The 57,671-nt window shown below is 70.3% G+C and carries 41 protein-coding genes and 3 pseudogenes (2 of these 44 running past the window's edge); 18 read left to right on the top strand and 26 right to left on the bottom strand.

The features are described 5' to 3' along the window. Positions 1–457 carry the 5' end (the start) of a bile acid:sodium symporter gene (locus OG521_09230; protein WUW20959.1) on the bottom strand. The gene continues 536 nt to the left of window position 1, outside the view, so only the first 457 of its 993 coding nucleotides appear in the window; it begins with the start codon at positions 455–457; the stop codon falls past the left edge of the window. A 181-nt stretch (positions 458–638) separates the two neighbouring features. On the opposite strand from OG521_09230, the gene OG521_09225 reads away from it, so the two are divergent. Continuing rightward, the gene (locus OG521_09225) at positions 639–1,058 is read left to right on the top strand and encodes a TOBE domain-containing protein (protein ID WUW20958.1); all 420 of its coding nucleotides are present in this window, start codon (positions 639–641) and stop codon (positions 1,056–1,058) included. Between the two features lie 76 nt (positions 1,059–1,134). Here the strand turns inward: OG521_09225 and sbnA are convergent, their stop codons facing one another. The 8 genes from sbnA to OG521_09185 all read right to left on the bottom strand — a co-directional run bounded on the left by sbnA (position 1,135) and on the right by OG521_09185 (position 12,839). Beyond that, a complete protein-coding gene (gene sbnA, locus OG521_09220; protein ID WUW20957.1) occupies positions 1,135–2,160 on the bottom strand; it encodes a 2,3-diaminopropionate biosynthesis protein SbnA in 1,026 nt (341 codons plus the stop codon). Positions 2,161–2,214: 54 nt separating this feature from the next. After that, positions 2,215–3,363, bottom strand: a complete 1,149-nt coding sequence (gene sbnB / locus OG521_09215) for a 2,3-diaminopropionate biosynthesis protein SbnB (protein ID WUW20956.1) — start codon at positions 3,361–3,363, stop codon at positions 2,215–2,217. Beyond that, entirely contained in the window at positions 3,360–4,316 is a 957-nt protein-coding gene (locus OG521_09210; protein WUW26622.1) for a TauD/TfdA family dioxygenase, read from the bottom strand. Before OG521_09210 ends, sbnB begins: the two co-directional genes overlap by 4 nt. Positions 4,317–4,417: 101 nt before the next feature. Next, on the bottom strand, positions 4,418–6,898 hold the full coding sequence (locus tag OG521_09205; protein ID WUW20955.1) for an amino acid adenylation domain-containing protein: 2,481 nt from the start codon (positions 6,896–6,898) through the stop codon (positions 4,418–4,420). Continuing rightward, a complete protein-coding gene (locus OG521_09200) occupies positions 6,895–9,318 on the bottom strand; it encodes a phosphopantetheine-binding protein (protein WUW26621.1) in 2,424 nt (807 codons plus the stop codon). Before OG521_09200 ends, OG521_09205 begins: the two co-directional genes overlap by 4 nt. A 293-nt stretch (positions 9,319–9,611) precedes the next feature. After that, positions 9,612–9,818: a hypothetical protein gene (locus tag OG521_09195; GenBank protein WUW20954.1), complete on the bottom strand. Its 207-nt coding sequence runs from the start codon at positions 9,816–9,818 to the stop codon at positions 9,612–9,614. Between the two features lie 86 nt (positions 9,819–9,904). Continuing rightward, on the bottom strand, positions 9,905–11,905 hold the full coding sequence (locus OG521_09190; protein ID WUW26620.1) for an ABC transporter ATP-binding protein/permease: 2,001 nt from the start codon (positions 11,903–11,905) through the stop codon (positions 9,905–9,907). A 55-nt stretch (positions 11,906–11,960) separates the two neighbouring features. Beyond that, on the bottom strand, positions 11,961–12,839 hold the full coding sequence (locus tag OG521_09185; GenBank protein WUW20953.1) for a phosphotransferase: 879 nt from the start codon (positions 12,837–12,839) through the stop codon (positions 11,961–11,963). 438 nt (positions 12,840–13,277) lie between these two features. Here OG521_09185 and OG521_09180 point away from each other — a divergent pair, with 438 nt between their 5' ends. Continuing rightward, entirely contained in the window at positions 13,278–14,039 is a 762-nt protein-coding gene (locus tag OG521_09180; GenBank protein WUW20952.1) for a metallophosphatase family protein, read from the top strand. A 95-nt stretch (positions 14,040–14,134) separates the two neighbouring features. Here the strand turns inward: OG521_09180 and OG521_09175 are convergent, their stop codons facing one another. Together OG521_09175 and OG521_09170 are read right to left on the bottom strand one after the other, a co-directional pair. Continuing rightward, positions 14,135–14,743, bottom strand: a complete 609-nt coding sequence (locus OG521_09175) for a hypothetical protein (GenBank protein ID WUW20951.1) — start codon at positions 14,741–14,743, stop codon at positions 14,135–14,137. 137 nt (positions 14,744–14,880) lie between these two features. After that, complete coding sequence (locus OG521_09170) at positions 14,881–16,410, bottom strand: UDP-N-acetylglucosamine 1-carboxyvinyltransferase (GenBank protein ID WUW20950.1); 1,530 nt, start codon at positions 16,408–16,410, stop codon at positions 14,881–14,883. A gap of 253 nt (positions 16,411–16,663) precedes the next feature. Here OG521_09170 and OG521_09165 point away from each other — a divergent pair, with 253 nt between their 5' ends. Both OG521_09165 and acnA read left to right on the top strand, forming a co-directional pair. Then, on the top strand, positions 16,664–17,314 hold the full coding sequence (locus OG521_09165; GenBank protein WUW20949.1) for an MOSC domain-containing protein: 651 nt from the start codon (positions 16,664–16,666) through the stop codon (positions 17,312–17,314). A 296-nt stretch (positions 17,315–17,610) separates the two neighbouring features. After that, positions 17,611–20,352 carry an aconitate hydratase AcnA gene (gene acnA / locus OG521_09160; protein ID WUW20948.1) on the top strand — a complete coding sequence of 914 codons (2,742 nt, stop codon included), beginning with the start codon at positions 17,611–17,613 and terminating at the stop codon, positions 20,350–20,352. 84 nt (positions 20,353–20,436) lie between these two features. Here acnA and OG521_09155 read toward each other — a convergent pair whose 3' ends face one another. The 3 genes from OG521_09155 to OG521_09145 all read right to left on the bottom strand — a co-directional run bounded on the left by OG521_09155 (position 20,437) and on the right by OG521_09145 (position 24,455). Beyond that, positions 20,437–21,366, bottom strand: coding sequence for a VCBS repeat-containing protein (locus tag OG521_09155; protein ID WUW20947.1), 930 nt, complete (start codon positions 21,364–21,366; stop codon positions 20,437–20,439). 102 nt (positions 21,367–21,468) lie between these two features. Beyond that, positions 21,469–22,320: a VCBS repeat-containing protein gene (locus OG521_09150; protein WUW20946.1), complete on the bottom strand. Its 852-nt coding sequence runs from the start codon at positions 22,318–22,320 to the stop codon at positions 21,469–21,471. Between the two features lie 173 nt (positions 22,321–22,493). Beyond that, on the bottom strand, positions 22,494–24,455 hold the full coding sequence (locus OG521_09145; protein WUW20945.1) for an FUSC family protein: 1,962 nt from the start codon (positions 24,453–24,455) through the stop codon (positions 22,494–22,496). Between the two features lie 333 nt (positions 24,456–24,788). Between OG521_09145 and OG521_09140 the strand changes: the two genes are divergently transcribed. Beyond that, positions 24,789–26,033: an ROK family protein gene (locus OG521_09140; GenBank protein WUW20944.1), complete on the top strand. Its 1,245-nt coding sequence runs from the start codon at positions 24,789–24,791 to the stop codon at positions 26,031–26,033. Between the two features lie 81 nt (positions 26,034–26,114). Here OG521_09140 and OG521_09135 read toward each other — a convergent pair whose 3' ends face one another. The 5 genes from OG521_09135 to xylA form a co-directional block, all read right to left on the bottom strand. Continuing rightward, a complete protein-coding gene (locus tag OG521_09135) occupies positions 26,115–27,494 on the bottom strand; it encodes a GH1 family beta-glucosidase (protein ID WUW20943.1) in 1,380 nt (459 codons plus the stop codon). A gap of 13 nt (positions 27,495–27,507) precedes the next feature. Beyond that, positions 27,508–28,362, bottom strand: coding sequence for a carbohydrate ABC transporter permease (locus tag OG521_09130; GenBank protein WUW20942.1), 855 nt, complete (start codon positions 28,360–28,362; stop codon positions 27,508–27,510). A gap of 5 nt (positions 28,363–28,367) precedes the next feature. Next, entirely contained in the window at positions 28,368–29,339 is a 972-nt protein-coding gene (locus tag OG521_09125) for a sugar ABC transporter permease (GenBank protein WUW20941.1), read from the bottom strand. 11 nt (positions 29,340–29,350) lie between these two features. Further along, positions 29,351–30,475, bottom strand: coding sequence for a sugar ABC transporter substrate-binding protein (locus tag OG521_09120; protein ID WUW26619.1), 1,125 nt, complete (start codon positions 30,473–30,475; stop codon positions 29,351–29,353). Between the two features lie 285 nt (positions 30,476–30,760). Then, positions 30,761–31,930, bottom strand: coding sequence for a xylose isomerase (gene xylA, locus OG521_09115; protein WUW20940.1), 1,170 nt, complete (start codon positions 31,928–31,930; stop codon positions 30,761–30,763). 269 nt (positions 31,931–32,199) lie between these two features. On the opposite strand from xylA, the gene xylB reads away from it, so the two are divergent. Together xylB and yicI are read left to right on the top strand one after the other, a co-directional pair. Continuing rightward, positions 32,200–33,684: a xylulokinase gene (xylB, locus tag OG521_09110; protein WUW20939.1), complete on the top strand. Its 1,485-nt coding sequence runs from the start codon at positions 32,200–32,202 to the stop codon at positions 33,682–33,684. A 76-nt stretch (positions 33,685–33,760) separates the two neighbouring features. Then, positions 33,761–36,016 carry an alpha-xylosidase gene (yicI, locus tag OG521_09105; protein WUW20938.1) on the top strand — a complete coding sequence of 752 codons (2,256 nt, stop codon included), beginning with the start codon at positions 33,761–33,763 and terminating at the stop codon, positions 36,014–36,016. 114 nt (positions 36,017–36,130) lie between these two features. Here the strand turns inward: yicI and OG521_09100 are convergent, their stop codons facing one another. Then, positions 36,131–37,042: an aldo/keto reductase gene (locus OG521_09100; protein WUW20937.1), complete on the bottom strand. Its 912-nt coding sequence runs from the start codon at positions 37,040–37,042 to the stop codon at positions 36,131–36,133. Positions 37,043–37,101: 59 nt separating this feature from the next. Here OG521_09100 and OG521_09095 point away from each other — a divergent pair, with 59 nt between their 5' ends. The 3 genes and pseudogenes from OG521_09095 to OG521_09085 all read left to right on the top strand — a co-directional run bounded on the left by OG521_09095 (position 37,102) and on the right by OG521_09085 (position 38,564). After that, a complete protein-coding gene (locus OG521_09095) occupies positions 37,102–37,467 on the top strand; it encodes a MerR family transcriptional regulator (GenBank protein WUW20936.1) in 366 nt (121 codons plus the stop codon). An 88-nt stretch (positions 37,468–37,555) separates the two neighbouring features. Further along, positions 37,556–37,795, top strand: a pseudogene (locus tag OG521_09090) (phosphotransferase). 127 nt (positions 37,796–37,922) lie between these two features. After that, positions 37,923–38,564, top strand: coding sequence for a histidine phosphatase family protein (locus OG521_09085; GenBank protein WUW20935.1), 642 nt, complete (start codon positions 37,923–37,925; stop codon positions 38,562–38,564). A gap of 16 nt (positions 38,565–38,580) precedes the next feature. Here OG521_09085 and OG521_09080 read toward each other — a convergent pair whose 3' ends face one another. The 6 genes and pseudogenes from OG521_09080 to OG521_09055 form a co-directional block, all read right to left on the bottom strand. Beyond that, positions 38,581–40,068 (bottom strand): hypothetical protein, encoded by a 1,488-nt coding sequence (locus tag OG521_09080; protein ID WUW20934.1) that lies wholly within the window; start codon positions 40,066–40,068, stop codon positions 38,581–38,583. A 29-nt stretch (positions 40,069–40,097) separates the two neighbouring features. Then, positions 40,098–40,307 carry a DUF397 domain-containing protein gene (locus OG521_09075; GenBank protein WUW20933.1) on the bottom strand — a complete coding sequence of 70 codons (210 nt, stop codon included), beginning with the start codon at positions 40,305–40,307 and terminating at the stop codon, positions 40,098–40,100. After that, positions 40,304–41,137 (bottom strand): helix-turn-helix transcriptional regulator, encoded by an 834-nt coding sequence (locus OG521_09070; GenBank protein WUW20932.1) that lies wholly within the window; start codon positions 41,135–41,137, stop codon positions 40,304–40,306. The genes OG521_09075 and OG521_09070 overlap by 4 nt, the downstream gene beginning before the upstream one ends. A 144-nt stretch (positions 41,138–41,281) precedes the next feature. Then, positions 41,282–42,586, bottom strand: a pseudogene (locus OG521_09065) (glycoside hydrolase family 18 protein). A gap of 81 nt (positions 42,587–42,667) precedes the next feature. Next, a pseudogene (locus OG521_09060) lies at positions 42,668–43,534 on the bottom strand (carbohydrate binding domain-containing protein). Between the two features lie 320 nt (positions 43,535–43,854). Further along, positions 43,855–47,700 (bottom strand): GH92 family glycosyl hydrolase, encoded by a 3,846-nt coding sequence (locus tag OG521_09055; GenBank protein ID WUW20931.1) that lies wholly within the window; start codon positions 47,698–47,700, stop codon positions 43,855–43,857. A 499-nt stretch (positions 47,701–48,199) separates the two neighbouring features. Between OG521_09055 and ngcE the strand changes: the two genes are divergently transcribed. The 8 genes from ngcE to dxs form a co-directional block, all read left to right on the top strand. Next, on the top strand, positions 48,200–49,645 hold the full coding sequence (ngcE, locus tag OG521_09050; GenBank protein WUW20930.1) for an N-acetylglucosamine/diacetylchitobiose ABC transporter substrate-binding protein: 1,446 nt from the start codon (positions 48,200–48,202) through the stop codon (positions 49,643–49,645). A gap of 50 nt (positions 49,646–49,695) precedes the next feature. After that, entirely contained in the window at positions 49,696–50,619 is a 924-nt protein-coding gene (locus OG521_09045; GenBank protein WUW20929.1) for a sugar ABC transporter permease, read from the top strand. A 91-nt stretch (positions 50,620–50,710) separates the two neighbouring features. Further along, complete coding sequence (locus OG521_09040) at positions 50,711–51,628, top strand: carbohydrate ABC transporter permease (protein ID WUW20928.1); 918 nt, start codon at positions 50,711–50,713, stop codon at positions 51,626–51,628. Between the two features lie 213 nt (positions 51,629–51,841). Continuing rightward, positions 51,842–53,041, top strand: a complete 1,200-nt coding sequence (locus OG521_09035) for an ROK family transcriptional regulator (protein WUW26618.1) — start codon at positions 51,842–51,844, stop codon at positions 53,039–53,041. A 123-nt stretch (positions 53,042–53,164) separates the two neighbouring features. Continuing rightward, the gene (locus OG521_09030) at positions 53,165–54,232 is read left to right on the top strand and encodes a substrate-binding domain-containing protein (GenBank protein WUW20927.1); all 1,068 of its coding nucleotides are present in this window, start codon (positions 53,165–53,167) and stop codon (positions 54,230–54,232) included. A gap of 228 nt (positions 54,233–54,460) precedes the next feature. Then, positions 54,461–55,249: an ATP-binding cassette domain-containing protein gene (locus OG521_09025; protein ID WUW20926.1), complete on the top strand. Its 789-nt coding sequence runs from the start codon at positions 54,461–54,463 to the stop codon at positions 55,247–55,249. Then, the gene (locus tag OG521_09020; GenBank protein WUW20925.1) at positions 55,246–56,544 is read left to right on the top strand and encodes a sugar ABC transporter permease; all 1,299 of its coding nucleotides are present in this window, start codon (positions 55,246–55,248) and stop codon (positions 56,542–56,544) included. The genes OG521_09025 and OG521_09020 overlap by 4 nt, the downstream gene beginning before the upstream one ends. Before the next feature lie 194 nt (positions 56,545–56,738). Next, positions 56,739–57,671: the 5' portion of a 1-deoxy-D-xylulose-5-phosphate synthase gene (dxs, locus tag OG521_09015; GenBank protein WUW20924.1), read on the top strand. The gene runs 1,047 nt beyond the window's last position; 933 of the gene's 1,980 nt are visible here — the first part of the coding sequence; it begins with the start codon at positions 56,739–56,741; its stop codon lies off the right edge, out of view.

Raw genomic sequence — 57,671 nt, 5'->3', positions numbered from 1 at the left:
ACAGGAACCCCGGCAGCAGCAGCATCTGCGCGACCAGCAGCAGCGGGGTCGCGGCCAGCAGCCGCCGGCCGGAGCCGCCCGCCAGCCCGCTGAACACGATCACGTAGTCCACGCACGGGCACAGCAGCACCAGCAGGACCCCGAGCCGGACGGCCCTGTCGTCGGGCAGGAACGCGAACATCGCCGCGACCACCAGGGGCACCACGACGAAGTTCACCACCAGCGCGGCGGACAGGAACCGCCCGTCGCGCAGGGAACGGAGCAGCTCGGCGGCCGGGACCTGGAGGAACGTCACGAACAGCAGCGCACCGAGCACCGGATTGATCGCGTGCTCCAGACCGGGCCCGGCTCCGGGCGCCGCCCGGCCCACGAGGGCACCGGCCGCCATGGCGCCCAGGTACACCGCGATCTGGTGCCGCTCCATCCACTCCACCGGACCCGCCGGCTCCTGCGACACCCGCTGCTCCCTCGCTGCGCACACCGGCCACCCGCGCGATGTCCGTGGTGTCCGCCATCCTCACAGGTCCGGCCCGACCCCCGTCCACAAGGCAGCCGGACATCCGGGGCGGTCCTGTCTACAGTGGGAGCGCGTACCAGGAGATACCTGGCATTTACGGACGAATCAGAGGAACCCTCTCATGAGCCTGAGCATCCGCAACCAGATCCCCGGCACGGTCACCGCCGTCACCGCGGGCGAGGCCATGGCCACGGTGAAGGTCCGGCTCACGGGCGGCCAGGACATCACGGCCGCGATCACCCGCGAGGCCGTGACGGACCTCGGCCTCGCGGAGGGGACGCCGGTCCGCACGCTGATCAAGTCCACCGAGGTCGCCCTGGCCACCGGCGCCGTCGAGGGGCTGAGCATCCGCAACCGGATCCCCGGCACCGTCACCGGCGTCACGGCCGGCGGCGCCATGGCGAGCGTCAAGGTGTCGGTCGAGGGCGGCGAGCTCACCGCCGCGATCACGAGGGACGCGGTCACCGATCTCGGTATCACCGCCGGGACGGCCGTGGTCGCCCTGGTCAAGTCCACCGAGATCTCCCTGGGCGCCGGCTGACCCTTACCGCGGCCACCCGTCCGGCCCGGCCCGGCCCGCGGCTGCCCGGCGGGGACTGCGAGGCGATATCCGTTCCCTACCTGGCTTCCGGGGTCCGGGAGAAGGCCTCCCGCCGCATCCGATCACCCTCGCCCCCGGGCCGGGGATCGCTCAGCGGGTCCTCGCCGTACAGGTCCTGGACCCAGTTGTCCTGGTAGACGGTGTCGAGGTAGCGCTCCCCGAGGTCCGGCGCGACCGCCACGGCGGTGAGGTCCTGCCCCGCCTCGTGTTCCGCCAGCCAGCCGGTCGCACCGCTCGCCACGGTGCCGGTGGAGCCGCCGAAGAGGAAGCCGTGCCGGGCCAGGCGGCGGCAGGCCCGGATGGCGTCCGCCTCCTCGACCCGCACGACCTCGTCCACGTACGACTCGTCCAGCAGCGGCGGGCGCATGCTCATGCCCAGGCCCGGAATCATCCGGCGGCCCGGGGGACCGCCGAACGCCACCGAGCCCACGCTGTCCACGGCGACGATCCGCACCGGCCGGTGCCAGGTCCGGAAGAAGCGCGCACAGCCCATCAGCGTTCCGGTGGTCCCCGCGCCGACGAACAGGACGTCCAGCTCGGGGAACGAGCGGGCGATCTGCGGGGCGGTCGTGAGGTAGTGCGCCCTCCAGTTGGCCGGGTTGGAGTACTGGCTCAGCCACACGCAGCGGTCGTCGTCGGCGCACATGCGCCGTACGTACTCCATCCGCGCGCCGAGGAAGCCTCCGTTGGCCTCCTGCCCGGACACCACGTGCACCTCACTGCCCAGTGCCTCCATCATCAGCCGCGTCGCGAGGTTGCAGCGGGAGTCCGTGACGCAGACGAAGCGGTATCCCTTGCTCGCCGCGATCATGCTCAGCGCCACACCGAGATTGCCGGACGAGGACTCCACCAGGACCGAATCGGCGGTGAGGGACCCGTCGCGTTCGGCCGAGGCCACCATCTCGGCGGCCGCCTTCAGTTTGATCGAGCCCGCGAAGTTGAAACCCTCGCACTTGAGGAGCAGCGGCTGCCCGAAGACCGACCGCACGTCGACATAGAGCTCCTCCTCGTTGAATGCCTGAGGAACGGATATGACCGACATGACGTACTCCTCTTCGGGGGACTGGTGCCTGTGCCGGGGGACCGGCCGGTGCTGTCATCCGTAACGGCTCCGTTCGCGGAAGAAGTCGTCGATGATCTGCAGTCGGCCCGCGCGGGCCACCTCGTCGTAGACGTAGCTTCCGACCGCGAGATCGAGCACGCCGAGGCCGAAGGGGGAGAAGACCGCGGGGCGGTCCGCCGGCACGTCCACCAGGCCCGTCATCACGTCGTCCAGCGTGCCGTGCACGAAGTCCCGGTTCCCGGTGAGCTGTTCGGTCAGATGGGGTGAGGTCGAGGCCCGGAGGCAGTGTTCGATGTCGTCCACGATGTTGGTCGAGGCGAGCAGGACCTGGGGGGCGAGGTCGCGCAGCGACACGTGCAGGACCACGGGGTTGTGGTCGAACCATGCCGGGTCGCTGACATGCGGCCGTCCCGCAACGGTCGCGAAGACCACCAGGTCGCTGGTGCGGATCAGCGCCTCGGGGCCGCTGTGCACGGTGACGCGGGCCGCGCTGCCGGACTGCTCCGCGTACAGCCGGAATCCGGCGGCACTGCCCGGGGAGACGTCGTACACCCCGATGTCGTCGAACGACCAGCCGGAGCCCTGGAGATAGGTGTGGATGTACCGGGCGATCAGGCCCGTGCCGAAGAACCCGACGCGGGTCGGGCGCGGGCGGTCCCGGCTGAGCCGGTCGGCCGCCGAGGCCGCCGAGGCGGCCGTTCTGCTCGCGCTGATGATCGAGCTCTCCAGGCACGCGAACGGGTACCCCGTGACGGGGTCGTTGAGGATCAGCACGGCGGAGGCCCGCGGCACTCCGGACCCGATGTTCGCAGGGAAGCTGGAGATCCACTTCAGCCCGTCCACCCGCGAGTCCCCGTCGGACACCCGGCCGGACTCCCTGCCGAGGGAGGCGGGCAGGGCGATCATCCGAGCGTCGGGGCGGTCCGGGAAGCGGAGGAACGAGGAGGGCGGGTTCACCGTCCTGCCCGCTCCGTGCAGCCGGTAGGTGGCCTCCACGACCTCCACGATCTCCTTCTCGCGCCCCTCCAGGGCATCTTGGACCTGACCACCGGGAATCACGGCGAACGGAGGAACGGTGATCCCGTCGGAGGAGGCGGAGGAAGAGGACGCGGAGGAGGCAGCGGGGACGGAGGAGACGGTGGAGTCGGGAGAGGCAGCCGCGTGGGCATGGCCGGTGTTCATCGCAGCCCCGCCCCCGTCGCAGCGCCCGCCACCGGCGGACAGGTGTCGAGCCGGGTCGGTGCGGCCATCGCGACGACCACGTCGCGCGGCCCCTCGTACGCCTCCCTGCTGTGCGCGGTCCGCACGTTGTCGACGAGCAGCAGGTCACCCGCGCGCCACGGCAGACGTACGGTGTGCGCCTGGTAGGCCGCGCCGATGAGCCGGACGGTGTCCTCGTCGATGGTTCCGCCGTCGCCGTAACGGGTGTTGAACGGCAGGCCGTCGGCTCCGTACTCGTCGACCAGGTACGCGCGGACCTCGGGGTCGAGGGTCCACTCGTTCAGGAAGGCGATCTGGTTGAACCAGCAACGCCGTCCGCCGGCCGGGTGCCGGACGACGGCACTGCGGTGCTGGGTGGTGCGCAGAGCGCCGTCGGGCTGCCAGGCCCAGTCGATGGCGTGGTCGCGGCAGTACTCCTCCACGGCGTACCGGTCGTCGGTGCCGAAGGCGTCGGCCACGGTGGCCCCGATCTCGCCGTTGTAACTGCGGGTCAGCAGCCAGCCCGTCCGCTCGAAGCGTTCGGCCGGGCCACGGGGCAGCGAGTCGAGGACGGCCGACGCGTCGGCGAGGCAGACGGCTCCGCCGGAGGTGGGCTCGGCGAGGCAGGCGAAGAGCATCAGGCCGGGGAAATCGAGGGTGTAACTCAGCTCGTGGTGCATGCACATGGGCTGGTTCGACGGCCAGGCGGAGGGGGAGTGCACACCCGGCGCGTAGGTCTCCCGCGCCGCGAACGCCTCTCTCTCCCGCACCGGTTCGACGGCCAGCTGACGCAGGACCGCCTCGACGCCGGACGCGTCGCGCAGCCCCAGTCCGCGGACCAGGACCGCACCGTGTTCCTCCAGCGCGGACCGCAGCCCGTCCCGGTTCCGGGACACCCAGCCGGCGGTGTCGTCGCCGTCCGGCACCCGCAGCATCACGGGTGCGCCGGGCGGCGGTTCCAGGCCGTGCGGTGAGGTGGTCGGGTCGGCTGTCTCGATGGCAGACATCTGGCTCTCTCCTCGTGGTGGTGGTCGGTTCACGGTGTGGTGCGTCGGTCGATCAGTGCGGCCAGTTCGGTGAGTACGGGGTGACGGACGAGGTCCTTGAGCGAGACCTCACGGTCCAGGGCGACCGCCACCGAGACCGCCGACAGCGAAGTGCCGCCGCGGTCGAAGAAGTTGTCCCGCCGTCCCACCCGGTCGCGCGGCACGCCGAGGACCGCGGCCCAGACCCCGGCCAGCCGCTCCTCGGTGGGGGTGCTGGGGGCGTCATCGCCGCGGGTGCCGGTGGCGGCGGGCCGTCCGGCGAGCGCGGTCAGCCGCGCGCGGTCGGTCTTGCCGTTGGGGGTCAGCGGCAGGGAGTCCCGCCGGCGGACGTCGGACGGCACCATGTGCGCCGGCAGGATGTCCGCAAGCCGCTCCCGGACGGCGTCCGGGCGCATCGGATAGGCCAGGGTGCAGAAGGCGGTCAGGTGCCGGCCGGGCCCGGCGTCCTCCACGACCACCACCGCGGCGTCCCGCACACCCGGCACACGCAGCAGCGCGTTCTCGATCTCGCCGATCTCGATCCGGAACCCGCGGACCTTCACCTGGCCGTCCCGGCGGCCGAGGAACTCCAGCTGCCCGTCGGGCAGCCAGCGCCCGAAGTCCCCGCCGAGATGCAGGCGTTCGCCGGGGCGGTGGGGGTCCGGCAGGAAGGCCGCCCGGGTCCGCTCCTCGTCGTTGATGTACCCGCGGCCGACACAGATCCCCGAGAAGGCGATCGCACCGGGGGCGCCCAGCGGCACCGGGGCGAGGTGCTCGTCCACGAGGTAGATCCGCACGTTGCCGACCGGACGGCCCAGCGGCACCACGTCGGTGTCCGGCGGGCCTTCCAGGACGGCGTGGTTGGTGTCGTCGGACGTCTCGGTCAGCCCGTAGGCGTTGACCAGCCGGACCCCTGGCCGGACCCCGAACCAGCGCTGGACGAGATCCTTCCGCAGCGCCTCGCCGGTGACCGATACGCAGCGCAGAGCGGGCAGTTCGCGGGGGTGCCGCTCCAGGAAGGACAGCACGGCGTCGAGGTAGGACGGCACCACCTGGAGCACCGTGGCCCCGCCCCCGGCCAGGGTGTCGAGGAACCGCCGGACGTCCAGGACCGTCTCCTGGCCGATGACCAGGGTGCGGCCGCCGGTCAGCAACGGGGCGAGGAACTGCCACAGGGAGATGTCGAAGCACTGCGGCGCGGTCTGCGCGACGACGTCCTCCTGGCCCAGACCGAGGTCGTCGATCTTCGCATAGAGGTGGTTGAGCAGTCCGCCGTGCTCGCACATCGCGCCCTTGGGCTCGCCGGTGGACCCGGAGGTGAAGAAGACGTACGCGAGCGCGCCGGAGCCGACCGGGACACCGGGGTCGCTGTCGTCGCCGCCCTCCGCGCACACCCGGTCCAGGGGCAGCGACCGGACGGCCGGCGCGCGGTCCCCGGCGCCGCCGAGCGCGGCGGTGGTGCCGGGCCCGGTCAGCGCCAGGGCGCAGCCGGCGCGGCCGAGCATGCCGGCGACCCGGGCGGGCGGGTAGTGGGGATCGACGGGCAGATAGGCGCCGCCCGCCTTGAGGATGCCGAGGACGCCCGCCACCCACTCCAGGGTCCGCTCGCTCACCACGGCGACGACGTCCTCACGGCCCAGACCGGCGTCGAGCAGCGCGTGTGCCACCCGGTTGGCCCGGCTGTTCAGCTCCCGGTACGTCCACCGCCGGCCGTCCTGAACGGCCGCGACGGCGTCCGGGCGGGCGCGCACGCGCTCCTCGAACACCGCGTGGCAGGGCAGGCCGGGCAGTTCGCGGCGAGCTCCGGCGAGTCCGTCGATCTGGTACCGGATCTCGTCGTGCGACAACAGGCTCTGCCCGGCGTGCTCAGCGTCCGGACCGGCGGCCATCAGCCGGAGCGCGGTGAGGTGGTAGCCGAGGATTCTGGTGGCGCACTCCTCGTCGATGACGTCGGTGCGGTACCGCAGCCCGATGACGGTCCGCCCGCCCGGCCGGGCGGCCGTTAGGCGGAGCACGGCGGTGTCCCGTACGGACTCCGCGTCACCCGTCGGGTCGAACACCGCCTCGGGGGCGGCGGCGGGGAGGCCCAGCTCGTCCCGGAGCGCGCCGACGGCGAACTCCCGGTGCGCCAGCAGCTCCTGCTCGGTGGCCGCCGCGTGCAGCAGCAGCGCCCGCCACGAGGTGCCGTCGGCCGTCAGCCGGCAGGGCAGCGGTTCCGGGTGCGCGGCGGTGACATAGCCGGTGGTCACGGCGGATTCACCGGACAACGCCGCGAGCACCTTGGCGTGAGCGGCCAGGACGAGGGCGGTGACACCCACGCCGGCGGATGCCGCCAGCGCGTCCATCTGCTCGACGAGGGGTGCGGGGAGCGTCGCCCCGACCACCGAGGTGCCCGGCACCGGGGTGCGCGTCCAGCGGGGCACCGAGGTGGTCCCGCCGGCGGTGAGCACATCGCGCCAGTACTCCGCGTCGGACCGTGCGTGCGTGTTCATCGCGTCGCCTCCATGTCCCGGGCGCTGCCCGCCCGCATCGGACGGGCCGGGTTCCCGCCCCAGGAGGCGCCCGGCGGAACGGTCTCGCCCTTCATCAGGAACGAGTCCGGGGCGAGCACCGCCCCGTCCCCGATCGTCACGCCGTAGTGCACGAACGCCCCGACCCCGAGCGTGCAGCGGGAACCGACCGCGGACCGGTCGGACTTGAAGGTGCCGTCCTCCTGCGAGTGGCACTGCACGACGCTGCCGGCGTTGAGGGTGACGTCGTCGCCGAGGGTGACCATCGTGCGCTCCGTCAGGTAGCAGCCGTCGTCGAAGAGCCTGCGGCCGGTCCGGACACCCAGCAGACGCCAGATGACGCTCTTGAAGGGCGTCCCGTTGAAGATCTGGAGATACGTCTCCGACGGCACCTTCCAGAACCGCTCCCGCTGCCAGAAGCGGCGGTCGTAGATCGAGCAGAACAGCGGGCCCGGCGGGTGGCGGCGGACGACCGCGCGTTCCACCAGGACGAAGTACACGGCGCTCACGACCATGACGAGCACATTGCCCAGCGCGACCGCCTCGGCGCCGATCGAGGTGTAGAGCTCCGCGGTCCCCGACACGACCAGGGTGACCACGAACGCGTAGAACCACCGTGCCAGCAGGTACAGCCCCATCGACGCGGCGTTGTGCCGGTTCTTGGCGGCGAGGCCGCTGCGCAGAGTCTCGCCGCTCTTCATCAGGTCGAAGCTGCTGTCACGCCGGACCGAGCGGGGGATCTCGAAGCTGGGCGAGCCCAGCAGGCCGACGTTCTCCCGGATGTTCCCGTCGACCGGCACCATGACCTTGGTCGCCAGCAGACAGTTGTCGCCCGTCCTGCCCCGCGACGGGTAGGCGATCCTGTTGCCGAGGAAGTTCCGCGCCCCGATCGCGGTCCGGGACACCCGGAACGACGTACTGGAGAACTCGGCGTTGTTGATGGACAGCCCGTCGGCCACCATCGTTCCGGTCCCGACCGCACTCAGGTACGGCGTCTCGTGCTTCACCTCGGTCCCGAAGTTCGACCCGGTCTGCTCCACCCGTGAGAGGTCGTAGCCGAGCAGCCGGAGGTACGGGACGATCCCGGAGCTGTCCCCGAACAGCCGGGTCAGGAAGCGCCTGTTGGTCAGCAGCGTGATGGCGCGGTGCGCGCCGTAGTGGAAGCCGTAGAGCGGGTAGACCTTGTCCGGCTGGATCGTGCGGCTGAGCAGCCGGGGGACGATGGCGAGCAGCAGGAACCCGAGCGGCGCGACCACGAAGAGCAGGACGAACGAGGCCGCCAGCGCGTCCCGGTAGAACACCCAGCTCGTGAGGACCGAGGGCCCCGGTTCCAGCACTGCGGACAGCTGCGGTGCCTCGGCCAGCAGAATGGCGAGGCCGCCGACCGCGAGCGGCAGATAGACGAGCAGGGCGCTCAGCAGCTGGGTGACGCTGTGCACGGACCTGCGCAGGGCGCCGCAGGGCACCGGCCCCACCACCTCGTACGCCGAACCGGCACGCTGGGCCGGCGATCCGTGCCAGTGCTCGCCGGCGGGTATCGCCTGGCCGCTGTGCAGGGAGGACGCATGGGCCAGCCTGGCCCCGTCCCCCATCGAGGTCCCGATGTCCAGCACCGCCGCCTCGGCGACGACGGTGTCCCGCCCCAGGGTCACGCTGCCGGTCTGGATCACACCGTCGTGCGCGCGGTAGCAGGAGAAGAAGGAGTCCTTGCGGATGACCGAGGACGCCCCGACCGTGAGCAGGTCGGTACAGAGAGGCACGTTGCGGGAGAAGATCACGGCCCCCGGCCCGATGTGCGCGCCCAGCGCCCTGAGGTAGAGCGTGTAGAGCGGCGATCCGACGAACAGGACCAGCGGGTTCGCGCGGACCAGTGTCCTGACGATCCAGAGACGGACGTAGGCCAGGCTCCACACCCGTATCCGCCGGGACGTCCAGCGCCCGACCAGCACCCATTTCACCGCGACCGGCAGGGCGGACAGCCCCAGGAGGACCAGGGCGCCGAAGAGGACGGAACGGACGTACACGTCGACCGGACCGGACCCGTCGGAGATCCACTCGTAGCCCCGGGCACCGATCAGTGCGACGAGACCCGAGTAGGCGAGGAAGGCCAGAAGCTGCAGCGCCCCGCACAGGACGTACCGGGGCTTGCCCACGGGGGGTGCCGGCGAGCGCGCGGACGGAGCGGAAGCAGACGGCTCCGGCTCCGGCGGCGTGGCCGGTACGGAGACCGCCTGCGCGCCCGCCAGGGCGGCGACGGAGGGATGTGCGTACACGTCCTTCATCGAGACCGGCGCCAGATCGGCGCGCTTCCTGATCCGCGCGCAGAAATGAGCCATCACCAGGGAATCGGCACCCAGATCATCGAAGAAGTCACTGTCCGTGTCCACGTGGTCCAGGTGCATCACCTCGGCGAGCACCTGCGCGAGTGCCCCGGCCGTGCCCGTGACGGAGGTGCCGGGTGGTCCCGGGGGAGAGGCCACGGCCTCCCCGCTACTCGGGAACACGGTGGCGACCAACTTTCCCGTCATGGGAACTCCCTGGGCAGGACTCGACCTCGGTGGGCCCGGCGTGGGTCACGCGCGGGACGCTCTATGAGTCATTCGAGACCGACCGGGAGGGCGGATTGCCGCAAATCCAAAGAAAAGTAATATTTCGTCCAAGAAAGGGCACCGGGGCGTGCCCCGGTGCCCTTCTCTCACCCCGCCGGCTCGACGGCGGGGCAGCGGGAGCCGCGCGGCGGAATCCTCAGGGAGACCAGATAGGCGTCGGTCACCTCCCGCACGGGCTGCTGCCGTACGTGCCGTGGCCCCGCCCCCTCCAGCGGCTGCCGCCGCTCCGCGCCCCCGACACCTGACTGTCCCTCATGACGCCTGCCCCTCACCTTGTCCGAGGTGTCGAGCATCGTCGCGCGGGTGCTTCCCCCGGCATCCGGAAAGACCCGGGACCTGCCCCTTGGGGGCGGAGGCCGGCGCTTGCCGGACCGTCGCCCTACGTCGTGTTCCCAGCCCCCGGGCCCGCGGAATCCGGGGAGATCGGGGAGTCGACGGGGGAGGCGGGGCGCGGGATGCGGACGGCCGGGGCGTACTGCGCGGCCTGGGCTTCGAACATCGCGGCGTAGCGGCCGCGGGCCGCCATCAGCTCGTCGTGGCTGCCCTGCTCGGCCAGCCGCCCGCGGTGCAGGACGTAGATGCGTTCGGCGTGGCGCACGCCGGACATCCGGTGGGTGACGAGCACGACGGCCCGGTGCGGGGCGGCGAGCCGGCGGATGCGGTCGAACGCCTCGATCTCGGCCTCCGGGTCGAGCGCGGACGTCGGTTCGTCCACGATGAGGAGGCTGTCCGCCCGCGAGGTGGAGCTGCGCCAGTGGGTACGGGCCAGCCCCACCTTCTGCCACTCACCGCCGGACAGTTCGATCGCTCCGCGGAACATCCGGGCCAGCAGGCTCTGCAGGCCGTCGGGGAGCCTGGCGATGACCGGTCCGGCCCCGGCGTAGTCGACGGACGGCTGCAGGTCCGCCGCCGATGCCGGGTGTTCCGGGCGGCCGATCCGGATGTTCATCGCGGCGGTCACCGGCCAGCGCTGGAAGTCCTGCGTGAGCAGCGCGACCCGCTCGAAGACCTGGGCGCGGTCGAGACCGGCGATGTCCGCATCGCCCCACCGCAGGGTCCCGGCCTGCGGCAGGAGCAGACCCGAGAGCACCTTCATCAGCGTGCTCTTTCCGGAACCGTTCTCACCGACCACCGCCGTGACCGACCCCATGGGCAGCGTGAGTGACACCTCGTCCAGCGCCGGTCTTCCACGGTCGGGATAGGAGTACGTGACCTTGTCGAGGGCGATGTGCTCGACCCGGTCGGGTACGGCCTCACCGCCCTCGGGGATGGCGCGCCGGGCGGCCTGGCCGAGGAAGCGCGAGTGGTCCCGGACGTACAGGGACTCCTCGTGCAGCTGGTTCACGTTCATCACCAGCGCGCCCAGGCTCGCCGATCCGGAGCGGACGGCGATGACCGCGGTGCCGGCCACGGCCAGACTCATCCGCCCGCTCATGATCAGCCAGAACATGGTCCCGTACGTCACCGCCATCGCCAGACCGGACAGCGCGGCGGCGACCCATTCGGTGAGGGCCTTGCGGGAGGCCAGCCGCTCCTGCTCGGCCTCGGCGCTCTCGGCCATCCGCCGGTACCGGCTGAGGAGGAAGGCACCGACGCCGTGGATGCGCACTTCCTGGGCGGCGGTGCGCTCGGTGAGCAGGTTGCCGATGAGCCGGCTGGCCCGCACGTGCTCGATCCAGCTCATCACCGACACGTACCGCTCCTGCGCCACCCGCATCGCGCCCCAGCCGCGGGGTGCGGCGATGAGGACCAGCATGGGCAGCAGGGTCCAGTCCAGGACGCCGAGCACCCCGGCGGTGGCGATCAGCGAGATGATCCCGTTCAGCGCGGACACGCAGGAACCGATCATGCGGCGGGCGGAGGCCGGGCCGAACTGGGCGATGTCGACGAGTCTGCGGAAGTCCGGGTCGTCGATGGCTTCGAGCTCCACGGATGCTGCGGCGTCCAGATACTGCGTGGTGGCGATCCGCTCGACGAGCGGTTCGAGACGCCCGGCGCGTGAGGTGGACCACGCCGCCAGAACGGAGTTGGCGACGGCGATGCCGGCCGCGGCGGACAGACCGGGCAGCAGGGCGTGCAGCCGGTCGGCGGCGGTGCCGGTTCCGCCGAGCAGGGCGTGCATGACGGAGTTGACGGCGAGCAGGCCGACCGCCGCGGCGATGCCCTGTCCGATCTCGCTGACCCCCACCGCGAGGAGCGAGCGGCGGTCGGCGCTCCACGCCATGCGCAGCGTCGCACCGACCAGCGCCGGCATGGAACGCAGCGCCGAGACCATGGTCAGGTCGAGCGTGGCGTGTTCGTGCTGGGACCAGCCCATGTCGTACCGCAACGGCCCGCCGAACAACTCCCGTTCGGCCTCGGACACCTGCGGTTCCGCCATCTTCAGCGGTCCGAAGAACCTCTTCACGGGTTGCCTCCCCGGTCGTGTGCGCAGCTCATCGCCACCCCTCCCGAACCAGACGCTCGACGGTACGGCGGCCGCGTACGGTCACCTCGGCATCGCCAAGGCGGGGGCCGTGGGCCAGCGCGCTCGCCGCGTCCGCCGCGGCGAACGCCACCAGTGCCTGCCGCTCGGCGGCGGAGAGATCCCGCCCGTATCCGGCGAACATCGCGGTGCGCAGATCGGGGTGGTCGGGCCAGACGGCGGTGGCGAGTCTCACGAAGTCGGCGACGAGCGGACCCGGGGCGCTGCGTTCGTAGTCGATCAGCGCGCAACGCCGCCCGTTCCAGAGCATGTTGCGTTCCCAGAGGTCCCCGTGGAGGAGGCCGAAGGGCAGTGGGCCGAGGGCCGGGAGGGAGCTGACGAGGCGACGGAGCATGTCGGCCTCTGCAGGGGAGAGATGGTCACCTGCGCCGGTGATGTGCTTCTCCAGGCCGGCGCGGGTCGCCTCGACGGCGTGCGCGGCCTCGGCCGCGGCCCGAGGCCCCGGCAGCGCCTCGTGGAAGAGACGCAGCAGCCGGCCGGCCTGCTGGTGCGCGGCGCGCCGCCGCGCGGGCGAAGCGGCCGCACCCTTGAGGGGCCGGCCGTCGACGGCGGTCAGGACCAGAGCCAGCAACTGCGCCGAACTGTCCTTCAATACAGGAGCGTTGGCGAATCCGAGTCGCGGGACGGCCTCGCGGTAGGCGCGGGTCTCACGGGTGTACAGGACCGGTTGCGGCGCCAGCTTCACGTAGTGACGCCCGGCGCGGCCGGCGACCTCCCAGACCCGGGAGTCCGCGCGGGCGTGCGAGGCGTCGCGCAGGACCTGAACCGGTCCCAGAACCGATTCGACCCACCGGGCCAGTGCCGCGGGCAGACTGCGGGACCCCTTCATGCCAGGTACCTCGTATCCGGTCGGGAGCCGTCGCTGAGGAATCCGGTGCAGCCCTGGGCGAGATGGGCGGACGCGGCCGGGCGAGGAGTCGTCGTCTTCTCGAACACAGGATGAACGAGGGCAGGGTGAGGCAAGCGATGCATGAGTGTTCCTTGGGATGCGATACGGACAGGTGCTCGGTTAACCGGGGTTCTCGCGTCTCCGTTACGGGTGCGCGAGGGCGAAATCTAGAACGCAATATCGAATAGAGGGGCTCCCCTTGATACGACTGAGAGCACCGGCCCGTGATCCTGCGTTCGATCACTCCTGTGGGTCTGGGTACTGCTTATGGGGGATTGCGAAGCGGGGGCGGCACACAGGAGTGGGCGTGCCGGCAGCGGTCTACGCGGGGAGCGGAACGGGGCCCCGCCGCCCGGCCGTCACGCCACAGTGGTGACCATGCCGAAGCGAGTGGCCGTCCTGTCCGACATCCATGGAGTCCTGCCCGCCCTCGAGGCGGTGCTGGCCGAGCCGGAGGTCCGCGCCGCGGACCGCATCGTGCTCAGCGGCGACATCACCGCCGGCCCGCAACCTGCCCAGGTGCTGGATCTGCTGACGTCCCTGGGGGACCGTGTCGCCTGGGTCAGCGGGAACGCCGACCGCGAACTCCTCGAATACCGCACCGGCCGGCGCGACACCGTCCCCGACCCGATCGCCCCCTGGGCCGCCGGACAGCTCCGCCCGGACCACCTGGAACTCCTCGCCCGCCTGCCGCTGTCCCTCACCCTGCGCGTGCACGGCATGGGGAGGGTCCTGTTCTGCCACGCCACCCCCAGGGACGATGAGGAGGTCGTCCTGGTCGACTCCCGTCCCGACCGCTGGCGGGAGGTCTTCGGCGGACTCGACGCCGACGTCCGCACGGTGGTCCTCGGCCACACCCACATGCCGTTCGTCCGCCTCGCCCACGGCCGCCTGGTCGTCAACCCCGGCAGCGTCGGCATGCCCTACGGCCGCACCGGAGCCCACTGGGCGCTCCTGGGCCCCGGCGTCGCGCTCCGGACCACGGACTACGACATCGAGGCCGCGATCACGCGGCTGGCCCGGGACTCGTCGTACCCCGGAATCACCGAGTGGGCCGACTACTTCCTCCGGGCCCGGGCGACCGACGCCGACGCCCTCGCGGCCTTCGGCCCGCGGGACGGGTGCGGTGACACCGTGTGACAGGTGCCCGGGTGTCCACGTGGACCCCACCACGGGCGCCCGGGGTGTCCAGGCGCGAACCTGGGCGCCCCGGGCGCGTTCGGAGCCGACGTATGTCACGCCGCCTGGAGCACCTCACAGGAGCAGTGCCGGAATTCCAGACCGAGTTCGCGGTCCACGGCCTCGCTCGAACGCGTGGCGGCGTCGGCGACCTTCTCCCACGAGCCGTACTTCAGGTACAGCTGGTCCGCCGTCGGGCCGAGCGGGTTGCCGTACTTCTTCTCGTTGCGCGCCTCCAGCTCCGCCACCTGCTCCGGCGTCATGCCGGCGCGGACGATGTCCTTGGCGTCGTTGCGCATCTGGACCAGCGTGCGGGCGATGTCCTCCTCCGAGCGCCCTTCCGCGCGCATGGCGCATTCCGTGCGCTCCATGTCCTCCAGGAGGCCGTGATAGCGCATCCGCTGATCACGGGCGACCTCGCGCTCCTGCGGCGTCTCGCTCCGGATCAGGCACACCACCGGTTCCGGGCTGGTGCACGGACCGTCGTCCGGAGCGGCCTGCGAGACGGGAGCCACGACCACCGAACCGCAGGCGGCCGCGGACCGGCACGGCTGCGCCGGGTGCCCGGCGGCCGAGGCGGACTGGAGGGGGAGGAGGACGACTTGGGCGACCAGCAGCGTGGGAACCACGCGGCGGGCCAGCGAACGCAGAGTGATCGATGACATGCGCTCATCGTTGGACAGGCCGGCACGGGCGCCGGGCAGCGCGAGGCCGAAATACCCCCGGCGGCCGGTTCACTCCACTCCGCCGAGTGAACCGACGACGCCGGGGGCGCCTGCGACAGGGGGTGCGCGTTCGTCTGTCAGATGTCCCGGAAGATCTCGATCTGCGCGCCCACCGAGTTCAGCCGCTCCGCCAGTTCCTCGTAACCGCGGTTGATCACATACACGTTGCGCAGTACGGAGGTCCCCTCGGCCGCCATCATCGCGAGCAGCACCACCACCGCGGGCCGCAGCGCGGGCGGGCACATCATCTCCGCGGCGCGCCACCGGGTGGGGCCCTCGACCAGGACCCGGTGCGGGTCCAGGAGCTGGAGGCGGCCGCCGAGGCGGTTGAGGTCGGTGAGGTAGATGGCGCGGTTGTCGTAGACCCAGTCGTGGATGAGGGTCTGGCCGTGGGCCGAGGCGGCGATGGCCGCGAAGAACGGCACGTTGTCGATGTTGAGGCCCGGGAACGGCATCGGGTGGATCTTGTCGATCGGCGCCTCCAGTTTGGAGGGCCGGACCGTCAGGTCGACCAGCCGGGTGCGGCCGTTGTCGGCGGCGTACTCCGCCGTGCGGGCGCAGTCGACGCCCATCTCCTCCAGGACCGCGAGCTCGATCTCCAGGAACTCGATCGGCACCCGGCGGATCGTCAGCTCCGACTCCGTCACCACGGCGGCGGCGAGCAGGCTCATCGCCTCGACCGGGTCCTCGGAGGGGGAGTAGTCGACGTCCACGTCGATGGTCGGGACCCCGTGCACGGTCAGCGTCGTCGTGCCGACGCCGTCCACCCGTACGCCCAGCGCCTCCAGGAAGAAGCACAGGTCCTGGACCATGTAGTTGGAGGACGCGTTGCGGATGACGGTGGTGCCGTCGTGCCGGGCGGCGGCCAGCAGGGCGTTCTCGGTCACCGTGTCGCCGCGCTCGGTCAGCACGATGGGGCGGCCCGGCGTGACGGAGTGGTCGACCTGGGCGTGGTAGATGCCCTCGGTCGCGGCGATCTCCAGTCCGAAGCGGCGCAGCGCGATCATGTGCGGCTCGATGGTCCGCGTGCCGAGGTCGCAGCCGCCCGCGTACGGCAGCTTGAACCGGTCCATCCGGTGCAGCAGCGGCCCGAGGAACATGATGATCGACCGGGTCCGGCGCGCGGCGTCCGCGTCGATGGCGTCCATGTCGAGGCGGGCCGGCGGGACGATCTCCAGGTCGGTGCCGTCGTTGATCCACCGGGCGCGCACGCCGATGGAGTTCAGCACCTCCAGCAGGCGGTAGACCTCCTCGATCCTGGCCACCCGGCGCAGGACCGTGCGGCCCTTGTTGAGCAGCGAGGCGCAGAGCAGCGCCACGCACGCGTTCTTGCTGGTCTTGACGTCGATGGCGCCGGAGAGCCGGCGTCCGCCGACCACCCGCAGATGCATGGGACCGGCGTATCCGAGCGACACGATCTCGCTGTCGAGTGCTTCACCGATGCGCGCGATCATCTCAAGGCTGATGTTCTGGTTGCCGCGCTCGATGCGGTTCACGGCGCTCTGACTCGTGGCGAGCGCCTCGGCCAGCTGACTCTGTGTCCAGCCCCGGTGCTGACGGGCGTCACGGATGAGCTTGCCGATACGTACGAGGTAGTCATCTGACATGCCGAAAGGTTATCTCAGATATGAGATGGGACCGGTGGTGGGGTAGGGCGTTCGGGTGACGGCTGTGTGCGGAGGTGTGGAGCAGCGGTGCGGAGTGGGGAGCGGCCGACTCCAGGGTGCCGTTCCTGTGCCCGGTCGGCATGTGGTGTGCGGCCATCGGCGGCTGACGGCGGCCGGCGTCCGGCGTCCGGCGTCCGGGGTGGAGGGGGAAACGCCTCGACCGGGTGGGCCGCGGGCTCGTAGGGTCCGCGTCATGAAGGTGCTCTCGGTCAACATCGGCCGTCCCCGTCCCAACCCCTGGAAGGGGATCGGCGCGACAGGTATCGACAAGCGGCCCGTCGACGGGCCGGTCGCCGTCACCGCTCCCGGGCCCAAGGGCACCGGCGCGGTCGGGCTCGCGGGCGACCGCGTCTACGACGTCAGGCACCACGGCGGCACCGACCAGGCCGTCTACGCCTATGCCCGCGAGGACCTCGACGTCTGGCAGGGCGAGCTGGGGACGCCGCTCGGCAACGGTGTGTTCGGGGAGAACCTCACGACCCTGGGGCTGGACGTCAGCGGCGCCCTGATCGGCGAACGCTGGCGGATCGGGCCGGACGTCGTCCTGGAGGTCTCCTGTCCGCGGATCCCCTGCGGAACGTTCCAGGGCTGGCTGGAGCGCGACGGGTGGATCAAGCGGTTCACCGCGGCCGCCGTGCCCGGCGCGTATCTGCGTGTCGTCGAACCCGGCGACATCCGGGCGGGCGACCCGGTCGAGATCGTGCACCGGCCCGGTCATGACGTGACCGTCGGGCTCGTCTTCCGGGCCACGACGCTGAACCCCGAGCTGCTGCCGCTGCTGCTCCCCGCCGACGCCCTGGAGGAGGGGACCAAGGAAGCGGTCCGCCGCCGGGCCGCCCAGTAGGCGCCGCCACTGCCCGGTCCGCCGCCGGACCGTGTGGCGGAGGGCCTCCGCGCCCCGCCCGCGCACCGGCCGGTGGGGTGGTGGCGGGCGGGGCGGGGCGGCCGGACATGACCCTTCCGCGGCGATGTACTAGAGTTATCTCGACATCGAGATATATGCCGAAGGCGCACAGCGGGCCGCCGCGCGGTAAGGGTTACCTAACTAATCCTTACCTTAGCGGATGGCCGGTTCGCCGAAGGCGGCACCACGCGGCGCCCGCCCGAAGTGAGGCGCGGCGCGGGGTTACGCGCACATTGATGAAGGAGACTGTCGTGTCGGCGAACAGCTTCGACGCCCGCAGCACGCTGCGCGTGGGCGACGAGTCGTACGAGATCTTCAAGCTGGACAAGGTCGAGGGCTCCGCGCGCCTCCCTTACAGCCTGAAGGTGCTGCTGGAGAACCTGCTCCGCACGGAGGACGGCGCGAACATCACCGCCGACCACATCCGGGCGCTCGGTGGCTGGGACTCCCAGGCTCAGCCCAGCCAGGAGATCCAGTTCACGCCGGCCCGCGTGATCATGCAGGACTTCACCGGTGTGCCCTGTGTCGTGGACCTCGCCACCATGCGTGAGGCCGTCAAGGAGCTCGGCGGCGACGCCACGAAGATCAACCCCCTGGCGCCGGCCGAGCTGGTCATCGACCACTCCGTCATCGCCGACAAGTTCGGTACGAAGGAAGCCTTCGGCCAGAACGTCGAGCTGGAGTACGGCCGCAACAAGGAGCGCTACCAGTTCCTGCGCTGGGGCCAGACCGCCTTCGACGAGTTCAAGGTCGTCCCCCCGGGCACCGGCATCGTCCACCAGGTCAACATCGAGCACCTGGCCCGTACGGTCATGGTCCGGGGCGGCCAGGCGTACCCCGACACCCTCGTCGGCACCGACTCGCACACCACCATGGTCAACGGCCTGGGCGTGCTGGGCTGGGGCGTCGGCGGCATCGAGGCCGAGGCCGCGATGCTCGGCCAGCCGGTCTCCATGCTCATCCCGCGCGTCGTCGGCTTCAAGCTGACCGGCGAGCTCCCGGCCGGCACCACCGCCACCGACCTCGTGCTGACCATCACCGAGATGCTCCGCAAGCACGGCGTCGTCGGCAAGTTCGTCGAGTTCTACGGTGAGGGCGTCGCCGCCACCTCCCTCGCGAACCGCGCCACCATCGGCAACATGTCGCCGGAGTTCGGCTCCACCGCCGCGATCTTCCCGATCGACGACGAGACGCTGAAGTACCTGCGTCTGACCGGCCGCGACGCCCAGCAGGTCGCTCTCGTCGAGGCGTACGCCAAGGAGCAGGGCCTCTGGCTCGACCCGGCCGCCGAGCCCGACTTCTCCGAGAAGCTGGAGCTCGACCTCTCCACGGTCGTCCCCTCCATCGCCGGCCCGAAGCGCCCGCAGGACCGCATCGTCCTCGCGAACGCCAAGGCGCAGTTCGCCCAGGACGTGCGCAACTACGTCTCGGACGACGAGGAGGCGGGCAAGGAGTCCTTCCCGGCCTCCGACTCCCCGGCCGCCGCCAACGGCGTCCCGTCGAACCCGGTCACCGTGACCGCCCCCGACGGCACCACGTACGAGCTGGACCACGGCGCCGTCACCGTCGCCGCGATCACCTCCTGCACCAACACCTCGAACCCGTACGTCATGGTCGCCGCGGCGCTCGTGGCGAAGAAGGCCGTGGAGAAGGGCCTGACCCGCAAGCCGTGGGTCAAGACCACCCTCGCCCCGGGCTCGAAGGTCGTCACCGACTACTTCGACAAGGCGGGCCTGACCCCGTACCTCGACAAGGTCGGCTTCAACCTCGTCGGCTACGGCTGCACCACCTGCATCGGCAACTCCGGCCCGCTGCCGGAAGAGGTCTCCAAGGCGGTCAACGACCACGACCTGGCCGTCACCTCGGTGCTCTCCGGCAACCGCAACTTCGAGGGCCGGATCAACCCCGACGTCAAGATGAACTACCTGGCGTCCCCGCCGCTGGTCGTCGCGTACGCCATCGCCGGTTCGATGAAGGTCGACATCACCAAGGACGCCCTCGGCGTCGACCAGGACGGCAAGCCCGTCTTCCTCGCCGACATCTGGCCGTCCGAGGCCGAGGTGAACGACGTCGTCGCCAACTCCATCGGCGAGGACATGTTCAACAAGTCCTACCAGGACGTCTTCGCGGGCGACGCCCAGTGGCAGGCGCTCTCCATCCCGACCGGCAACACCTTCGAGTGGGACGCCGAGTCGACGTACGTCCGTAAGCCCCCTTACTTCGAGGGCATGACGATGGAGACCACCCCGGTCTCCGACATCACGGGCGCCCGCGTCCTCGCCAAGCTGGGCGACTCGGTCACCACCGACCACATCTCCCCGGCCGGTGCGATCAAGGCCGACACCCCGGCCGGCAAGTACCTCACGGAGCACGGCATCGAGCGCCGTGACTTCAACTCCTACGGCTCGCGCCGTGGTAACCACGAGGTCATGATCCGCGGCACGTTCGCCAACATCCGCCTGCGCAACCAGATCGCGCCGGGCACCGAGGGCGGCTACACCCGCGACTTCACCCAGGCTGCGACTGCTGACGCGGCTCCGGTGTCGTTCATCTACGACGCCTCGCAGAACTACCAGGCCGCCGGCACCCCGCTCGTCATCCTGGCGGGCAAGGAGTACGGCTCCGGCTCGTCCCGCGACTGGGCGGCCAAGGGCACCGCGCTCCTGGGCGTCAAGGCCGTCATCGCCGAGTCCTACGAGCGCATCCACCGCTCGAACCTCATCGGCATGGGCGTCCTCCCGCTCCAGTTCCCGGAGGGCCAGACCGCGGAGACCCTCGGCCTCACCGGCGAGGAGACCTTCTCCTTCACCGGCGTGACCGAGCTGAACGACGGCACCACCCCGCGCACGGTCAAGGTCACCACCGACACCGGTGTGGAGTTCGACGGCGTCGTCCGCATCGACACCCCCGGTGAGGCGGACTACTACCGCAACGGCGGCATCCTGCAGTACGTGCTCCGCAGCCTGATCCGCAAGTAGGGATCAGCGGCAGTACGGCGAGAGGGCCGCACCCCCGGCGACGGGGGTGCGGCCCTCTCATGATGTGGGGGAGGTGCTACCGGCTCAGAAGAGGAAGCGGTAGCTGTTCCAGCCGCTCGCGCCGATCTTCACGCGGCCGCCGAACGGGGCCGAGGCCTTGCCGGTGCCCTTGTACAGGTACAGCGCACCGGTCTTGTCACGGGCCACGAGGTCGGTACGGCCGTCCTCGGTGATGTCACCCGTGGAGATGAGCTGGTTGTACGTGTTCCAGCCGGAACCGATCTTGGTGCGGGCGGAGAACGGGGCCTTGTAGTTCCCGGTGCCCTTGTAGAGCCACAGGACGCCGGCCGAGTCGCGGGCGACGATGTCGTTCTTGCCGTCACCGCTCAGGTCGCCGTTGCCGGCGATCTGCGAGTACGCGTTCCAGCCGCCACCGACCTTGTAGCGGCTCGTCAGCGAGCCGTTCCCGTAGTTCAGGTAGAGGTAGAGGTTGCCGCCGCTGTCCCGGCCGAGCAGGTCGCCGGCGGCCGCGCCGCCGAGGTTGCCGGGCGAGACCAGCTTGTTGTAGATGTTCCAGCCACTGCCGACCTTGACCGGAGTCGAGGCGTCGAACTTCAGGTATCCCAGGTAGCCGCTGGACTCGCGGAACCAGATGCCGTCGGCGTCGCCGCTGCTCTTCTGGGTGTTGGCGACCTGGAGGAGGTTGGACACTCCCTGCCAGCCCGAGCCCTTGAGCTCGCGGGAGGTGATCCCGCCCTTGCCGTTCGAGCGGTACGCGTACGCGGAGCCACCGGAGGTGAGACCGTACAGCGCGAAGTTGGGGGTGACGGCCGCGGCGGCAGCCGTCGCGGCGGAAGGTGCCGCGGCCGGCGAGCCCAGCGAGGGCTGCGGGGAGTCGGCGGCGACGGCGGACGTGCCGGTACCGACGAGTGCGGCGGTGAGTGCCGCGGCTGCCACGCGTGCGGCTATCCGTCTGTGCTTACGGCCAGAGGTTTTGGCCACGAAGTACTCCATGGATCTAGATGAGTTGTGGCCCGCCCATCCCGACAGGATGGGCAGGCCACGGGTTTCATCCGAATCGTGTCATGACTTCGGGTGGGAAACCTTCACTTTTGATCAGAAGAGCAGACGGTAGGTGTTCCAGCCACCGGTACCGACCAGGGTCCGCGCCCCGTACGGGGCCGCGGCGTTGCCGGTGCCCTTGTAGAGGTACAGCGCGCCCTTGGCGTCCCGGCCGACGAGGTCGGTCGTGCCGTCCAGGTCGATGTCACCCGGGGCGAAGACGGTGTTGTACGTGTTCCAGCCGCCACCGACCTTGGTGCGGGCCGCGAACGGGGCCTTGTAGTCGCCGGTGCCCTTGTAGAGCCACAGGACGCCGGTCTTGTCGCGGGCGACGATGTCGTTCTTGCCGTCGCCGGTCAGGTCGCCGTTGCCGGCGATCTGCGTGTACGCGTTCCAGCCGCCGCCGACCTTGTACCGCTTGGTGACGGTTCCGTCGCCGTAGCCCAGGTACAGGTAGAGGTAGCCGGCCGCGTCGCGGCCCAGGAGGTCGCCGGACTCGGCGCCGCCCACGTTGCCCGCCGAGACGAGCGTGTTGTAGATGTTCCAGCCGTGTCCGACGTTCTTGAGGTCGGAGTTGTCGTTGGCGGCGTAGTTGAGCACCCCGGCCGCGTTCGTCTGCCAGCGGCCGTCGGCGACGCTGTCGGCGTCGTTGTCCACGCGGCCGAGGAACTTGACGTCCTTCCAGCCGGTGTCGAGCGGGACGCGGGTCTGCAGGCCGCCCTCACCGTTCGGCGCGTAGTAGTACGAGGCGCCCGCGCTGTCCAGCCCGGCGATGCCGTACATGGGGGCGTCGCCCGGCTCGGCGGCGAACGCGGAGGCGCCGGTGCCGACGAGGGCCGCGGTTATCGCGGCGGCGGCGAGGCGGGTGGCGGCCCTTCCGGGCAGCCGGCCAGAAATCTTGGCCACGTGTGTTCTCCATGGATGGTGGGACGAGGCGTGACGCGCCGCGGGATACGGGGACACGCCACGGAATTGAGGGTGATCCTTTCACGAGTCCCTCACGTGTCCAAGGGTTTGGCGAAATGATGGCACCATGACATCTTCGCCCGGTTATGCGGGTGTTGCGGGGGCCGGAGAGGTCAGGACAGAGGGGCCCGGCAGGGTGCCGGCGGTCGCGGCGGCCCCGCTGTGGTGAGCCGGTGAATACCGTGCAGCTGCGTCATCACGTCCCGCAGCGAACGGCAGTCGCGCGGACCGGGACCCGGCGCCGGCCGCGCCGTGCGGTGCCCGTCCTCCAGGGCGTCCGCCAGCCCGGACAGCGCCGCCGTCACGCGCGCCACGTCACCGGATGCGGGACGCGGCACCCCGTGCTCGACCCGCAGCGCGCACGCGGTAGCCGCGTCCACGACCAGTTCGGCCGCGACCGTCACCGCCGACCAGTCCTGGCGCCGCCCGCCGAACGGCCCCGGCAGCTCCGCCGCGGCCGTCTCCGCCGCCGCCCGCGCCTCGGCGAGCGCCCGGTACGCGGCACCGCGCAGCGCCAGCCCCAGTACGCCGTCCCGCTGCCGGTCCCCGCCCGGCCCGGGCGCGTCCAGCACATGGCGCAGATACCGCTCCGTGCAGCGCAGGGTGACCGCGAACCGGTGCCCGACCCGGACCCGGGGATCGGTCACCAGGGGCAGATGGCCGACGAGCAGCACGATGACGCAGGCCAGGAACGTCTCCAGCAGCCGGGACGCGGCCGCCTCGGTGTCCCCCGCGGTGTGGACGAACGACAGCACCAGCACGGTGATCACCGCGGTCTGGAACGCGAAGTGGCGGGTGGACAGCGGGACCAGGGCCCCGGCCACGACGACCGCCCCGACCACGAGCGGCCGGCCGAGGCCGCCGAGCGCGGCCGTCAGCGCGACGAAGGCGAGGACTCCGGCCACCGTCCCGGCGAAGCGGTTCACCACCCGCGAGAACAGCGGACCCATGTCGGGCTTCACCAGGAAGGCGGCGGTGGCCGGCAGCCAGTACCAGTGGTTCTCGTGCAGCAGCAGCGCGACGGCCGCCGTGACCGACACGCACAGCGCCACGCGCAGCCCGTACTCACGTCCGGCGGGCGTGAACAGGCCCGTGCGGACACCGGGGTTCGTGCCCGGGGTGCGGGGGAGGCGCCGTTCCCGGGGTGCGTGGGCGGCGTACGGAGTCGTCCGGTCGAAGATCACGGCGGCGTCCAGTACCGCCCGGTCGAAGGCAAGCCGTTCGACGGTGTCCGGCCGGGGGCTCGGCAGCGCGCCCGCCGGGCCGCCGGAACGGACCGCCGCGGCCAGCCGCCGGGGTCCATCGGCCACCTCGTCCGGGACGGGCCGGCCCTCCCACTGCAGCGCGATGCTCGCCTCGCAGAGCGCGGCCCCCGCGCCGGACCGTTCGGCGAGGGCGCGGCCGGCTCCGCCCGACCGGCGCGGCCACGGCATGAGCCGCATCAGCCACAGTGCCTCGTCCGCCTGCTGCTGTGCGGCGACGAGACGCCGGCGGGCGGCGGGTGCCCCCGGTCCGCCGAGTGCGCCCAGCGCGTCCGCGAGCGCGTCGAACACCGCCGCGACGGCCTCGCGTTCACCGCTCCACCGGGTCGCGCCCGGTGACCGCGGGGCGCGCAGCAGCAGCCGCAGGACGACCAGCCAGGCCGCCCCGGACAGGAAGCACAGCGCCTTCAGCCAGGCCGGTCCCGCCAGCGGCATCCCCATCCCGATCGTGGTGGTGACCAGCAGCTGGAGGGCGGCCGCCGACCAGACGGCGCCCCGGGCACTCAGCGCCCCGGACACCCAGCCGACCAGGAAGAGCACCGGGACCGCCGTCCACCGCCCCGTCGTGTCCGCGACCAGGGCGCCGACGAGCAGCCCCAGCGATCCGGCCGCGGCCGGCAGCCCGATGTGGACGAGACCCTTGCGGCGGGTCCCGGGGCGGTCGTTGACTCCGGCGAGCATCGCCCCGAGTGCGGCGAGGACACCGGGCCCGGCCCGGCCGGACGCGAGACCGGCGGCGAGCAGCGGGCCCGCGCCGAGCGCGCCGCGCACCATCGCCGTCCGGGGCACGGGGGCCCGGCGCAGGCGCAGCACATGGGTGAGCCACGCCGGCGCACGGCGCCGCGATCTAGGGCCTCTCGTTCGGATCATGCCGGGCTCGCGGGGTCCGGTCGAAAGACCCTGGTCCTGTCGTACACCGCCGACCTCCTCGTTCACCGGCCGGACCAGGGGGTCCGGGGGCGGGTGGAGCGGGCAACGGCGGCCGCGTACGGCCAACGTAGCCGGGCGATGTGGCGGGGTGGCTGCGCCGGTGTTTCAGGTGTGTGATCGTTTCGGCGCGTCCCACGGGCGTGGGCCGCGAAACCCCAGGTCGTCGGTGGGTGCGCGCCGATCACGGGACGTCGAGGGCCTACGCTCGAAGGTCTGATGACGATCGAATCGACCTCGCCCGGCGCCAAGGCCGGTACCGAGTCCGTGCGCCGTAACAACCTCGGCCTCGTCCTGCGTGCCGTCCTGGAGGAGGGGGAGGTGACCCGGGCCCGTGCGGCCGCCAGGGTCGGGCTGACCCGGGCCGCCGTCTCCTCCCTCGTCGAGGAACTGCTGGCGCTCGACCTGCTGACCGAGTCCGGCAAGACGTTCAGCGGCAGCGCCGGGCGCCCGGGCACCGTGCTCAAGGTGTCGGAGACCGGCCCGGCCGGGCTCGGCGTCGAGATCAACATCGACTACGTCTCGGTCTGCGCGGTCGGTCTCGGCGGCACCGACCGGGTCCGTGTCACCGAGCACATCGACAACCGGAACACACCCCCGGCCGAGGTCCTCGCCCACGCGGCCCGGCTCACCAACCGGGTCATCACCTCGACCGGCGAGCAGGGACTGCGGGCCGTCGGCGTCGAGCTGGCCCTGCCCGGACTCGTCTCCGGCGGCATGGTCCGCCAGGCGCCCAACCTCGGCTGGTACCGGGTCGCGGCCGAAGGCATCTTCGGCCAGGCGCTCAGTACTCTGCGGCCGGCGGGCCGGGCGCTGGCGGTCAGCTCGGACAACGAGGCCAATCTGGCGGCGCTGGCCGAGTTGTGGTTCGGCGGGCTCGACGGCGCCGACGGCGGCGGTGCCCGGGGGTTCCTCTATCTCACCGGTGAGATCGGCGTCGGCGGCGCGCTGGTCCTCCAGGGGGAACTGCTGCGCGGCGCCCACGGGTTCGCCGGCGAGGTCGGGCATGTGGTCGTCGACCCGCAGGGGCCGCTGTGCGGATGCGGGGCGCGCGGCTGCCTGGAGCAGTACGCGGGCCAGGCGGCGCTGCTGCGTGCCGCCGGCATCGACCCGGCGGCGGGCGTGCGCGGGCTCGGCGAGCTGGAGAAGCGGGCGCGGGCGGGCGACCCGGGGACGCTGGAGGTGCTGCGGGCGGCCGGCGACCGGATGGGGCTGGTGCTGGCCGGGGCTGTCAACCTCTTCGACCTCGACACCGTCGTGCTCGGCGGCATCTACCGGGACCTGATGCCGTGGCTCGCCGGGGCGGCCGAGGCGCAGCTCGCCGACCGGGTGGTGTCGGGCAGGTGGCGCACCGACGGCAGCGGTCTGCGGGCCTCCTCGCTCTCCGGCGACGCGGCACGGGGAGCGGCGGCCCGGGTGGTGCGCGGGGTCCTGGCGGACCCGGCGGCGTACGCGGCGCGCTGACGGCCGGGGGCGCACAAGGCACCGCCCCCGGCCGCCCCGGGCGAGCGGGAGCGAACGGGGGCGGCCGGCGGACCCGGGCTGCTACTTCCGGTGTGCCGCGATCAGTTCCCGGTACCAGCGGTAGCTGTCCTTCGGGGTGCGCTCCTGGGTGTCGTAGTCGACCCGGATGATCCCGAACCGCTTCGCGTACCCGAGCGCCCACTCGAAGTTGTCCAGCAGCGACCAGACGTAGTAGCCGCGCACGTCGACGCCGGCGTCCATCGCCGCCCGCAGCGCCGTCAGGTGCGTACGGAGGTACTCGACGCGGTCCGCGTCGTGGACCGAGCCGTCCGCGTCCACCGAGTCGGACTCCGCCGAGCCGTTCTCCGTGATGTGCACCGGCGGCAGCGCGTCCCCGTAGGTCTGCTTCAGCGCGGTCAGCAGGTCGGTGAAGGACTCCGGCACGACGGGCCAGCCCATCGCCGTCTTGCGGACGCCCCGGTACTCGCCCTCGCTGTAGCGGTTGTCGGTGGCGACCCGCAGCGCCGGATCGGCCTCGCGGTGCGGGGCGGCGGCGACCACGATCGGGCGGTAGTAGTTGATGCCCAGGAAGTCCATCGGCTGGGAGATCAGCTCCAGGTCGCCCTCGCGCCGGAAGTCCTGCGCGGTGATGAGCTCGCCCCAGGTCTCCTCCTCGGTGACCGGGTAGCGGCCCGCGAGGATCGGCTCGGTCCACACCAGGTTGTGCTGGGTGTCCGCGCGGACGACCGCCGCCAGGTCGGCGTCCGACTCGGTGGCGGGGACGTTGCGGTCGAGGTTGAGCGTGATGCCCGCCTCGCGCACCCCCGCGGCGCGCAGCGCGCTCATCGCGTGGCCGTGGCCGACGAGCAGGTGGTGCGCGGCGGCCAGGGCCCCGCGGCCCTCCTTCGCGCCCGGCGCGTGCCGGCCCACGGAGTAGCCGAGGAAGGCGCTGCACCACGGCTCGTTGAGCGTGATCCAGCGCGGCACCCGGTCACCCAGGTGCTCGGCCATGATCGCCGTGTACTCGCCGAAGCGCTCGGCGGTCTCGCGCACCCGCCAGCCGCCCTGGTCCTCCAGGGCCTGCGGCAGGTCCCAGTGGTAGAGCGTGGCGGCGGGCTCGATGCCAGCCGCGAGGAGCTCGTCGACGAGCCGGGAGTAGAAGTCCAGGCCCTTGGGGTTGACCGCCCCGCTGCCGTCCGGCTGGATCCGCGACCAGGCGATCGAGAAGCGGTAGGAGTCCACGCCCAGCTCACGCAGCAGGGCCACGTCCTCGGGGTAGCGGTGGTAGTGGTCGCAGGCCACGTCACCCGTGTCACCGCCGTCGGTCTTCCCGGGCGTGTGGCTGTAGACGTCCCAGATCGACGGGCCGCGGTCGTCCTCCCGCGCGGCGCCCTCGATCTGGTACGAGGCCGTGGCCGCGCCGAAGACGAAGCCGGGCGGGAACACGGGGAACTCACTCATGGGAACGCAGTCCTTACTTGACCGAGCCGCCGGTGATCCCGGCGGCGATGTACTTCTGGGAGAGGACGAGCAGGACCGCCGCGGGGATCGCGGACAGCACGGACGCGGCCATCACCGAGCCCCAGTCGCCGACGTGGGCACCGATGTACTGGTAGATGCCCAGGGTGATCGGCTTGACGTCGTCCGTGGTGTTCAGCGTCAGCGCGAACATGAAGTCGCTCCACGCGTACAGGAACGAGAACAGTCCGGCGGTGATCAGGGAGTTGCGGCTCATCGGGAGCACGACCTGCACGAACGTACGGAAGCGTCCGGCGCCGTCCACCTCGGCGGCCTCGATGACCTCGTGCGGGATCGACACCATGAACGAGCGCATCAGCACGATGGCGAACGGGATGCCCAGCGAGGCGTCCGCGAGCATCAAGCCGAAGTAGGAGTTGACCAGGCCGAGGTCCACGTACGCGCTGTACAGGGCGTTCGCGATGACGATGCCCGGCACCATCTGCGTGATGAGCGTGCCGAAGACGATCGTCCTGCTGCCGCGCAGCTTGAACTGCGCCAGGCCGTACGCCGCCGGGGCGGAGACCGCCAGACAGATGGCCACGGCGCCGAGTGCCACGGCCAGCGAGGTCAGCAGATTGCCGCCCTGCTCGGTCAGGGCCGAGGTGAAGCCGGAGAAGTCCAGGCCCGTGGGGACCGGGCCGACGTCGACCAGGCTCGCGTCCGGCTGCAGCGCGGTGTTGATCATCCAGTACAGCGGGAACAGCATCACCGCGAGGACGGCGAGGCCGAAGACGGTCGCACCCCAGCGGCGCTTCGGCCGGTGGCGGGCGGGAGCCGGGGCGGCGGGGATCTGGGTGGTGGTCGCCATGCCGGTCACTTCCCCTCGTTGCGGTTGACCCGCAGGTAGAACACCGCGAAGACGGCGGAGATCAGGATCAGGATGTTGCCGACCACGGCACCGGCCCCGAAGTCCATCTGGACGAAGGAGTTCTGGTACGTGAGCGTGCCGAGCGTCTGGGTCGAGTCGGCCGGTCCGCCGTCGGTGAGGGCGAGGACCAGGTCGAGGATCTTGACCGTCGACATGAAGCCGAGCACCAGCACCACGGTGATGACGGGCTTGAGCATCGGCAGGGTGACCGAGCGGAACGTGCGCCAGGCGGACGCGCCGTCGAGCGAGGCGGCCTCGTGCAGCTCCTTGGGGACCTCCTGGAGGCCGCCGTAGAGGATCACCATGTTGAACGGGATACCGATCCAGATGTTCACCAGGATCACCGAGATCAGCGCCATGCTGGTGCTCGTCAGCCACGGCGTGTCACCGGGGAGGCCGACCGTGCCCAGGAAGGAGTTGAGGACGCCGGTGTCCTGGTCGAAGATGCGCCGCCACACGATGCCGGAGACGACCATCGGGACCAGCCACGGCAGCAGGATCAGCGAGCGCAGGATCCCGTTGAGCGGGAAGCGGCGGGTGAAGAAGACGGCGAGGGCCAGACCGATGCAGAACTGGCCGACGAGCGATCCGACCGTGAACAGGATCGTCTGCCACAGGGCCTTGCCGAACAGTCCGTCCTCGAAGACGTTGGTCCAGTTGTCCAGACCGTTGAACGGGGCCTTGCCGGTGAAGAAGGTGGACGGCGAGTAGTCCTGGAAGCTCATCACGATGTTGCGGACGAGCGGGTAGCCGAAGAACAGCGCCATGAAGATCACGGCGGGGGCGATGAAGCCCCACTGGGCGAGCGACCGGCGCCGCTTGGCGCTCCGCGGGTTCACCGGCTTCTTGGCCGCACCGGCCGTCGAGGCCTTCGGGTCGGCCGGCAGCGCGGCGGCCGAGGCAGTGGTGGATGACATGGTTCGTTACCTCAGTTCCCGCTCGTGACCTGCTGCTGGGCACGCTTCAGAGCGGCCTCGCTGGACTCGCCGGTGAGCGCGGACTGGAAGGCGCTCTGCAGGGCCAGCGACACGGACGACCACTGCGCGCCGAGCTTGGCGGTACGCGAACGGGCCGTGGCGACCTGGTCGGCGAGGGCGCTCAGTTCCGGCACCTTGGTGCGCCAGACGGCGGCGGCCTTCGCGTTGGCCGGGACCATCCAGCTGTTGAGCGCGTAGGTGATCTCCTCCTGCTCGCCCGACATACAGCCGATGATCTTCGCGGACATCTTCTCGCGCTCGCTGTCACCGGTGTTGGGCACGGTCAGCACCCCGCCGCCCAGCGGACCCACCGAGTCGTCCCCGGCCCCGGGGACGGGGATCTGGGCGATGCCCCAGTTCAGCCCCTTCTTCGAGTTCAGGGTCTCGACCTGCCACGGGCCGTTGATCATCATGGCCGCGTTGCCGGCCATGAACTGGTCGTTCACGTCGGCCTGGGTCCAGTTGACCGTCGACTTGGACAGCGAGCCGTCCTTGAGGAGGCCCTTCCAGTAGTCCAGCGCCCCGGCCACCTGCGGGCTGTCGAGCTTCGTCTCGTCGCCGCCGTTGGACCACATGAACGGGGTGAACTGGAAGACGCCGTCCTCCGCGCCGCCCGCGCTGAGCGCGAGACCGTACCGCTTGCCCTGCGTGAGCTTCTTCGCAGTCGCCTGCATCTCCGCCCAGGTGGTGGGTACCTCCAGGCCGGCCTTGTCGAGGGTGTCCTTGTTGTAGAACAGCGCGAGGGTGTTCACGGTGCGCGCCGCCCCGTAGTACTTCCCGTCGTACGAGCCGAAGTTGACGATCCCCTCGGGGATGTCCTCCGTCGTCAGACCGAGGTCCTTCAGCGGGATCAGCCCGCCCGCCTCGGCGAACGTCGGCATCTCCGATGCGTCCAGCTGGAGCACGTCGGGCAGCGACTTCGAGGACGCCATCCGCAGGGCCTTCGTCATCACCTGCGCGGCCGGCACGCTCTGCTGCTCGATCTTCACCCCGAGCTGCTTGCTGCACCGGGCCAGCGTCTGGGCGTCCCAGCGGTGGTAGGACTCGTCGGTCGACGAGTTCATGACGGTGTACACGTCGGGGTCCCGCTGCTGGCCGCAGCCGGCCAGGACGACGCCGCCGACCAGTGCGGAGACGACGGTGAGCGGGACGATGACCCGCCGGTGACGACGGCGGCGCGGGAGGCGCGGGCCGTGCGGAGAAGGTGCTGTCACGATGGTGCCCTTGCGTGAGAGGGGTGCCGGCCCGGCGGGACCACTGTGTCCCGGCGGGATGAATCCATCCGCCCGGGCACGGGTCCGGCCGGCCCGTGCCCGGGATGCGGGGTGTCCCGCGGAACTCCGCGGGACACCCCGTGAGTGTCAGCCGACGCCGAGCAGGTGCTCCATGGCGAGCTGGTCGAGCGCCTCGAACGCCATCGAGCGCTGGGCCGCGCCGTCCACGTCGAACTCCTCGTACGCGGAACGGTCCGCGAGCAGCGCCTTGACGCCGTCGGCCGCGGTGGGCTGCGCCAGCTCGTCCAGACGGGAGGCGGCCAGCGCCTCCTTGACGGCCGGGTCGGCGCGGAACGCCAGCGCGCGCTCCTTGAGGATCAGGTAGTTGCGCATGCAGTTCTTCGCGGACTCCCAGACCCCGTCGATGCCGTCGGTGCGCACCGGCTTGAAGTCGAAGTGCAGCGGGCCCGTGTAGTCCGAGCTCTCCAGCAGGTCGACGAGCCAGAAGGCCTGGCGCAGGTCGCCGGCGCCGAAGCGGAGGTCCTGGTCGTACTTGATGCCGGACTGGCCGTTGAGGTCGATGTGGAAGAGCTTGCCCGCCCACAGCGCCTGCGCGATGCCGTGCGCGAAGTTCAGCCCGGCCATCTGCTCGTGGCCGACCTCGGGGTTCACGCCGTACATCTCCGGGCGCTCCAGGCGCTCGATGAACGCCAGGGCGTGGCCGACGGTGGGGAGCAGGATGTCGCCGCGCGGCTCGTTCGGCTTGGGCTCGATCGCGAACCTCAGGTCGTAGCCCTGGTCCACGACGTACTCGCCGAGCAGGTCGAACGCTTCCTTCATCCGGTCCAGCGCGACCCGCACGTCCTTGGCCCCGCCGGACTCGGCGCCCTCGCGGCCGCCCCAGGCGACATACGTCTCGGCGCCCAGCTCGACAGCGAGGTCGATGTTGCGGATGACCTTGCGCAGCGCGAAGCGGCGGACGTCGCGGTCGTTGGAGGTGAAGCCGCCGTCCTTGAAGACGGGGTGCGTGAAGAGGTTCGTGGTGGCCATGGGGACCTTGAGACCGGTGCGGTCCAGGGCGCCCTTGAAGCGCGCGATGATCGCGGCGCGCTCGCTGTCCGAGGACCCGAACGGAATCAGGTCGTCGTCGTGGAACGTGACCCCGTGCGCGCCGAGCTCGGCCAGGCGCTCGACGGACTCGACCGGGTCCAGGGCGGGGCGGGTGGCGTCACCGAAGGGGTCGTTGCCTCGCCAGCCGACGGTCCAGAGCCCGAAGGTGAACCTGTCGGCGGGGGTGGGGGTGAAGCGGTTCGACATTCTGCTGCCTCTTGTCGACATGGCCCGGGCGGCTGCTCTGCCGTCCGACCGATTTGTTTGCTGGCAGTACTAATACGGCATCTCGACGTTCGTTTCTAGACCATCTCGGTGACACATGCGTCACATAGGGACAACATGGCAGTCGTCCGAGGCTGCTTGAGCCCCTGTCGGGGCGGGGTGCAGGCCTGTTTTCGGAGCTGTCGAAGCGCTTCGAAAAAGATTTGTTTTGTGTACGATCAAAACCGGGACTCACAGGAACGAGGTACGACATGCCGTCGCGACCAGCCAGGAATCCGGCCACCGCACCGGTATCGGCCGTCATCGGCGTGGACAGCTCCACCCAGTCCACCAAGGCCGTCGTCGTCGACGCCGCGACCGGCCGGCTGCTCGCCGTGGGCCGCGCCCCGCACACCGTGACCGGCCGGGGCGGCGCCCGCGAGAGCGACCCCGGGCAGTGGTGGCAGGCGCTGTGCACCGCCGTCGCCGCCGCCCTCGCCGAATCGGGTCTGGACCCGGCCGCCGTCACCGGCATCGCCGTGGCCGGCCAGCAGCACGGACTGGTCACGCTGGACGCCGACGGCGACCCCGTGCGCCCCGCCCTCCTGTGGAACGACACCCGCTCCGCCCCGCAGGCCGCCGCCCTCACCGCCGCGCTCGGCCGGGACGCCTGGCTGGAGCGCACCGGATCGGTGCCGGTCGCCTCCATGACCGCCGCCAAGTGGATGTGGCTGCGCGAGAACGAACCGGCCGCCGCCGCCGCGACCGCCGCCGTCCGCCTCCCGCACGACTTCCTCACCGAGCGGCTGAGCGGCGCCGCCGTCACCGACCCCGGCGACGCGTCCGGCACCTGCTGGTACGACCCCGCCACCCACGCGTACGACCCCGAGCTGCTGGCCCTCACCGGCATGCGCACGGACCTGCTGTCCACGGTCGCCGCCACCGGCGCCACCGTCGCCGGACACCTCACCGCCCTGGCCGCCGCCGCCCTCGGCCTGCCCGAAGGCATCCCGGTCGCCGCCGGAACCGGCGACAACATGGCCGCCGCGGTCGGCCTGGGGCTCGGCGCGGAAGGCCTCCTGGACCACCCCGTGGTCAGCCTCGGCACCTCGGGCACCGTCTTCGCCGCGACCCGCAACCGCCCGCACTCCGCACTCCTCGCCGGATTCGCCGCGGCCGACGGCACCCGCCTCCCGCTGGGCTGCACCCTGAACTGCACCCTCGCCGTGGACAAGGTCGCCGCACTCCTCGGCCTGGACCGCGAGGACGCCGCACCCGGCGGCGAGGCCGTGCTGCTGCCCTTCCTGGACGGCGAGCGCACCCCGGACCTCCCGGCCGCCTCGGGCCTCCTGCACGGGCTGCGGCACGACACGACCCGGCAGCAGCTCCTCGGCGCCGCGTACGAGGGCGCGGTCGTCGCCGTCCTGCGCGCCCTGGACGAGCTGCCGCTCGACGCGCCGGACGCGCCGCTGCGGCTGATCGGCGGGGGAGCGCGCGGCACGATGTGGGTGGAGACCGTGCGCCGGCTGTCCGGCCGCCCGGTGATCCTCCCGGACTCCGCCGAACTGGTCGCGCTGGGCGCGGCCGCCCTCGCCGCGGGCGCCGCCACCGGCCGCGACCCGGTGGCGCTGGCCACGGAGTGGGGCACCGGCGGGGGCCGCGAACTGCCCGCCGTGCCCCGGGACACGGCCACCTGGGACCGGGTGACGTCGGTCCTCGACCGCGCGACGCCCGCCCTCCTGACCCCGCCCGCCTGACCCCGCACCCGTGACGGCGCTCTCCCGGCGACGTACCCCGAACACCTCCCGTACCACCGGCTAAGGAAGACCCCCCATGAAGTTCACCGACGGCTTCTGGCAGATGCGAGACGGTGTGCACGCCTCGTACGCCACCGAGATCCGCGACCTCCGCCTCGACGCCGACCGCCTCACCGCCCACGCGGCCGTCAAGCGCGTCACGCGGCGCGGGGACACCCTGAACGCCCCCCTGATCACGGTGGAGGCCTACGCCCCCGCCGAAGGCGTCATCGGTGTCCGCGTCACCCACCTCGCCGGCAGGCGCCGCCCCGGCCCGGACTTCGCCCTTCCCGGCGCCACCGCGGACGCCCCGGCCGCCACCCGCGACGACGGCCCCACCGCCGAACTCACCAGCGGCCCCCTCACCCTCCGGCTCCCCACCGAGGGCGACTTCGGCCTGGAGTTCCTGGGCGCGGACGGCCGCCTGCTGACCGCCGCCGGCCGCAAGGGCACCGCCTTCGCCACGGTCGCGGACGGCGGCCACCACATGCTGGCGCAGCTCTCGATCGGCGTCGGCGAGACGATCCACGGCCTCGGCGAGCGGTTCACGCCGTACGTCAAGAACGGCCAGGTCGTCGACATGTGGCAGGCCGACGGCGGCACCAGCAGCGAACAGGCCTACAAGAACGTTCCGTTCTACCTCTCCTCGCGCGGCTACGGCGTCTTCGTCAACCACCCCGGCAAGGTCTCCTTCGAGGTCGGCTCCGAGGCCGTCGGCCAGGTGCAGTTCAGCGTCGAGGACCAGGTCCTGGAGTACTTCGTCGTCGCGGGCCCCACGCCCAAGGACGTCCTCACCCGCTACACCGCCCTCACCGGCCGCCCGGCCCTGCCGCCGGCCTGGTCCTTCGGCCTCTGGCTGACCACCTCGTTCACCACCGACTACGACGAGGCGACCGTCACCTCGTTCGTCGACGGCATGGCCGAGCGCGGCATCCCGCTCTCCGTCTTCCACTTCGACTGCTTCTGGATGCGCGAGTACCAGTGGTGCGACTTCGAGTGGGACCCGGACACCTTCCCCGACCCGGTCGGGATGCTCGCCCGGCTCAAGGACAAGGGCCTGAAGATCTGCGTCTGGATCAACCCGTACATCGCGCAGAAGAGCGCCCTGTACGCGGAGGGCGCGGAGAAGGGCTACTTCGTCCGCACCCCCGAGGGCGACATCTGGCAGTGGGACAAGTGGCAGGCCGGCATGGCGCTGGTCGACTTCACCGACCCCGAGGCCACGGCCTGGTTCCAGGGCAAACTGAAGACCCTCCTCGACCAGGGCGTCGACGGCTTCAAGACGGACTTCGGCGAGCGCATCCCCACCGACGTCGTCTGGCACGACGGCTCCGACCCGGAGCGGATGCACAACTACTACACGCACCTGTACAACAAGGCCGTCTTCGACATCCTGGAGAAGGAGCGCGGCCAGGGCGAGGCGGTCCTCTTCGCCCGCTCCGCCACCGCCGGCGGCCAGCAGTTCCCCGTCCACTGGGGCGGCGACTGCTGGTCCTCCTTCGAGGCGATGGCCGAGTCCCTGCGGGGCGGCCTCTCCCTCTCGCTGTCCGGCTTCGGCTTCTGGAGCCATGACATCGGCGGCTTCGAGGGCACCCCCGACCCGGCGGTCTTCAAGCGCTGGCTCGCCTTCGGCCTGCTCTCCTCGCACAGCCGGCTGCACGGCTCCTCGTCCTACCGGGTGCCGTGGGAGTTCGGCGACGAGGCGGTCGCGGTCGCCCGGCAGTTCACCGAGCTGAAGCACCGCCTGATGCCGTACCTGTACGGCGCGGCCGTCGAGGCCCACCGCACCGGCGTCCCCACCATGCGCCCGATGCTGCTGGAGTTCCCCGACGACCCGGCGACCCGCACGGTGGACCGCCAGTACCTCCTCGGCCCCGACCTGCTGGTGGCCCCGGTCTTCAGCGAGGACGGCCAGGTCGAGTACTACGTCCCCGAGGGCACCTGGACCCACTTCCTGACCGGCGAGACGGTCACCGGCCCCGCCTGGCACCACGGCACCCACGGCTTCGACAGCCTGCCGCTCCTGGTCCGTCCCGGCGCGGTCCTGCCGCTCGGCGCGGACGCCTCCCGCCCCGACGGCGACTGGACGCAGGACCTTCAGCTGCGCGTGTACGCCCCCGAGGGCCTCGGCGACTTCACCCGCACGGTGACGGTCCCCGACCTCACGGGCGCCCCCGCCGCCACGTACGAACTGGTCCGCGAGGGCGGCACGCTCCGCGTCACGGCGGACACGGTCCGGCCGTACGAGATCGTGGTCGTCGGCGACGCGACGCTGGAGGTCGTCAAGGGCTGAGAACGGGACCGGCCCCTTCGTTCGCTGCGCCGGGTGCGCAGGGGCGGAGGGGTCGTCCGCGGGGTGCGCGGAGGCGTACCGCGGAGTCCCGCTGCTCCGTCCGGGCGGCGCCGTTCACGCGGTGCCGTCCTCGGCGCCGAGCGCGGAGAGCCGGGCGAACTGGTCGTCGGAGAGCCGTAGTCGCAGAGCGGCCAGGTTCTCTTCGAGGTGTCGCGGCGAGGAGGTGCCCGGGATCGGTACCAGGGTCGGCGAGCGGTGCAGCAGCCAGGCCAGGGCGGTCTGGGCGGGCGTTGCGCCCAGTTCGCCCGCCACAGCGGCCACCGGGCTCTGCGGGCCTGCGTGGCCGCCCATGGCGACAGGGAAGAACGGCAGGAAGGCGATGCCGAGTTCGGCGGTGAGGTCGACCACCGCATCGTAGTGCCGGGCGGTCAGGTTGTAGAGGTTGTTCACCGCGGCGATCGGAGTGATGGCCACGGCCTCGCGCAACTGCCCGGCGGAGACCTCGGAGAGCCCGATGTGCCGGACCTTGCCCTCGTCCTGCAACTGCCTCAGCGCGCCCAGCTGGTCGGCCAACGGGTACGCCGGGTCGATGCGGTGCAGCTGGAGCAGATCGATGCGCTCCACCCGCAGCCGGCGCAGGCTCAGTTCGGCCTGCTGGCGCAGGTACGCGGGGTGACCCAGAGGCACCCACTCGGCGGGTCCCGGCCGCACCACGCCGACCTTGGTGGCGACGGCCACCCCGTCGTACGGGTGCAGGGCCTCGGCGATCAGCTCCTCGCCCGCGCCCAGGGCGTATGCGTCGGCGGTGTCGATCAGGTCGACGCCCTGCTCAACTGCCCGGCGAAGCTGCGCAATTGCTGCGGGCCGGTCGGTGGGGGCCCGCCAGATGGCGGCGGCTGCGGGGTCGGAGCCGGGGGTTGCGGGTCCGTCGGCCAGACGCATGGCGCCGTAGCCGATCCGGCGGACGGTCAGGTCGCCGCCCAGGTCGAAGGTGGTCCTGATGGTGGTGGGGCTCTCGTTCGTCATGGCTGCGACGCTACGATCTGACACCGATGTGAGATTCAAGTAGGTGTGAGGGGGGTCACATGAAGATCGGGGATCTCGCCCGGGAGACCGGGGTCAGCCCGCGGCTGCTGCGCTACTACGAGGAGCAGGGACTGCTCGCCTCCGAGCGTCCATCCGGGGGGCACCGCAGATACGGTCCGGACGCGCCGGAGACCGTACGCCGGATCCGCCACCTGCTGGCGGCCGGCCTGCCGACGGCGGTGATCCGCGAGGTGCTGCCCTGCGTGGAGGGCACGGGGCCGGACGACGCACCTGCGCTCGCCGCCTGCACCTGGGACTACTTGCGCGGGCAGCTGGCCGGCGTGAACGAGCGGATCACCGACCTGGAGCGCAGCCGTGCCTCGCTGGTCGCCCTGCTGGACCTCAGCGAGCGCACGGCGGTCTGATTTCCCGCACTGGTCCGGCCTCCCCGTCGAGCGCGTCGGTGCCGCCGGTACCGCCAACGCGATGTACCGGCTCGGCGCGGACCTGGTCGGCCTGGGCGGCGCCGCCGTCGACCTGATCGCAGCCCGGTACGTGCTGCCCGCCGGGGCCCGCGACACCTTCCGGGCCGCGGCGGAGGCGGACGACGCCGCTTGGGCACGGGGCATCGGCTGGGCGCTGTCGATCGCCCTGATGGAGCTCCAGTACTACCGGGAGACCAACGCGTTCATGGCGGACACCGCGCGGCACGTCATCGCGGAGATCCTCGCCGAACAGCGGCAGCGCGCGTAGCCGCATCCGGGCACTCCCGGGCGCGCCCGCCCGCCTCGTCACGGCAAGGAATGCGATCGTGGACCAGCGGGTTCGCACCATCGACAGCACGTGAGTGGTAACAGCACTGAGAGCGGATGGCCTTGACATGGGCGAGTTGATCCTGATCCGGCACGGCGAGACCGAATGGTCCCGCAACGGACAGCACACGAGCCACACCGACCTGCCCCTGACGCCCCTCGGCGAACGACAGGCCCGGGCCCTCGCACCGCTGCTCGCCGACCGGCACATCGCGCTCACCCTGGTCAGCCCGTCGGTACGGGCCCGGCGCACCGCCGAGCTCGCGGGTCTCGTCGCGCCCCGCATCACCCCCGAGCTGCGCGAGTGGGACTACGGCGGCTACGAGGGCATCACCACCCACGACATCCACCTCACCCGCCCCGACTGGAACCTCTGGACCGACGGCGTCACGGCCGGCCCCGACGCGCACCCGGGCGAGACCCCGGCGGAGGTCGGCGAACGGGCCGACCGGGTGCTGGCCGAGGTCCGGGAAGCCGCCGGACGTGCCGGTGACGAGGACATCGTGCTCGTCGCGCACTCCCACTTCCTGCGCGTCCTGACCGCCCGATACCTCGGTCTCACCCCGGCGGAGGGAACGCTCTTCCAGCTTGCGACCGGGGCCGTGTCCCGGCTCGGCCGGGAGCACGGCCAGCCGGTCATCACGGCGTGGAACGTGACCCTGCCGGAGAGCCTGTTCCCGACCGCCGTCCCGGACACCCCGCAGCCCTGAGGGGGCTCGCCGGACGTCAGCTCGCGTCGGCGAGCTCGTCCTCCTCGTACAGGCCCGCCAGGTCGCGGATGGTCTCCTCGGCTACCGCCGCCGCGAACCGCGGGCAGGTCCAGGACTCCGCGCTGCGGGAGTCCTCGCCCGGCGGGAACTCCTCCGGGGCCCAGAAGTGCGCCATGCCGGCGCGGAACTCCGCGCGCCGCACCACCGGATGTTCGTCGCCGTGCGGGCACTCGGCAGGCAGCGGCGCCGCGGCGACGGCGCGCATGGTGGCCAGGACGCCCCGGACGACGGAGAGCGGAGGACTCGGGTAGGAGATCTTCATCGCCTGGTGGGCCACGAGCAGCAGTACGGTGCGATCCCGGTCGTCGGCGGACTCCCCGTGACGACGGGCCGCCCACAGACCCAGATCGTCGGCGTACTCCTCGTTCCAGCTCTTGTGGTCCGTCCGCTCCACGAGCTTCCCGATGTCCAGCCGGCCGTCCGCACGCAGGTACTCGGCGTCGGCGTGCGAGGTGTCCCGCTCTCCGAAGAGCTCGTCGCGCCGCTTGCGCAGCACAGCCAGTGTTTCGTCCGCGACCTCCGCCATGCGGACCGGACACACCACCGCGTCGATCGGGGCGTTCCGGCCCGACGCGATGCGGCCGCGTTCGTAGATCTCCCGTCCGCCGGCACTGCTCAGCATGATGCCGAGCTCCGCGGCGTTCGGCGCGCTGCCCGGCAGGGCCGGGTGCCCGTCGTGGGCGCAGTGTGGGTCGGTGAAGTGGGGCAGCGCCTCCTCCACCGCCCGTACCAGGTGGTCGAGTACGGACTTCGCACGCACCATGCCGGAGACCGCGTACCAGGTCACGGCCCTGACCACCATCAGACGCCCGGCACGGTCCGCCGGGGCCGCAGAGGACAGCTCCGACGCCTGGCCGCTGATCTCGTCGTTGATGTCGGTCCACGGCTTCGGGTACCCGTGCAGCAGCGCCGACAGCGTACTGATGCTGTCCTTCGCCTCCAACGGCAGACGGGGCGGTATGCCCGTGGCCGATCCGGGGTGGACGATGTCCAGAGCGATCCGCGCGAATCCGGCCGCGTTGCGCGGGCAACGCCACTCGTCCCGAGGACGCTCCTCGTTCCAGTCCGCCGTCTCGTCGGCGAGTGCCGGCAGCAGCCCGGCGAGGTCCTCGTCCGCCGCGTCTTCGTGGCTTTCGTAGGGATGCGAGCTGTGCGGGCAACTGCGGTCCCGCAGAGCCCTGTCAGCCGCCTCCAGCGCCGTCACAGCCTGCTGTGCGACGCCTGCACTCGGCAGCCAGGTGAGGTAGGGGGCCATCATGACCAGCCCGATCGCCCACGCATAGGCCGAATCGCCACCGGGCTCGGCGGCGAGATCGGCGGCGCAGTCGAGCACCGTCCGGTCGTAGGCGCTGTTGTTGGATGCGTCGTAGTTCTCGCGTATGTCGTCCCAGATCTCGCTGAGTTCGTCGAGCATCATGTCGTCCATATCCGTCACGAACTTCATGACGCGCGACGGGCTCGGGGGAGTTCCCGTCAGAGCGAGCCATTGCCGAGGGCCGCGACAAAGGGCGCCCAGTGGCTCGTCGCGAAGGTGATCGCCGGCCCCCCGGGGCCCGTCTTGCTGTCGCGTACGGGGACGATGCCGGGGAGGTTGTCGGCGATCTCGACGCACTCGCCGCCGTCGCCATTGCTGTACGACGACGTGCGCCAGACGGCGGTGCTCAGGTCGGGTGTGGTGCTCATGACGTCGCGAACTCCTTCGCCGCCGAGGCGATCCGGTCAAGGGACGCCTCCGGCGACAGCGCGGCAGCCCTGGCCAGATCGTATGCGGTGCTGTACTGCTCCACCAGCAGCGGTTCTTCGACGAGTTGGCCGCTGTAGGCGCCCTCCGTATACACGACTGCGGGCGCCTCGGTGAACTGCATCAGCGTCATTGACGCGTGCAGGAAGGGGTGCGCTCCGGCGGAGAACGGGAGCACCTGCGTGACGATGCGCGGGCGGGAGGCCGTTTGCTCAGCGAGGTGGGCGAGCTGCTCGGCCATCACGGTGTTCCCCCCTACCGGCAGAAGCAGAGCTGCTTCGTGAATGACCAACCAAAGCACGGGCGCGGTGGGTGAGTCGAGAAGGCTTGTGCGTTCCATGCGTGTCCGCACATGACCCTCGATGACGTCCTGAGGGGCGAACGGGTGGGACGCGCGGGTGAGCGCCCGCGCATACGACTCGGTCTGCAACAGGCCGAGTACAAGCATCGAGGCATAGCTTCCGATGGAAGAGGCCTGGAACTGGAGCTCAGCCGCGTCCGCGAAGTACCCCGCCACCTTCGACGTCCGTGCCAGAAGACACAGCCGCTGAAGATGCTCACCGCTCCCCAGCAACTCGTCCAGCGTGCGCGACAGTTCCAGCTGGGGCCGTCGTTCCCCTGCTTCGAACAGCCCGATGTACGTACCGGAACAGAACGCCCGCGACCCCAACTCGCTCTGCGACATACCGGCCGCCTCGCGCAGCCGCCGCAGCTCGGCGCCGTAGAAGGCGCGGGGATTGGTGTACGGGTCCAGATCCTTCGGCTGAGGCATGAGCAGAATGTAGCGACGGCCCGGCCTGCCCTGCCCTCGAACGGCCCGGACCCACCCCCACGGGTGACGGACAGAAAGCGGCAGCGGCCCGTGGGCCGCCCGGGATCGCCGGGCGGCCCACGGCCTCGGGACGGGCGGACCTCAGCCGAGGCTGTCGGTCATCGCGTTGAGCAGCGTGCCCGAAGCGTCGTCGTTCTCCAGGGAGAAGGCGAACATCCCGGCGAGCCCCTTGCTCTTGGCGTAGGCGGCGCGTGCCTTGATGGCCTGGGGTGTGTCACCGGTCCAGAAGTTGGTTCCGTCGTAGATCCAGGAGCTCTCGGTGACCGGGTCCCAGTGCGTCTGGGCCTCCGTGGGGTGGAGCTCCTTCCAGGCGGCGAGTCCGGATTCCTGGCTCAGCGGTTTCGCGGCGGTGGGGCCGGTGGCGCTCTGGTAGAGGCCGTAGTTCGGGCCGGCCGGCACGCCCGTCCAGCCGCGCCAGTAGAAGGGGACGCCGAGCACCAGCTTGGACGCGGGGAAGCCGCCGACGATGCCGTACTCCGGGAGCCCGTCGGTGTATGCGGTGACGGCCGTGTCGAGGTTGTACTTCGCGGTGCCGGGCTCCACCGGGGTGGCCGGGTCGCCGGGGCTGTCGTGCAGCGGGTCCTGGTGGTTGGTGGGCCCGGTGGCGTCCCAGGCGCCGTGCATGTCGTAGGTCATCACGTCGGCGTAGTCCAGGTAGTCGCCGATCCTGTCGGTCTCCAGGAACGCGATCTTGTCCTGGCCGCTGGGAAGGGCGGCGGTGAGCAGGAACCGCTTGCCGAGGGTGGCGCCGTACGCGTCGAGCTGGGTGCGGAACTCCTTGAGCAGCAGGGTGAAGTTGGCCTTGTCCGCGGGGGAGTAGTGGTTTCCGGTGTGGCCTCCGGCCGATCCCGGGTACTCCCAGTCGATGTCGATGCCGTCGAAGATTCCCGCGGCCGACGCGGCGCCGCCGGACGGGTCACCCGAGATGTTCTTCGGAAGGTTGCCCTTCATGAACATGTCGATGCAGGAGGAGACGTACGCCGCGCGGGACGCGGGGGTGGCCGCGGCGTCGGAGAAGTACTTGGAGTAGGTCCAGCCGCCCAGCGACACGGTCAGCCGCAGGTTCGGGTACTTCGCCTTGAGCGCGCGCAACTGGTTGAAGTTGCCCTTCAGCGGCTGCTCGTAGACATCCGCGGTGCCGTCCACGCTGTCCGTGGCGGAGACGTCGGCCTGGTAGTCGGCATAGGCGTCACCGGCGCCGTCACCCGCGTTCGGGTTGTCCTCGTTGCCGGCGTCGGAGGCCTTGATCGCCTCGAAGCACTTGTGGGTCGTGGGGTGGACGTTCTCGAACGCGTAGGTGACCACGTCGAGTCCGGCGGCGGCGCCGCTGGTTCCTATCTGCTTCGGGTAGTACGCGTTCTCGTAGATCCCCCACTGGTCGAAGTAGGCGGAGGAGTACGGCTTTGTCGCGGGCGCCGCCCCGGTGGTGACGGTGACCGCCGCGGACTGGGCCGAGGCGTGACCGCCGCTGTATCCCTGCACGGTGAACGTGTAGGTGTGCTGAGGCAGCAGCGAACTCACGGCGACTGTGGTCCCCATGGAAGTGGCCACGAGCTGGTTCTGCGCCCACACCTTGTACGACGCCACGCTGCCGTTCTGCGAGGAGACCGTGGACGGGTTCCACTTCAGTACGGCCGCGTTGCCGGTGACCTCGGTCGAGGCGAACCCGGTGGGGGTGCTGACCTTGCCGTCACCCACGGGCCCGTTCGGGGGTGTGGTCGGCGGCGGTGTGGTGGGCGGTGTGGTCGGAGGTGTCGTGGGTGGCGTGGTGGGGGGTGTCGTGGGGCCGCCGGTGGGGCCGGTCAGGCTCAGGTCGTCCGCACGGTACGTGCCCTGCCCGTACCAGCCGTGGGTGAAGACGGTCACCGACGTCGTGTTCGCGCCGGTCTTGAACGTCGTGGACAACTGCTTCCACGACGGGGCGGAGGGCTCCCAGGCGCTCGCGTTGACGCCGGTGCCGGTGGCGCCGAGGTAGACGTACGAGCCCTGGACCCAGCCGGCCAGGGTGTAGGACGTGTTCGGCTGCACGGCCACGGTCTGGCTGCACTGTCCGGTGTCGGAAGCGGTGGTGGTGCCCGCCAGCGCGCCCGTGCCGCTGTGTGCGGCGGCGGAGACCGTCGAGCCGGTCGTACAGGTCCACCCGCTCAGGGATCCGGACTCGAATCCGGCGTTGGTGAGCAGCTCCGAGTCCGCGGCGGAGGCGTGCCCAGGGACGGCCGCGAGAGCCGCCCCCGAGGCGACGAGTACGGCGGCAACGGCCAAGGCGCCGTTGCGTCTTGCTCGTGCTGCCGGACCGCGGACCTTCGGGGCCCCTGAGCCGACCGTGCTTGCGGGCATGGTTCTACCTCCGTGGGTGCGGGGAGCCGGTGCGCCCGATATCTCCCCGCGTGACGTCGCGGACGCCGGGACGGCGCCGCGACGTCTCCGAGCGGCGGGCCGGATCTCGGAAGCGCTTTAAGTGTTCATGCCATGTGGTGCTACACCCGCGAGATTGGACTGGACCAATGTGCCGGGTCAAGGGCGCGCCCCGAATTGGGGAAAACTTGGTGTAGACCAATTTCGGGATCAACAGCCTGGGCAACACGCCGTCGGGGGCGGAACCGCCCGCGTGTGCGGGCGGTCCGCCCCCGACGGGACCGGACGTACGGCTCAGCCGGTCAGGAGATCAGCTCCACCTCCGCGAGCGTCGACGCACCGCTGAGCACCAGCCGGTAGTGCGCGTACGAGCCGCGCGTGTCCACCGTGAAGGCCCTCGTCTGCTTGTCCCAGGCGAACGACTGGCCGGACCGCTTGTCGAGGTCCTTCCAGGACGTGCCGTCCGACGATCCCTGCAGCACCCAGCCGGTCGGGGCCTTGGCCGCCGCGCCCGAGGTCAGCGTGTACTGGACCGCGTCGGTCGCCGAGGGGACCGGCAGGTCCACCGTGGTGGCCTCGGCCGTGGTGGCGGAGGTGTTGTCGAACAGCGCGCCCTCGCCCTTCAGTACGTCCTTCCTCGGCGACGGAACCTTGTCGTCCTTGGTGATCGAGACCGGGGCGGCGTCCTTGCCGGTTCCCCAGGCGGACGGCTTGGAGCCCATGTCGAAGTCCAGCACGCCGCCCTTGGCCAGCAGGTCGTGCGGCAGCGAGGTGGAGGTCCACTTCTTGCCGTTGACCTTCAGGCCCTGGACGTAGATGTTCTTGGCGCTGTTCTTCGGCGCCCTGACGACCAGGTCGTGGCCGTTCTCCAGGTGCACCGTGGTCTTCGTGAACAGCGGGGAGCCGATCGCGTACTCGCCACTGCCCATGACCAGCGGGTAGAACCCGAGCGAGGAGAAGAGGAACCAGGCCGACTGCTCGCCGTTGTCCTCGTCGCCGTGGTAGCCCTGGCCGATCTCGCTGCCCGTGTACAGGCGGCTCAGGACCTCGCGGACCTTCTCCTGCGTCTTGTAGGGCTGCGACGCCGCGTCGTACATGTACGTGACGTGGTGCGCGACCTGATTGCTGTGGCCGTACTGGCCCATCCGCACGTCCCGGGCCTCCGTCATCTCGTGGATGACGCCGCCGTAGCTGCCGACGAACTCCGGGCCCGCCGTCTCGGGGGTGGAGAAGTACGTGTCCAGCTTCTTCGCCAGACCGTCCCGGCCGCCGTACAGGTTGGCCAGGCCCTTGCTGTCCTGCGGGGCGGTGAAGGCGTAGCCCCAGCCGTTGGTCTCCGTGTAGTCGTAGCCCCAGACGCGGGGGTCGTACTGGTCGGAGGGCAGGCGCCAGTCGCCCTTGGGGTCCTTGCCCTGGAAGAAGCCCGCCTTGTCGTCGAACAGCTCGACGTAGCTCCGGGCCCGGTTCATGAAGTACTCGGACTCGTCCTTGTAGCGCTGCTTGTGCGTCTTCTTGTAGAGCGCCTGGCCCATCTGCGCGATGCCGTAGTCGTTGACGTAGCCCTCCATCGACCAGGACATGCCCTCGTGGGTCGAGGTGTCGGCGTACCCGACGAACGGAGACGTCTCCATGCCCTTGCGGCCGACGCCCGAGGACGGGGGTACGACCGTGGCGTTCTTCAGGGCCGCGTCGTACGCCGCCTCCGCGTCGAACTTCACGCCCTTGACGTACGCGTCGGCGAACGCGACGTCCGAGGAGGTGCCGGTCATCAGGTCCGAGTAACCCGGCGAGGACCAGCGGGAGATCCAGCCGCCGTCCTTGTACTGCTGGACGAAGCCGTCGACCATCTCGCCGGCCTTCTTCGGGGTGAGGAAGGAGTACGCCGGCCACGTCGTCCGGTAGGTGTCCCAGAAGCCGTTGTTGACGTACACCTTGCCGTCCACGATCTTCGCGCCGGTGTGCGTCGGGGTGTCCGAGCCGACCTGCGGGGAGAACGGGGAGGCGTACTTGTCCTTGCCGCCGACCTTCTCGAAGCCCGAGTTCGGGTAGAGGTACAGCCGGTACATGCTGGAGTACAGCGTGGTCAGCTGGTCGGCGGTCGCGCCCTCGACCTCGACCTTGCCCAGCAGGTCGTCCCAGGCGTCCTGGGCCTTGTCCTCGACCCGGCCGAAGGAGCGCGAGGCGGGGATCTCGGCGGCCAGGTTCTGCTTCGCCTGGTCGATGCTGATCAGCGAGGTGGCGAGGCGCAGGTTGACGGTGCGGTCCTTGCCCGCGTCGAAGCGCAGGTAGCCGGTCACGTCGTCACCGCCGCCGCCGGAGAGCTTGCCGCTGCCGGTGACGGGAGCGTCGAAGACGCCGTAGACGAAGAGCCGGGTGGCGCCCGTCGAGCCGCCGCTCTTCACGTCGGAGAACCCGGTGAAGGAGCTGGTCTCCGGGTCGAGGGTGAGCCCGCCGTCGTTGGAGACGTTGTCGAAGACCATGCTCGCGTCCTTGCCCGGATACGTGAACCGCATCCGCGCCGCGTGGTCGGCCGGCGTCATCTCGGCCTTGAGGCCGTTCTCGAACGTCACCCCGTAGTAGTGGGGCCTCGCCGTCTCGTTCTCGTGCTTGAACGGCAGCGCGCGGGCCTCGCGGGAGGCGTCCGGGGTGCCGGAGGCCGCCGACGGCATCAGCTGGAAGGTCTGCCGGTCGCCCATCCAGGGGCTCGGCTCGTGACTGGCGCTGAAGGCCTGCAGAGTGGGCAGGTTGTCGTCGTTGTTGCCGCGCGCGTAGTCGTACAGCCAGCTGGTCGATCCGGCGTTGGTGACCGGGGTCCAGAAGTTGAAGCCGTTGGGGACGGCGGTGGCGGGGAAGTTGTTGCCCCGGGAGAAGCCGCCGCTGGAGTTGGTGCCGCGGACGGTCGAGGCGTAGTCCGAGAGGTGCTTCTTGCGCTTCTCGGGCGCCTTCGGGGCGATCTTGACGTCGTCGATCCAGCCCTGGAACTTCGACGGGCCCTTGGGGGAGTCGTAGGCGACCAGGATCCGGTCCACGGTCCTGCCCGCCGCCACGGAGCCGATCGACGCGTCGACCTTGTTCCACTGGTTGACGTACAGCCGCTTGGCGTCGGCCTGGCCCCCGGGGGTCAGCAGCCCGCCGTTGGAGTCGGTGGCGCGCAGGTCGCTCAGGTACGTGCCGTCCGTGAACGCCAGGTCCACCGCGATGTGCGTGGCCGGGTAGGAGAGGTCCGTCTCGCCCATCTGGGGGTAGACCAGGTAGGAAAGTTCGGTGTCCTTGGTGACGGCCGTGTTGACGTCGAAGATCTTGTTGTACGAGTACGCCCGGCCGTCGGCCTTGTGCGTGCCCGCGTACCGCAGCGCCTTCTTGCCGGTGAAGCCCGCGCCGGCCTTGGCCGTGGGGGAGCCGGACGGGCCGCGGTCGATCTGGCTGCGCATGTCGTCGGGGGCCGGGGCGGAGGTGTCCCCGTCGGAGAACTGGACGTCGGCGAGCTGGGTCGCGTCGTCGGCGCCGTTGTTCTTCGTGATGTTCAGGCGGAAGTGCTGGTAGGCCTTGTCCGACGTGAAGTCGTACGACTTGGTCTGGAAGCGCTCGCTGAACGTCTGGCCGGTCCGGGAGTCCAGGTCCGTCCAGCTCTTGCCGTCCTCGGAGCCCTGGAGGGTCCAGTCCTTGGGGTCCCGCTCGTCGTGGTCGTCGGCCGAGGTCAGCGCGTACGTCACGACCTTGACCGGCTCGACGAGATCGAACTCGGCCCAGGCGGTGGGCTCGAACGAAAGCCACTTCGTACCGGATTCGCCGTCGACGAGGTTTTCCTTCACCTCACCGCCGCCGGCGTTCTCGTCGCTGGCGCGGACATCTGTGACCTTGTCGGTGACATTGCCCGGTATTCCTGCGGAGAAGCCGCCATCGATACCCGATGTCCGCTTCTTTCCGTCAGGGCCTTCTTCGACGGTATTGCGCCAGTCCGGCTGCTTCTCGTCCGCTTCGAACGAGGAGCTGAACGTCCGGTCTCCGGCGGGCTTCTGGCTTTTCTCTCCGGCTCCGGCCGACTGGGCGGCGGCCGCGGTGGGGGCTGTCACGAGCAGGACGAGTGAGGCCGCGATCAGCGCGGCCGTACTGCTTTGTCTCTTGCGAGATCCGTGTCGGGGCTGCATGCCGAGCCATTCCTCCCGAGGAAGTGCGCTTGGACAACGTTGTCAGAGGGGGGCGCAAGAACCAGTAGGGAGCGAAGTGGCGGTTGGTGTCAAGGGTGTTGGATCAGGGCCGGCGTTCGAATCGACCGGAATGCGGAAATCGTTACATCCGACGGAGGGCGCACGGTGCCGAGGTATCCGCGAGGTCTCAACTCGGGAAAGACTGCCGCCCAAACCTGCATTCGATCTTGCTCAGTTGGCGGCAAGTGGACTATACCTGTCGGCGTCTGCACAGCTTCTTTCCAACTGTGCGGCAAGGGGAGACTCGGGGGCAGGACAAGAGGACGCCGCAGGTGCGCCCACGGTCCGGTCTCCCTGGGCCCCCCACTGCAATGGCTAGCCTGAAATCTGTACCACCCAAGCGCAACTGACCGCGGTGGCGGGGCCCTTCGCCTGAGGCGAATATCGACGGGCGACCGGTACACACCGCCTGAGTCCTGGAGAAGGCGAGGACTTGAGCATGGGATCCACCTCCGCCCACAAGAATGAGGGCCTTGGCCGTCGCGATGTGATCAAGCGGTCTGCCGCACTCGGTCTGATCACCGTCCCGACGATGAGCTTCCTGTCCGCCTGCGCGAGCAGTGACAGCGGCAGCGACGACTCGGTCAAGAAGGGCAAGACCAGCGCGAAGAACCCGCTGGGCGTCAACGAGACGGCCGCGCTCGACGTGGTCATCTTCGACGGCGGCTTCGGCCAGCAGTACGCGATCGACGCGGAGAAGAAGTACACCGCGGCGTTCCCGAAGGCCAAGGTCAAGCACACCGCGACGCAGAAGATCCAGTCGCAGCTGCAGCCGCGCTTCAACGGCGGCACCCCGCCGGACCTGATCGACAACTCGGGTGCCGAGCAGATGGACATGGGTGTCCTCGTCGGCAAGAAGCAGCTGCTCGACCTGACGCCGCTGATGGACGCCCCGTCCATCGACGACCCGAGCAAGAAGGTGCGCGACACCCTGCGCCCGGGCGTCCTGGAGATGGGCCAGTTCGACGGCGACCCGGTCTGGATCATGTACTACGCGTACACCGTGTACGGCGTCTGGTACTCGCAGACCGCGCTGGACAACCTGGACGCCCAGTACCCCGAGAACTGGGACGACATGCTCGCCCTCTGCGCCAAGGCGAAGAAGAAGGGCATCGCCGGCTGGACGTACCCGGGCAAGTACCCGTACTACCTGCCGTTCTCGCTCTACCCGTTCATCGCCAAGATCGGCGGCCGGGAGGTTCTCGACAAGATCGACAACCTGGAGCCGAACGCCTGGAAGGACCCCGCCGTCAAGGCGGCGTTCGAGGCGTACTACGAGCTGTTCCAGAAGGGGTACATCCTCAAGGGCACCCCGGGCCTGACCCACATCCAGTCGCAGACCGAGTGGACCAAGGGCAAGGCGCTCTTCATCCCGAACGGTTCGTGGGTGGAGAACGAGGCGGCGCCGACCACGCCCAAGGACTTCAAGATGATGGTCGCGGCCCCCTCCGGTCTGGACGCGTCCGACAAGATGCCGTTCGGCACCATCTGGGCGTCCGGCGGCGAGCCCTTCGTCGTCCCGGCCAAGGCGAAGAACAAGGAGGGCGGAATGGAGCAGCTGCGCATCATGCTCTCCGAGGAGTCCTCCAAGAACTTCACCAAGCAGGTCAAGTCCCTCAGCGCCTTCAACGGCGGCACCGACGGCCTGACCCTCTCCACGGCCATGCAGGCCGGTGTCGACGCGCTGAAGAAGGCCGGCGACAACGTGGTGAACCCCCGTCTGCAGGACTGGTACGTGAAGCTCCAGAAGGAGCAGATCGGCACGGCGGGCATCGGCGAGATGATGGCCGGACGCCTGACCCCGGCCGAGGCGATCAAGAAGATCCAGGGCTACGCGGACGCCGCGGCCAAGGACCAGTCCATCAAGCACTACAAGCACCAGTGAGTAACCGTCACCAGCGGCGGCTCCCGCGGAAAGATCGGGGTCGGTAAACGATGCAGCACGGCAAGTACCGGTTCATTGTGGGGTTCCTGGTAGTCCCACTGGCGTTGTACGCGGTCTTCGTCATCTGGCCGTTCATCCAGTCCATCTATTACTCGTTCACGGACTGGACCGGCCTGAGCCCGGACTTCAAGATGGTCGGCCTCGACAACTACACGAGGATGTTCAAGGACGACATTTTCTGGAAGTCGCTGCAGCACAGCGTGCTGCTCGTGCTGCTGCTGCCGCTGGTGACGCTGGGCCTCGCGCTCTTCTTCGCCTTCATGCTCAATGTCGGAGGCCGGCGGCGCAAGAACGCCGCGGTCTCCGGCGTGCGGGGTTCGGGCTTCTACAAGATCGCGTATTTCTTCCCGCAGGTGCTCTCGATCGTCATCGTCGCCCTGCTCTTCCAGTTCGCGTACAACCCGCGCAGCGGAATGCTGAATTCGGCGCTCAAGGGGATCGGACTCGACTCCATCCAGCCGGACTGGCTGGGCGACCCGAACCTGGCACTCATCTGCGTCATGGTGGTGCTGGTCTGGTCGACGGTCGGCTTCTTCGTCGTCCTCTTCTCCGCCGGAATGGCGTCCATCCCGAAGGACTTCTACGAGGCGGCGCTCCTGGACGGGGCCAGCCGCGTCACGACGTTCTTCAAGATCACCCTGCCGCTGCTCTGGGACACCGTGCAGTCCGGGTGGGTCTACATGGGCATCCTGGCGCTCGGGGTCGAGGCGTTCACGGCCGTACAGGTCATGACCGTGGGCCCCGGCGGTCCCGACTACGCGACCTCCGTCCTGCCGCTGTACGTCTACCAGACGGCGTTCCGCGACGGTCAGGCCGGATACGCGACCACGATCGGTGTGGGACTGCTCGTCGTCACCATGGTGTTCGCCGCCATCGTGATGCGTCTGGGCCGGCGCGAACGGCTGGAGTTCTGATGCTGTGCTTCCCGGGACGCGGTGCCCGGATCCCCAGCAGGCAAGACAGCCCGGTCCGCGCGGCCGGCTCGACAGTACGAGGTGAGCACACGTGAAGGCCACTGAAACCCCTCCCGTGGTCACGGTGAAGGAACCGGCCCCCGTGTCCAAGGCGCCCGCCCAGGGCGGCAAGGAGAAGGGCAGCGAGGGCAAGATCCTCAACGTCTTCTCCCACGGTGTGCTGATCATCTGGGCGATCCTGGTGGTCATGCCGCTCCTCTGGGCGGTCATGACCTCGTTCAAGACCGATGACTCGATCCTGTCGACGCCGTGGGCGCTGCCGGACAAGCTTCACTTCGAGAACTGGTCGCGCGCCTGGAGCCAGGCGCACATGAGCGAATACTTCTTGAACACGATCGTGGTGGTGGGCGGTTCGCTCATCGGCACGCTGTTGCTCGGCTCGATGGCGGCCTACGTACTGGCCCGCTTCGACTTCCCGGGCAACCGCTTCGTGTACTACCTGTTCATCGGCGGGATGAGCTTCCCGATCATCCTGGCGCTGGTCCCGCTGTTCTTCGTCATGAACAACATGGGGCTGCTGAACACGACGCACGGGCTGATCCTGGTCTATATCGCCTACTCGTTGCCGTTCACCGTCTTCTTCCTCACCGCGTTCTTCCGGACGCTGCCGGGGTCCGTGGCGGAAGCGGCGATGATCGACGGGGCCTCGCACACCCGGACGTTCTTCCAGGTGATGCTGCCCATGGCGAAGCCCGGTCTGATCAGCGTCGGCATCTTCAACTTCCTCGGGCAGTGGAACCAGTACATGCTGCCCACGGTGCTGAACAGCGACCCCGACCACCGGGTGCTCTCCCAGGGCCTGGTCGAACTGGCCAACAGCCAGGGCTACAAGGGCGACTGGTCCGGCCTCTTCGCCGGTCTGGTGATGGCGATGCTCCCGGTCCTCGCGGCCTACATCGTCTTCCAGCGCCAGGTCGTGGCCGGTCTGACCGCGGGAGCGGTGAAGTAACCCTCCCCGGACACCGCAAGATCCACCGAACCGCCCGCCGGCTTCCCAGCCGGCGGGCGGTTCGTCTGCGTACGGGGGAGTTCGCGGACCCCGTCGTGCGAGGGTCCCGTGCTCATCAGAGGCTTCGAATGCTCAAGGTCTTGACGGGGAGTACCCCAAAACGCTCAGCTTAGAGTTCACATGTTGGAGAAAATGGCAGGAGTGAGAGAGTCGATGGAGACTCCGGGGTCGCAGACATCTCTGCATCGCGCCAACCTTGAGCGGGTCGTGCGCGCCGTACGTATGGCGGGTTCGCTCACCCAGGCGGAGATCGCCAGGAGCACGGGCCTCTCCGCGGCCACCGTCTCCAATATCGTTCGCGAACTGAAAGAGGGCGGCACCGTAGAGGTGACCCCCACCTCGGCCGGCGGCCGCCGCGCCCGCAGCGTCTCGCTCAGCGGGGACGCGGGCATCGTCATCGGCGTCGACTTCGGACACACGCACCTGCGCGTGGCGGTCGGGAACCTGGCCCACCAGGTGCTCGCCGAGGAGTCCGAGCCGCTGGACGTGGACGCCTCGTCCGCCGAGGGCTTCGGACGGGCGGAACAGCTGGTCAACCGGCTGATCGAGACCACCGGGATCAGCCCGGGCAAGGTCATCGGGGTGGGTCTCGGTGTTCCCGGCCCGATCGACGTCGAGTCCGGCACGCTGGGCTCCACGTCGATCCTGCCGGGCTGGACGGGCATCAACCCCAGCGAGGAGCTCACCGCCCGCCTCGGCGTGCCGGTGTACGTGGACAACGACGCCAACCTCGGGGCGCTGGGCGAGCTGGTGTGGGGGAGCGGCCGCGGGGTCCGGGACCTCGCGTACATCAAGGTCGCGAGCGGTGTCGGCGCCGGTCTGGTGATCGACGGGCACATCTACCGGGGACCCGGCGGCACGGCCGGCGAGATCGGCCACATCACCCTCGACGAATCGGGCCCCGTCTGCCGCTGCGGCAACCGCGGGTGCCTGGAGACCTTCACGGCCGCGCGGTACGTCCTGCCCCTGCTCCAGCCCAGCCACGGCCCCGATCTCACCATGGAACGGGTGGTCCAGCTGGCCCGTGAGGGCGATCCGGGCTGCCGCCGGGTGATCGGTGACGTGGGGCGGCACATCGGCAGCGGGGTGGCCAACCTGTGCAACCTGCTCAACCCGAGCCGCGTGGTGCTCGGCGGTTCGCTCGCGGAGGCCGGCGAACTGGTCCTCGGACCCATCCGCGACTCCGTGTCGCGCTACGCCATCCCCAGCGCCGCACGGCAGCTCTCGGTGCTCCCCGGGGCCCTCGGGGGGCGTGCCGAGGTGCTGGGCGCGCTGGCGCTGGTCCTGAGCGAGATGGGCGATTCGACCCTTTTGGAGAGCACGCTCCCCGCGGCTACGCCTGCCTTCACTTAGATAACGAATGGCACCGTTGTCATCTCGTTAAGGATTTACTCCTTGACGTCGCTGTCGAGGCCGAGTTGACTTCCAGCCACCTCGGCCGCAACGCTGCGGCCTCGTCAGGGAGGCACACCCGCAATGAACGCAATGACGCGACGCATCGTCATAGGCACGGCCGCAGTTTCCATGGCCGTCTCCCTCGCAGCCTGTGGCAAGGCCGGCGACGACAAGAAGGACTCGGCGGACTCGGGCAGCAAGACCAAGATCGGTCTGCTGCTCCCGGAGAACAAGACCGCTCGCTACGAGACGCTGGACAAGCCGCTGTTCATCGAAGCGGTCAAGAAGGACTGCGCGGACTGCGAGGTTGTCTACAACAACGCGGCCGGTGACGTCGGCCAGCAGAAGCAGCAGTTCGAGCAGCAGATAGCCGACGGCATCAAGGTCATCGCCATCTCCTCGGTCGACGCCGAGAAGTCCGCCGCGTGGGTTGCCGACGCACACAAGAAGGGCGTCAAGGTCGTCGCGTACGACCGCGCCATCGTCGGTGCCGACGCCTACGTCAGCCACGACAACGAGAAGATCGGCAAGCTCCAGGGCCAGGCCGTCCTCGACGCGCTCGGCTCGAAGGCGGCAGGCGCCAACCTCGTCATGATCAACGGTGACGAGAAGGACCCGAACGCCGGCCTGTTCAAGAAGGGCGCTCACGCGTCCCTCGACGGCAAGATCAAGATTGCCTACGAGGCGTCCGGCGAGTGGGACCCGAAGATCGCCGGCGAGAAGATGACCGCCGCGATCTCCTCGGTCGGCAAGGGCAAGATCGACGCCGTCTACTCCGCCAACGACGGCATGGCGGGCGGCATCATCACGTCCCTGGACAACGCCGGTATCAAGGACATCCCGGTGGGTGGCCAGGACGCCGAGCTCCCCGGTATCCAGCGGATCATCGCCGGTACGCAGACCTTCACGATCTACAAGTCGCCGAAGCAGCTCGCCCCGGCGGCCGCCCAGTTCGCCGTCAACCTGCTCCAGGGCAAGGACATCGGCGCCCAGGGCAAGACGGACGGCGTTCCGTCCACGCTGCTCGAGCCGACCGTCGTGAACAAGGACAACATCGAGTCCACCGTGGTCAAGGACGGCATCTACCAGGCCTCCGCGATCTGCGTCAAGGACATCGCCGCCAAGTGCACCACCCTGGGCATCAAGTAGTCCCTCCTCGCGCCAGGGCCGACAGGCCCTGGCGCGCGCGGGTGTGAACGCGCCGCATGGCCGAGTCCGCCCGCCCCACGACTGTCCGGCCCCGGTCGGCCCACACCCCGCTGCCGGCCGGGTGCCGGACATTTCCCCCAGTACTTCCAGTACGTCGACGCTGCCCCTCGTGGCGCGGCGTCTCCGCCGGTCAGGCGGCACATCCCCGCCGGTCAGGCGGCGAAGGAGATGGTTCACGTGTCACAGACGCCCGTGCTGGCGTTGCGTGGAGTCTTCAAGCGATTCGGAGCGGTCCAGGTCCTCTCCGGTGTCGATCTCGAAGTCCACGCCGGAGAAGTGGTCGCCCTGGTCGGCGACAACGGTGCAGGAAAGTCCACGCTGGTCAAGACGATCGCCGGCGTGCACCCCATCGATGAGGGCGTCATCGAGTGGGAGGGCACGAAGGTGGACATCAACCGTCCGCACGACGCCCAGAACCTCGGCGTCGCCACCGTCTACCAGGACCTCGCGCTCTGCGACAACCTGGATGTCGTCGCCAACCTCTTCCTCGGCCGCGAGATCAAGAAGGGCGGCGTCCTCGACGAGGTCGCCATGGAGAAGCGGGCACAGGACCTCCTGTCCACGCTCTCCATCCGTATCCCCAGCGTCCGTATCCCGGTTGCCGCGCTCTCCGGCGGCCAGCGCCAGGTCGTGGCCATCGCCCGTGCCCTGGTCGGCAACCCCAAGATCGTGATCCTGGACGAGCCCACCGCGGCCCTCGGCGTCGAGCAGACCGCACAGGTCCTCGACCTGGTGGAGCGGCTGCGCGAGCAGAACCTCGGCGTCATCCTCATCAGCCACAACATGGCCGATGTGAAGGCTGTCGCAGACAAGGTCGCCGTGCTGCGACTCGGCCACAACAACGGCATCTTCCCCGTGGCGACGACCAGCCACGAAGAAATCATCGCCGCGATCACGGGCGCCACCGACAACGCCGTGACCCGCCGCAAGTCCCGCAGCGCGGAGGCATCCAAGTGAGCAAGACCAACGAGACTTCGGCCAAGGTGCCGGCCCAGGCAGAGGCCACCGAGGCTCCCGCGGCAGCGGCCGGCGCTGTCAGGGTCGTTGACCCCCGCCTGCTCATCCGTGAGCAGGGCTTCAAGGGCTACTGGACCGAGTTCAAGCGCAAGGTGCGTTCGGGCGAGATCGGCTCGCTGCCCGTCGTGGTGGGCCTGATCATCATCGGGATCGTCTTCCAGGCCGAGACCGGAAACTTCCTCACCTCGTACAACCTCGACCAGATCACGTTGTACGCGGCGGGCCCCGGCATCATGGCCGTGGGCATCGTCTTCGTCCTGCTGCTCGGCGAGATCGACCTCGCGGTCGGTTCCGTCGCGGGCCTCGCGGGTGCGGTGTGGGCCGTGGTCGGCACGGACATACCCGACTCCCTCGCCATCGTGGTCGGCATCCTGTCCGGCACGGTCATCGGCGCCTTCCACGGCATCGTCTTCGCCAAGATCGGCGTGCCCGCGTTCGTCGTGACGCTGGCAGGCTTCCTGGGCTGGGCCGGTATGCAGACCTGGGTGATGGGCGAGAAGTCCACCATCACCACCCCGCTCGGCAGCTTCGTCCGCGACCTGACCAGCTACTACTTCGCAGACGTCGCCGCCGCCTACGGTCTCGCCGTGTTCGTGATCGTCGCCTTCTACCTCGCGCAGCTGCGCGACTCGCGCCGCCGCAAGGCCGCCGAGCTGCCGCACCGCCCGCAGAGCGAGATCATCCTGCGCACCGGGCTGCTCGCCGTCCTGTCCCTCCTGGCCGCGTATGCGTTCAACCAGGAGCAGGGCCTCCCGCTCTCCCTGGTGATCTTCCTCGCGATCCTGGTCATCACCGACTTCGTGCTGCGTCGCACCACCTACGGCCGTCAGATCTTCGCAGTCGGCGGTGGCATCGAGGCAGCGCGTCGGGCCGGCATCAACGTGTCCTGGATCCGCATCTCGGTGTTCATGATCTCCGGCACGCTCGGTGCGGTCGGCGGTCTCTTCCTGGCCTCCGCGACCGGCGGCGCCGACCGTTCGCTCGGTGGCGGCAACCAGCTGATGATGTGCATCGCCGCGGCCGTCATCGGCGGTACGTCCCTGTTCGGCGGACGCGGCAAGGTCTGGTCCGCGCTGCTGGGCATCCTGGTCATCCAGTCGATCGTCCAGGGCCTCAACCAGATGAACCTGTCGTCGAACGCGATCCAGTACATGATCACCGGTGGAGTACTCCTCATCGCTGTGATCATCGACTCGGTCTCGCGCAAGACCCAGAAGACCGCAGGCCGCGCCTAGGCTCACCCGGCCCCGCGGGGCCCCGTGACACGCAACGCCGGACAGTGCCCGGCGCCCCTCCACAGGGCGCCGGGCACTGTCACGTACCGGCCCGGGGTGGGACAGCACACCCCGGGTGGATGCCCGATGCGGCGGGCGGAACATTAGACTCATCGGATCGGCATGCTCGACCAGCACAATCGCAAGGAGGCACGGTGACACAGCCGCGCGAAGCGCGTCATGCACGGGCGGTGGCGGGCGACGGATGGGATCTGCTGAACCGCATCGGCGGACCGCGTGACCTGGACCGGCTCACCCCCGAGCAGCTGGAGCAGCTCGCCGAAGAGATCCGGGCCTTCCTCGTCGACGCCGTCTCCAAGACCGGCGGCCACCTCGGACCCAACCTCGGCGTGGTCGAGCTGACCATCGCCCTGCACCGGGTCTTCGACTCGCCGAAGGACAAGGTCCTCTTCGACACCGGCCACCAGAGCTATGTGCACAAGCTCCTCACCGGCCGGCAGGACTTCTCGAAGCTCAAGAGCAAGGGCGGCCTCTCCGGCTACCCCTCGCGCGCCGAGTCCGAGCACGACGTCATCGAGAACTCCCACGCCTCCACCGTGCTCGGCTGGGCCGACGGCCTGGCCAAGGCCAACGAGGTGCTGGGCCGCCCCGACCACGTCGTCGCGGTCATCGGTGACGGAGCTCTCACCGGCGGCATGGCCTGGGAGGCGCTGAACAACATCGCCGCCGCCAAGGACCGCCCCCTCGTCATCGTCGTCAACGACAACGAGCGCTCCTACGCCCCGACCATCGGCGGCCTCGCCAACCACCTGGCGACCCTGCGCACCACCGACGGCTACGAACGCTTCCTGGCCCGCGGCAAGGACCTCCTGGAGCGCACCCCCGTCGTCGGCAAGCCGCTGTACGAGACGCTGCACGGCGCCAAGAAGGGCCTCAAGGACTTCATCGCCCCGCAGGGCATGTTCGAGGACCTCGGCCTGAAGTACGTCGGCCCGATCGACGGCCACGACCTGGAGGCCCTGGAGTCGGCGCTCCAGCGCGCCAAGCGCTTCGGCGGGCCCGTCATCGTGCACTGCCTCACGGAGAAGGGCCGCGGCTACACCCCGGCCCTGCTCGACGAGGCGGAC

It is taken from the genome of Streptomyces sp. NBC_01463 (assembly GCA_036227345.1).
In the GTDB taxonomy this organism is placed as follows: Bacteria; Actinomycetota; Actinomycetes; order Streptomycetales; family Streptomycetaceae; genus Streptomyces.
Note: the sequence above shows the minus strand (reverse complement) of the source record. Positions and strands in the feature narration are given on the sequence as shown.

Excerpts from the sequence above, each read along its gene's own strand:
- OG521_09225 (WUW20958.1), top strand. The coding sequence starts at position 639 with ATGAGCCTGAGCATCCGCAACCAGATCCCCGGCACGGTCACCGCCGTC.
- sbnA (WUW20957.1), bottom strand. The coding sequence starts at position 2,160 with ATGTCGGTCATATCCGTTCCTCAGGCATTCAACGAGGAGGAGCTCTAT.
- sbnB (WUW20956.1), bottom strand. The coding sequence starts at position 3,363 with ATGAACACCGGCCATGCCCACGCGGCTGCCTCTCCCGACTCCACCGTC.
- OG521_09210 (WUW26622.1), bottom strand. The coding sequence starts at position 4,316 with ATGCTGCGGGTGCCGGACGGCGACGACACCGCCGGCTGGGTGTCCCGG.
- OG521_09205 (WUW20955.1), bottom strand. The coding sequence starts at position 6,898 with ATGAACACGCACGCACGGTCCGACGCGGAGTACTGGCGCGATGTGCTC.
- OG521_09200 (WUW26621.1), bottom strand. The coding sequence starts at position 9,318 with ATGCACCTGGACCACGTGGACACGGACAGTGACTTCTTCGATGATCTG.
- OG521_09195 (WUW20954.1), bottom strand. The coding sequence starts at position 9,818 with ATGCTCGACACCTCGGACAAGGTGAGGGGCAGGCGTCATGAGGGACAG.
- OG521_09190 (WUW26620.1), bottom strand. The coding sequence starts at position 11,905 with ATGGCGGAACCGCAGGTGTCCGAGGCCGAACGGGAGTTGTTCGGCGGG.
- OG521_09185 (WUW20953.1), bottom strand. The coding sequence starts at position 12,839 with ATGAAGGGGTCCCGCAGTCTGCCCGCGGCACTGGCCCGGTGGGTCGAA.
- OG521_09180 (WUW20952.1), top strand. The coding sequence starts at position 13,278 with ATGCCGAAGCGAGTGGCCGTCCTGTCCGACATCCATGGAGTCCTGCCC.
- OG521_09175 (WUW20951.1), bottom strand. The coding sequence starts at position 14,743 with ATGTCATCGATCACTCTGCGTTCGCTGGCCCGCCGCGTGGTTCCCACG.
- OG521_09170 (WUW20950.1), bottom strand. The coding sequence starts at position 16,410 with ATGTCAGATGACTACCTCGTACGTATCGGCAAGCTCATCCGTGACGCC.
- OG521_09165 (WUW20949.1), top strand. The coding sequence starts at position 16,664 with ATGAAGGTGCTCTCGGTCAACATCGGCCGTCCCCGTCCCAACCCCTGG.
- acnA (WUW20948.1), top strand. The coding sequence starts at position 17,611 with ATGAAGGAGACTGTCGTGTCGGCGAACAGCTTCGACGCCCGCAGCACG.
- OG521_09155 (WUW20947.1), bottom strand. The coding sequence starts at position 21,366 with ATGGAGTACTTCGTGGCCAAAACCTCTGGCCGTAAGCACAGACGGATA.
- OG521_09140 (WUW20944.1), top strand. The coding sequence starts at position 24,789 with ATGACGATCGAATCGACCTCGCCCGGCGCCAAGGCCGGTACCGAGTCC.
- OG521_09135 (WUW20943.1), bottom strand. The coding sequence starts at position 27,494 with ATGAGTGAGTTCCCCGTGTTCCCGCCCGGCTTCGTCTTCGGCGCGGCC.
- OG521_09130 (WUW20942.1), bottom strand. The coding sequence starts at position 28,362 with ATGGCGACCACCACCCAGATCCCCGCCGCCCCGGCTCCCGCCCGCCAC.
- OG521_09125 (WUW20941.1), bottom strand. The coding sequence starts at position 29,339 with ATGTCATCCACCACTGCCTCGGCCGCCGCGCTGCCGGCCGACCCGAAG.
- xylA (WUW20940.1), bottom strand. The coding sequence starts at position 31,930 with ATGTCGAACCGCTTCACCCCCACCCCCGCCGACAGGTTCACCTTCGGG.
- xylB (WUW20939.1), top strand. The coding sequence starts at position 32,200 with ATGCCGTCGCGACCAGCCAGGAATCCGGCCACCGCACCGGTATCGGCC.
- yicI (WUW20938.1), top strand. The coding sequence starts at position 33,761 with ATGAAGTTCACCGACGGCTTCTGGCAGATGCGAGACGGTGTGCACGCC.
- OG521_09100 (WUW20937.1), bottom strand. The coding sequence starts at position 37,042 with ATGACGAACGAGAGCCCCACCACCATCAGGACCACCTTCGACCTGGGC.
- OG521_09095 (WUW20936.1), top strand. The coding sequence starts at position 37,102 with ATGAAGATCGGGGATCTCGCCCGGGAGACCGGGGTCAGCCCGCGGCTG.
- OG521_09085 (WUW20935.1), top strand. The coding sequence starts at position 37,923 with ATGGGCGAGTTGATCCTGATCCGGCACGGCGAGACCGAATGGTCCCGC.
- OG521_09080 (WUW20934.1), bottom strand. The coding sequence starts at position 40,068 with ATGAAGTTCGTGACGGATATGGACGACATGATGCTCGACGAACTCAGC.
- OG521_09075 (WUW20933.1), bottom strand. The coding sequence starts at position 40,307 with ATGAGCACCACACCCGACCTGAGCACCGCCGTCTGGCGCACGTCGTCG.
- OG521_09070 (WUW20932.1), bottom strand. The coding sequence starts at position 41,137 with ATGCCTCAGCCGAAGGATCTGGACCCGTACACCAATCCCCGCGCCTTC.
- OG521_09055 (WUW20931.1), bottom strand. The coding sequence starts at position 47,700 with ATGCAGCCCCGACACGGATCTCGCAAGAGACAAAGCAGTACGGCCGCG.
- ngcE (WUW20930.1), top strand. The coding sequence starts at position 48,200 with ATGGGATCCACCTCCGCCCACAAGAATGAGGGCCTTGGCCGTCGCGAT.
- OG521_09045 (WUW20929.1), top strand. The coding sequence starts at position 49,696 with ATGCAGCACGGCAAGTACCGGTTCATTGTGGGGTTCCTGGTAGTCCCA.
- OG521_09035 (WUW26618.1), top strand. The coding sequence starts at position 51,842 with ATGGAGACTCCGGGGTCGCAGACATCTCTGCATCGCGCCAACCTTGAG.
- OG521_09030 (WUW20927.1), top strand. The coding sequence starts at position 53,165 with ATGAACGCAATGACGCGACGCATCGTCATAGGCACGGCCGCAGTTTCC.
- OG521_09025 (WUW20926.1), top strand. The coding sequence starts at position 54,461 with ATGGTTCACGTGTCACAGACGCCCGTGCTGGCGTTGCGTGGAGTCTTC.